The organism is Mycobacterium persicum (genome assembly GCF_002086675.1).
GTDB classification, from domain to species: Bacteria; Actinomycetota; Actinomycetes; order Mycobacteriales; family Mycobacteriaceae; genus Mycobacterium; species Mycobacterium persicum.
In genome coordinates, this window is sequence record NZ_MVIF01000005.1 from 57,672 (window position 1) to 108,695 (window position 51,024).

The 51,024-nt window shown below is 66.2% G+C and carries 23 protein-coding genes (1 of these 23 cut by a window edge); 8 read left to right on the top strand and 15 right to left on the bottom strand.

What is annotated here, in order from left to right:
- Positions 1 to 575, bottom strand: partial view of a glycosyltransferase family 2 protein gene (locus tag BST40_RS03345; protein WP_075545350.1) — the 5' portion only. It extends 160 nt beyond the left edge of the window; only the first 575 of its 735 coding nucleotides appear in the window; it begins with the start codon at positions 573 to 575; its stop codon lies beyond the left edge, outside the window.
- A gap of 54 nt (positions 576 to 629) precedes the next feature.
- A complete protein-coding gene (locus tag BST40_RS03350) occupies positions 630 to 1,361 on the bottom strand; it encodes an FkbM family methyltransferase (RefSeq protein WP_083153423.1) in 732 nt (243 codons plus the stop codon).
- 328 nt (positions 1,362 to 1,689) lie between these two features.
- Between BST40_RS03350 and BST40_RS03355 the strand changes: the two genes are divergently transcribed.
- Positions 1,690 to 3,042 (top strand): condensation domain-containing protein, encoded by a 1,353-nt coding sequence (locus tag BST40_RS03355; RefSeq protein WP_075545348.1) that lies wholly within the window; start codon positions 1,690 to 1,692, stop codon positions 3,040 to 3,042.
- Positions 3,043 to 3,062: 20 nt separating this feature from the next.
- On the opposite strand, the gene BST40_RS03360 is transcribed toward BST40_RS03355, so the two are convergent.
- Together BST40_RS03360 and BST40_RS03365 are read right to left on the bottom strand one after the other, a co-directional pair.
- Positions 3,063 to 4,319: a saccharopine dehydrogenase family protein gene (locus BST40_RS03360; RefSeq protein ID WP_075545347.1), complete on the bottom strand. Its 1,257-nt coding sequence runs from the start codon at positions 4,317 to 4,319 to the stop codon at positions 3,063 to 3,065.
- A gap of 54 nt (positions 4,320 to 4,373) precedes the next feature.
- The gene (locus tag BST40_RS03365; RefSeq protein WP_075545346.1) at positions 4,374 to 5,186 is read right to left on the bottom strand and encodes a phthiotriol/phenolphthiotriol dimycocerosates methyltransferase; all 813 of its coding nucleotides are present in this window, start codon (positions 5,184 to 5,186) and stop codon (positions 4,374 to 4,376) included.
- 176 nt (positions 5,187 to 5,362) lie between these two features.
- On the opposite strand from BST40_RS03365, the gene BST40_RS03370 reads away from it, so the two are divergent.
- The 6 genes from BST40_RS03370 to BST40_RS03395 all read left to right on the top strand — a co-directional run bounded on the left by BST40_RS03370 (position 5,363) and on the right by BST40_RS03395 (position 18,686).
- Positions 5,363 to 6,538, top strand: a complete 1,176-nt coding sequence (locus tag BST40_RS03370; RefSeq protein ID WP_240316612.1) for an LLM class flavin-dependent oxidoreductase — start codon at positions 5,363 to 5,365, stop codon at positions 6,536 to 6,538.
- A gap of 290 nt (positions 6,539 to 6,828) precedes the next feature.
- Positions 6,829 to 8,577: an AMP-binding protein gene (locus BST40_RS03375; protein WP_089024993.1), complete on the top strand. Its 1,749-nt coding sequence runs from the start codon at positions 6,829 to 6,831 to the stop codon at positions 8,575 to 8,577.
- A gap of 43 nt (positions 8,578 to 8,620) precedes the next feature.
- Positions 8,621 to 9,211: a chorismate--pyruvate lyase family protein gene (locus BST40_RS03380; RefSeq protein ID WP_075545344.1), complete on the top strand. Its 591-nt coding sequence runs from the start codon at positions 8,621 to 8,623 to the stop codon at positions 9,209 to 9,211.
- Between the two features lie 15 nt (positions 9,212 to 9,226).
- A complete protein-coding gene (locus tag BST40_RS03385) occupies positions 9,227 to 11,323 on the top strand; it encodes a p-hydroxybenzoic acid--AMP ligase FadD22 (RefSeq protein ID WP_075545343.1) in 2,097 nt (698 codons plus the stop codon).
- Positions 11,324 to 11,339: 16 nt separating this feature from the next.
- Positions 11,340 to 17,648 (top strand): type I polyketide synthase, encoded by a 6,309-nt coding sequence (locus tag BST40_RS03390; RefSeq protein WP_083153444.1) that lies wholly within the window; start codon positions 11,340 to 11,342, stop codon positions 17,646 to 17,648.
- A gap of 342 nt (positions 17,649 to 17,990) precedes the next feature.
- Positions 17,991 to 18,686: an LppX_LprAFG lipoprotein gene (locus BST40_RS03395; RefSeq protein WP_083153426.1), complete on the top strand. Its 696-nt coding sequence runs from the start codon at positions 17,991 to 17,993 to the stop codon at positions 18,684 to 18,686.
- A 34-nt stretch (positions 18,687 to 18,720) separates the two neighbouring features.
- Here BST40_RS03395 and BST40_RS03400 read toward each other — a convergent pair whose 3' ends face one another.
- Complete coding sequence (locus BST40_RS03400; protein WP_089024994.1) at positions 18,721 to 21,438, bottom strand: MMPL family transporter; 2,718 nt, start codon at positions 21,436 to 21,438, stop codon at positions 18,721 to 18,723.
- An 82-nt stretch (positions 21,439 to 21,520) separates the two neighbouring features.
- Positions 21,521 to 23,263 (bottom strand): fatty-acid--AMP ligase FAAL28/FadD28, encoded by a 1,743-nt coding sequence (gene fadD28, locus BST40_RS03405; RefSeq protein WP_075545340.1) that lies wholly within the window; start codon positions 23,261 to 23,263, stop codon positions 21,521 to 21,523.
- Between the two features lie 576 nt (positions 23,264 to 23,839).
- On the opposite strand from fadD28, the gene pks2 reads away from it, so the two are divergent.
- The gene (gene pks2, locus BST40_RS03410) at positions 23,840 to 30,145 is read left to right on the top strand and encodes a sulfolipid-1 biosynthesis phthioceranic/hydroxyphthioceranic acid synthase (RefSeq protein WP_083153430.1); all 6,306 of its coding nucleotides are present in this window, start codon (positions 23,840 to 23,842) and stop codon (positions 30,143 to 30,145) included.
- A 222-nt stretch (positions 30,146 to 30,367) separates the two neighbouring features.
- Here pks2 and mtf2 read toward each other — a convergent pair whose 3' ends face one another.
- From mtf2 to BST40_RS03455, 9 genes are all read right to left on the bottom strand, one after another.
- Positions 30,368 to 31,177, bottom strand: a complete 810-nt coding sequence (gene mtf2, locus BST40_RS03415; protein WP_083153432.1) for a fatty-acid O-methyltransferase Mtf2 — start codon at positions 31,175 to 31,177, stop codon at positions 30,368 to 30,370.
- A gap of 565 nt (positions 31,178 to 31,742) precedes the next feature.
- Positions 31,743 to 32,465, bottom strand: coding sequence for a rhamnosyl O-methyltransferase (locus BST40_RS03420; protein WP_373420077.1), 723 nt, complete (start codon positions 32,463 to 32,465; stop codon positions 31,743 to 31,745).
- A 772-nt stretch (positions 32,466 to 33,237) separates the two neighbouring features.
- Entirely contained in the window at positions 33,238 to 34,497 is a 1,260-nt protein-coding gene (locus tag BST40_RS03425; RefSeq protein ID WP_075545337.1) for a phthiocerol/phthiodiolone dimycocerosyl transferase, read from the bottom strand.
- 48 nt (positions 34,498 to 34,545) lie between these two features.
- Complete coding sequence (locus tag BST40_RS03430; protein WP_371687017.1) at positions 34,546 to 35,373, bottom strand: ABC transporter permease; 828 nt, start codon at positions 35,371 to 35,373, stop codon at positions 34,546 to 34,548.
- On the bottom strand, positions 35,373 to 36,239 hold the full coding sequence (locus BST40_RS03435) for an ABC transporter permease (protein WP_075545335.1): 867 nt from the start codon (positions 36,237 to 36,239) through the stop codon (positions 35,373 to 35,375). Before BST40_RS03435 ends, BST40_RS03430 begins: the two co-directional genes overlap by 1 nt.
- On the bottom strand, positions 36,236 to 37,225 hold the full coding sequence (locus BST40_RS03440; RefSeq protein WP_075545334.1) for an ATP-binding cassette domain-containing protein: 990 nt from the start codon (positions 37,223 to 37,225) through the stop codon (positions 36,236 to 36,238). The genes BST40_RS03435 and BST40_RS03440 overlap by 4 nt, the downstream gene beginning before the upstream one ends.
- Positions 37,226 to 37,236: 11 nt before the next feature.
- Positions 37,237 to 41,664 (bottom strand): type I polyketide synthase, encoded by a 4,428-nt coding sequence (locus BST40_RS03445; protein WP_083153434.1) that lies wholly within the window; start codon positions 41,662 to 41,664, stop codon positions 37,237 to 37,239.
- Positions 41,661 to 47,138: a type I polyketide synthase gene (locus tag BST40_RS03450; protein ID WP_083153436.1), complete on the bottom strand. Its 5,478-nt coding sequence runs from the start codon at positions 47,136 to 47,138 to the stop codon at positions 41,661 to 41,663. The genes BST40_RS03445 and BST40_RS03450 overlap by 4 nt, the downstream gene beginning before the upstream one ends.
- Positions 47,135 to 51,024, bottom strand: a 3,890-nt coding sequence (locus BST40_RS03455; protein ID WP_142276702.1) for an SDR family NAD(P)-dependent oxidoreductase, incomplete at its 5' end; no start/stop codon positions are given. The genes BST40_RS03455 and BST40_RS03450, both read right to left, overlap by 4 nt.

Here is a 51,024-nt window from a genome sequence, read left to right on the forward strand (position 1 = left end):
ATGTGCCGGGTGACGAGTGCGGGGTTGGAGAAGCAGCGGATATTGAAGTCCCAGTCCGCCAACGACCGGTAGCGCAGGTTGTAGGGGCCGATGCTGCTGAAGAGCTCGCGGCGGTAAAAGATCGACTGATGACAGATGTTGCGCTTGAACAGCAGGCGATCGAGGTCGAAGGCGCCACCGTAGCGGAATTTGGTTGAGCGCATGAGCACGTCGCCATATACCAGATCGCTGCGCTCATGTTCGCCGATGAAGGCGGCCACCCGGGCCAGGGTGTCCGCCTCGTACAGCGCGTCGTCGGCGCCCAGAAACAGCAACCACGTCCCGGTAGCCAGGCTCACGCCGCGGTTCATCGCGTCGTAGACCCCGCGGTCGGTGCCGGAACGGACGACCAGTCGCGCGCCGAAGTTGGGGGCAAAGCTGTTCGCGATATCGAGGGTGGCATCCGTCGAGCCGCCGTCGACCAGTATCAGCTCGAAGTCCCGAAAGGTCTGGCAGGCGATGCTCTGGAGGCAAACTCCTAGCGCCGAGGCCACGTTCAAGGTGGGGATGATGAGGGAAAACATTGGTGCGGACATGGCGGCTTTCGTTGTTTCAGCAGCGGTCAAGCCGGCCTCGCGTAGCGGTTCCAGTCAATTGGCATCGCGGAAGAAGATACCGTCGGCCTGTAACATTCGACCATTACGCGCGTCGATGAAACAGGGCAGTAAACCGGTCAATGTGAAGCCCAATGAATACACGAGCTCGAATGCTTCCGGAATGAGCATGCCGCCCTCGTACAATGGCGCGAAGGAGAGTTCGAGTTGCAGCCCAACACAATTGTCATTGACCGTAGACTTGCCACCGTCGAGTACCTGTTTTTCAAATCCCTGCACGTCGACCTTGAGAAAAGCGGGGCCGTTCAGCCGGAGAAATTCGGGTGCCACGGAATCCAGTCGGTGAATCGGCGCCTCCTCGGTGCCGACATAGTTGGCCGGGGGAAATGCCTCCTGGTGACGCGTCAGCATCGGCAACACCGAACTGCTTTGACCGGCGTTTCCGGCGACATTGACCGAGACCGTCCCCTCGGCATCGCCTAGCGCACACCGCCGGCAATCCCAAAGCGTATCGGTTGCCGCTTTTCTTTCCAAAGCGGTAAATGGCCGGGATAGCGGTTCGAACGAGACGATGCGGCCCTTGTATCCCGCTCGGCGGAGGCCTTTGGCGTATTGCCCGGTGTTGGCTCCGACATCGAAAACGACATCGACCCGGCGCAATTCGAGTTGTTTCACGAACTGGTGCCGCAGGTCCCACTCGGAATAACGGCGCGGCACCTCGAAGGCGGCGCTGCGCACGATGAATCGAGCAAGGTCCGACAAATGCACCGTGTGACACTAACATGCCCGTCGGCCTGACCCGCCCGGCCGGAGCGGGGGCTGCGCGGCCGGTGGTCGGGTGCTTGTCGACGAACGGCGAAGGGCGATCACCCCGTTGATGGCGAACCGCTCCAGCGGCGAGGCGCGCTAGACTACACCGCGGCAACGCGAGGAGATTGAGAGCTTGCCCTCGAGTTGGCGGCACCGCGTCACGCGGCGTCGAGTCGCCCGCACGTCGTTCAATCATGGTGTGGTACTTGGGCTTGCGTGCGGCGGCCGCCGGAGGGGATGCGGTGGGCTCGGACCGGGTGCGGCTAAAGCGAAGGGACTTGTCGCCATGAGCAACGTGGTCGATCTACTCGACCAGACGTTCTTTGCCGCCGAGCGAGCGACCGGAACCTTCAACGTGCTGCAGTGTGTCTGGGTGTACGACCGCGAGGTCGACATCGACCGGCTGCGCCAGTTTCATCACCATCTGCAGCGGGGACGGTTGGCCCGCCGAATCGAATGCTCACCCCTGCCGTTCGGCCGTCATCGCTGGGTTTCGTCCAATGGTCCGACCGACCTCGAGATCGTCGCGGTGCCGCGGCCTCGCGAAGGATTCGACACCTGGGTCAACGAGCAGGCCAGCGCGCCTCTGGACGCCGAGCGGGGACCCGAATGGCGGCTCGCGGTGCACCCGTTCGTCGGCGGCGGCGCGGGCGTCAGCTTGGTCATCTCCCATTGCCTCACCGACGCCGTCGGGCTGTGCGAGGCGGTGGCGGACGCGGCCTGCGGCCGCGACCAGCAGATCAGCTGGCCGGCAGCAGGGTCACGCCGGCGCTGGGAAGCCATCCGCGAAGACTTCGGCCAGGCCGTGCGTGACATCCCCGGCATCGCCCGCACCGCCGCCGACGCAGCACGGATGGCCCGGAATCACCGCCGCCATCCGCCGACAGCGGCGCCGCGACGTACCCGACCCGTCGCAGGGCCCGCCGCAGCGGACCGAACGTTCAAATTTCCGGCAGCGACGATCTTGGTCGATGCCGAAGAATGGGACGCTCGCGCGCAATCGCTGGGCGGGACCAGCAACACCCTGCTAGCCGGATTGGCGGTGCGTCTCGCCCGGCGATTGGGACGGATCGCCGCGGACGGCTCGGTCATTGTGGCCATCCCCGTCAGCGAACGCACCGCCGGTGACACTCGCGCCAACGCGGTCACCAAGGTCGACATCACCGTCGACCCCGCTTCCGCGGCGACGGACTTGCGCCAAATCCGCGCCGCCACAAAGAAAGCGCTGATCCGCCGTCAGCAGTTCCCCAACGAGCAGTCGGTGCTGCTGCCCCTGGTACCGCTGTTGCCGCGGTGGCTGGTCCGGCGAACGGTCGGCGCGGCGGCCGGCAATGTCTCGTCCAACATCGGGGTGGTCAACCCGGCCGCCTGCCGTCCGGACGGAACGGACGCCGACCACTTCGCCGTAACGGGTTTCTGGGGAGTGAGCACATCGGTCATGGATCGCAGCGGCGGATATCTGGGATTGCTGTCGGGACGCACGCCCGCCGAGGTCTTCGTGTCGGTGCTTTCCTATCAGCCGGGCCGGTCGAACTCGAATGATGAGTTGCGCCAAGATCTTTCGAGCACGCTGTCGGAGTTCTCGCTCGTCGGTACGGTGGGCTGGGGATGCCCCGAGCCGGTCGGCGGGGCGCGGTAGCCATCCCACCCGGGTCGGCGTCAGTTCAGCCGGGTCGTCCCCATCGAAACCCCGGCACCCGGCAGACGTGCCGCCAGTGCATCGCCCATTGCCGCCGCCGGGGTAAGAACGCCCCGCAATTCGGAAAGCCTGTCGCGGTCGAGCGCCAGTGCCAGACCACTTTCCCCGAGCAACACCGCGGTCGACTGGTATGCGTCGACATCGTGCGCGAATGTCGCCAGGTAACGGGCGCCGGTCGTGGTGGTGGTGTACGTCTCGAATCGATAGTGGCCGCGCTCCCGGGACTTGCGGCTTGGACCGGTGCCCGGTTTCGGCGTGACGCGCTCCACCAACCGGCGGGGCAGTCGACTGAAGTACCGGTTGCCCAAACCGATGGCGCCCGCGACGGCGCCGGTGACGATGGCGGATGCGACCGGCGCTGCGAACGACCGTCCCAGACTCATGGTCTCCGAGTAGCGGAACCGCCGGCCGTAGACCCAGTCCTGTAATGCGTTGCTACGACGGACAATCCGGGTGTTGAATGGGCCCTGCACGAACCCGCCGGTCCAGAAGCCGGCAAGTTCGGGCGCCAGGTCGCGTCCGCGGCGGCGGGGAAAATCCGGCTGCGCACCCAGTTCGGGTTCGGCGCCGCGATCGGTGGTCAGCGTATACGGGTCGGTGACCAGCCGGTGGGCATCCGGGTCACGGGATGCGGTGCGCATCGCCTCGGAATACGTTGCAACCGAGCCGCCGGAGACCCAGCGTTGAGAGAACGAGCGGAGCACCAGGTTGGTGTCGCAGAGTTCACCCGTGCCGTCTTCGATCGCCCGGCGGTACAGCAGATAGACGCTCAAATCCGAAGGCACCGAATCGAATCCGCAGGCGAGCACGATCCGGGCGCCGGTGTCGGCGGCTTGCTTGTGGTAAAGGTCGATGCTGTTGCGGCAGAACATCAATTCACCGGTCAAGTCGGCATAGTCGGTTCCGGCCTTGGCGCAGGCCGCCACCAGCGGCAGGCCGTAGCGGGTGTAGGGGCCTACGGTGGTCAGCACCACCCGGGTCCGGGTGGCCATTGCCTCGAGAGTCGCCGGTTGTGACGCGTCGGCGACGATCAGTGGCCAGTCACGGGCGGCCGGGGCCAACGTTTCCCGCGCGGCGCGCAGCTTTTCGCTGGAGCGGCCGGCCAGCGCAATCCGTGCGCTCGACCCGGCGCGCGCTAGGTGTTCGGCGGTCAACATGCCCGAGAAGCCGGTGGCGCCATACACGACGATGTCGAACTCGCGTTCGGCCGGACTCATCCGGGTGACACTACCCGAGCATCGCTGCGCCCCTGGGGCGGGCGGTTGGCCGTCTCACTCCTTGACGAAGCAGTACATCCGGTAGGAAATGTCGCCGCTTTCCAGGTAGCGGGACAGCTGGGTGCCTTGCACCCCGATGTATTCCCGGCCCGCGAAACGAAGAAAGGCCGGTAGATGGCGTTCGACCAGCTCTCGTGACTTCTGGGAATTCCTTTCAATGCCGCGCAGGACCTCGGCGTTGATCTCCCGCTGCGACAGTTGCCGCAGCGGGGCGCCGGCCAGATCGGCCTCCCAGTCGGGAATCTCGTTGCCGGGGCGCAGGTCGGCGTAGGCGAAGTACCCTCCCGGACGCAGCACCCGCACCACCTCGGCGAGGAAGCGGCGGAAGTGCGGATAGCAGTGCGAGGCTTCGACATTGAGAACCACGTCGAAGGATTCGTCGTCGAAGGGCAGATTTTCGGCGTCGCCTCGCACGAAATCAAGACCCGGCAAGTGGTGTCGCTTCTGGCAAAGTCTGATACCGGCCGGGTTCAAGTCGAGCGCCGTGTAGGAGGCCGGCGCCAAGGTGCGTGTCAGGTAGGAGGCTCCGCCGCCGTGGCCGCAACTGACCTCCAGCACCCGTTTGCCCGTCAGGTCGGCCTGGGTCGCCGTGCGGTGGTACAGGTTGATGTGGGCTCGGTTGGGCTCGTCGGATTCCTCCAGGGGCAGGGCCATCGGCGGATCTTCCTCATAAGCCCAGTTGATGAACACGATTTCGTCGTTACCGAGCCCGCGCGTCATCAGCGGGTACCAGAACCGCCAAACTCGCTTGTAGAGCGCGGTGCTCCCGGCGCGGGCAAGCAGGCTGTGGGTGGGACTGAAGGGCATGGGCAAGCAGTATGGCAGACGCCGAAGACGAGCGAGTCCGTTGCGGGAACTGCGTCGACCGCGTTGAGCTCTGGACCGTTGCCCGCCGCCGGTCCGGCGTCGGCCGGCCCGCCGGAAGCGGCCTGCTGAGGTAGCCTCCCCGGCATGTCAGTGATCAACACCGCGGAATGCGGGCAGTGAGCAGGGGCGGATTTCGTTTCGGCTTTGTCGATTCGCTGGTGCACTCGCGGTTTCGGCCCGGTTGGCTGGCGCGGTCCAGTATGGTGGCGGCCACGCTGACCGGTGCCGATTCCTATTGGGTGGGTGACCATCTGAACGGGCTGGTGCCGCGCTCGATCGCGACACCCGAATATCTGGGAATCGCGGCGAAACTGGTGCCCAGCGTCGACGCGAACTACGAGCCGTGGACGATGCTGGGAAACCTCGCCTATGGCAGACCCAAGCGGTTGCGGCTCGGCATATGCGTGACCGACGCCGGTCGCCGCAACCCGGCGGTCACGGCCCAGGCCGCCGCGACCCTGCAACTGCTTACCCGGGGTAACGCCATGCTCGGCATCGGTGTCGGGGAACGTGAAGGCAACGAGCCCTACGGCGTGGAGTGGACCAGACCGGTGGCGCGCTTTGAAGAAGCGCTGGCCACAATACGTGCGTTGTGGAATGCGAACGGGGAGCTTGTCTCGCGCGAATCGGCGTACTTTCCGCTGCATAACGCCGCGTTCGAGCTGCCACCATACCGGGGAAAATGGCCGGAAATCTGGGTCGCCGCGCACGGTCCGCGGATGCTGCGGGCAACCGGACGCTACGCCGATGCCTGGGTTCCGATTGTGCTCGTGCGTCCCGGCGACTACAGCACGGCCCTCGAAGCCGTGCGCACCGCGGCATCCGACGCCGGTCGTGACCCGATGTCGATCATCCCCTCGGCGGTGCGCGGCGTAATCACCGGCCGAGATCGCGACGACGTCGAGGAGGCGCTGGACTCTGTCGTCGTGAAGATGACCGCGCTGGGGGTGCCCGGTACGGCCTGGGCCCGCCACGGTGTCGAGCATCCGATGGGAGCCGACTTCGCCGGGGTCCAGGATGTCATTCCCCAAACCATGGACGAGCAGACGGTCTTGTCATACACCGCGAAAGTCCCGCCCGCGCTCATGAAAGAGGTTGTCTTCAGCGGCACCCCCGAGGAAGTCGTCGACCAAGTAGCCCAATGGCGCGATCACGGCCTCGAGTACCTGCTGGTGATCAATGGCAGTCTGGTCAATCCCAGCCTGCGCAAGGCGGTCGCGGCGAGCCTGCCGCACGCCCAGGTGCTGCGCGGACTCAGGAAGCTGGGCGTCAGCTCGCCGAAGCGCCGCTGACCATCGGGTTAATTCTGCGCCGCGGGCACAGTGGCCAAGACCTGTTATTGTCGTGGGGCCTCATCGACGTGGCATTGCGCCTCCGGGCAATCTACGAGCCGTATATGCGCCGATTCCGATTCGAAGGACACGGCAGCAAAACGTCCGTAGTCTCTTCCGTCAAGAGCCGAAGGATGATCATGCAGACGAACTTGTCATTTCAGGCTGGGGGCGAGGTGGCAACGCAAACCGAACGGATCGCGGATCCGCAAGCGGTGCAACCGTCGAACGGGACCGCAACGCGATTCGCGATGAGCGAATCGTCGCTCACTGATCTGCTGCAGAAGGCAGCCAGCCAGTACCCCAACCGTGCCGCGTACAAGTTCATCGACTACGAGGTAGATCCGAAGGGATTCACCGAAACCCTCACCTGGTGGCAGGTCAATCGGCGCGCGACGATCGTCGCGGACGAGCTGAGGATCTGCGGGTCGAGCGGTGATCGGGTGGCGATATTGGCCCCCCAGGGACTCGAATACATCGTTGCCTTCCTGGGCACGCTGCAGGCCGGTCTGATCGCCGTTCCGCTGCCGGTACCGCAGTTCGGCATCCACGACGAACGAATTTCCGCGGCCCTGCGGGATTCCCTGCCGACGGTCATTCTGACGACGTCGTCGGCTGTCGACGAAGTCGTCAAGTATGTGCCGCATGCCCGCGCCCCGCAGGGCAGCGAACCCGTCGTCGTCGCGATCGACTCGCTGGACCTGGACTCGCCGCGGGAACTGACCCCCGCCGCGCCCGCACATCCGGGCACCGCCTACATCCAGTACACGTCGGGGTCGACCCGCTCGCCGGCCGGTGTTGTCCTGTCGCACAAGAACGTCATCAGCAATTGCGTACAGCTGATGTCCGATTACCTCGGGGACACGGAAAAGGTTCCGTCCACCGCGGTGTCGTGGCTGCCGTTCTATCACGACATGGGCTTGATGTTGGGCGTCATTCTCCCGATGATCAACCAGGACACCGCAGTGTTGCTGAGCCCGATGGCATTTCTGCAGCGGCCGGCCCGCTGGATGCAATTGCTGGGCCGACATCGTGGACAGATTTCCAGTGCACCGAATTTCGGCTTCGACTTGGCCGTGCGCCGAACATCCGATGAGGATATGGCCGGTCTCGATCTCGGGCACGTGCGGGCGATCGCGACCGGCGCCGAACGCGTAAACCCCGCCACGGTCCGGCGTTTCATCGACCGGTTCGCCAAGTTCAACCTCAGCCAGACCGCGATCCGACCCTCGTACGGACTCGCCGAGGCGACGGTGTACGTGGCGACCGCCGGACCGGGACGCCCGCCCAAGACTGTCTGTTTCGACTACCAGCATTTGGCGGCCGGCCGAGCGAAGCGCTGCGAGAGCGACGGCGATGAAGGCGCCAAGCTGGTCAGTTACGGTACGCCGCGGGCATCCACCGTGCGGATCGTCGATCCCGACACCAGGACCGAGACTCGCCAGGGAACCGTCGGCGAGATTTGGGTGCAGGGCGACAACGTCGCCATGGGCTATTGGCGAAACCCCGAACTCACCGAGCGGACCTTCGGGGCAAAGCTCGTCGATCCCTCGGCCGGCACGCCGGTCGGTCCGTGGCTGCGGACCGGAGACCTCGGCGTCATGTTCGAGGACGAAATGTTCATCACCGGCCGTATCAAGGATCTGTTGGTGGTGGATGGGTCCAACCACTATCCCGACGACATCGAGGCGACGATCCAGGAGATCACCGGTGGCCGGGTGGTGGCGATAGCGGTGCCCGACGACCGCACCGAGCAGCTGGTCACCATCATCGAGGTCACGACGTGGGGTCACCCCGACGACGCGGCAGCGGATAGGCTGCGCACGGTCAAACGTGACGTCACGTCCGCGATATCGCGTTTACACCGGGTACGTGTCGCGGATGTCGTTATGGTGGCTCCGGGCTCGATCCCCGTCACCACCAGCGGTAAGGTCCGACGTTCAACCTGCGTCGAGCGTTACCTGAACCAGGAATTCACCCGCGTGGACGGTGCCGCATGACGGCACACGTATGGGGGTTTGCGCGTTACCCGAGACATGGAATATGACCGACTGCACGCTATCTGATGAAGAGATCCGACACCTCGATCGCGATCTTCGGATACTCATCGCAACCAATGGCACCCTGACACGGATTCTTAACGTGGTGGCCAACGAAGAGATCGTCATGCAGATTGTCAATCAACATATTCGGCGGGCCGCACCAAAAATGGTCGAACTCGGCCGATCGGCGGAAAGCCGGGTTCTGCACCGCAATATTCTGCTCAAGGGCCGGAATTCAGGCAACGTGTTCGTGGCCGCGGAGTCGTTGGTCGCCATTGATCTGCTGCCCGCCGAAATAGTGGCGCGATTGACCAGAACGGATCACCCTATTGGCGAGGTTATGGCAGCCAGCTACATCGAGACATTCAAGGAGGCGGCCAAAGTCTGGGTCGGAGCCTCGCCCCGCTGGCTCGCTCTCGACGGATACCAGCATTCGCGCCGCAGAACCGTCGCGCGCCGCTACCGCATTTTGTCGGGCGGTCAGCCGATCATGCTTATCACCGAGTATTTCCTCCGCACCGTATTCCAAGATGTCCCGCATGAGGAAGCCGATTGCCGCCAGTTTTCGAACGTCATCACTGCGGCGCGCTAGGGCGGTCACCTACTAATGCGGAATGGCAACCTGGCAGGGTTCCTGGCTGAGCGGGCTTCGGAAGCGGGATGGTGCGACCGGCCCGCCTACCATGCGCCGGAGATCGTCACACACGGCCAAATCCATGACGGCGCCGCGCGGCTTGCGCAGGTGCTGCGACAACGCGGCCTCGGCGCCGGGGATCGCGTCCTACTGTGCCTTCCGGATTCACCGGAGCTGGTGCAGCTCTTGCTGGCGTGCCTGGCTCGAGGCGTCATGGCGTTTCTGGCGAATCCGGAGTTGCATCGCGACGATCATGCGTTTCTGGAGCGCGACACCGAGCCGGCGCTGGTCGTCACCTCCGGCCCGTTGTGCGGCCGGTTTCGCCCGTCGGGTGTGGTCGATGCCGCCGAGCTGTTGTCGGCGGCGGCGCGGGCCCAGCCCGCGGAATACGAGCGGCTCGAGGGCGATGCCGACGCATATGCGACCTACACCTCCGGTACCACCGGGCCGCCGAAAGCGGCCATCCATCGGCACGCCGACCCGTTGACATTTGTTGACGCCATGTGTCACCAGGCGCTGCGGCTCACGGCCGACGACACGGGGCTGAGCACCGCACGCATGTATTTCGCCTATGGCCTGGGTAATTCGGTCTGGTTCCCCCTTGCGACCGGCGGTTCCGCGGTCATCAATCCATTGCCGGTGGGTGCGGAAATGGCCGCCACGCTGTGCGAGAGATTCGAGCCGTCCGTGCTCTATGGCGTGCCGAATTTCTTTGCCAGGGTTGTCGACACCTGTTCTTCGGAGTCTTTTCGGACGCTCCGGTGCCTGGTGTCAGCGGGCGAGGCCCTCGACAGGGGACTCGCCGAGCGGCTGGTCGAATTTTTCGGCGGTATCCCCATTCTTGACGGAATCGGATCCACGGAGGTGGGCCAGACCTTCGTCTCGAATACCGTCGACGAATGGCGTCCGGGAACTATGGGAAAGGCTCTTCCGCCCTACGAGATTCGTGTTCTGGGACCGGATGGCGCACCCGCAGAACCCGGGGTGGACGGAAATCTATGGGTCCGCGGACCATCGATCGCGACCGGCTACTGGAACTGTCCCGAACCGATCCTGGAGGATGACGGGTGGCTCGACACCCGCGACACGGTCTGGATCGACGCCGAGGGTTGGGTTTCGTACCGTTGCCGCGCGGATGACACGGAAATCGTCGGAGCCGTCAACGTCAATCCGCGGGAAGTCGAACGACTCGTGGTCGAGCACGACGCGGTGGCTGAGGTCGCCGTTGTCGGAGTGAAGGAGTCCACCGGCGCCTCGGCACTGCAGGCATTTCTGGTGCCGGCAGGCCACGCGGTCATCGACGAATCGGTGATGCGAGACATCCACCGGGGGTTGCTGACCAGACTGTCCGCATTCAAGGTCCCGCACAGACTCGCCGTCGTGGAACGGCTTCCCCGGACCGCCAACGGAAAGTTGTTGCGGAGCGCGCTTCGTGCCAAGAGCCCAGCGAAACCGATCTGGGAACTCTCGTCGGCCCAGCCCCGGCCTGACACCGACCCACGGCTCGACGACCACTCGGCTGCCGGGCGGACCGCCGGCGAGGTGACGCTGAAGGAACGGCTGAGCGCGTTGCAGCAGGAGCGTCACCGGTTGGTGGTGGAGGCGGTGTCTGCCGAGGCCGCCAAGATGCTGGGTGAGCCGGATCCGCAGTCGCTCAATCGGGATGTCGCGTTCTCCGAGCTAGGGTTTGACTCCCAGATGACGGTCGTACTTTGTCATCGGCTGGCCGCGGCTACCGGCCTGCGGCTCCCGGAAACGGTCGGGTGGGACTACGGCTCGATATCGGGATTGGCCCAATATTTGGAGGCCGAACTGTCCGGTGGGGGCCGGGCGGCCATGCCCCTGTCGGCGAATATCGACGCGAAGGGGCGAGTCGACGAGGAATTGACAAGAATCGATGAGCTGGTACTGACGATCGGGGACGGCGACAAGCAGCGCGTGGCCGACCGTTTGCGTGCCATCCTCGGCACCATCACCGACGCCGGTGATCGGTTGGGCAAACGGATCCAGGACGCCTCGACTCCGGACGAAATTTTCCAGCTGATCGATGCGGAGTTGGGCGAATCATGAAGAGGAGCAAGTGGCGATGACGACGAGCATGGAAGGCGCCGACCAGCAGAGCGAAAAGCTCTTCCGCTATCTGAAAAAGGTTGCTGTCGAGCTCGATGAGGCACGCGCGCGGCTGCGGGATTACGAACAGCGCGCCACCGAACCGGTGGCGGTGGTGGGTATCGGGTGTCGCTTTCCGGGCGGGGTCGATTCCGCGGAGAAGTTGTGGGAGGTGGTCGCCGAGGGTCGGGATCTGGTGTCGGAGTTTCCGACGGATCGCGGCTGGGATGTGGAGGGGTTGTTCGATCCGGACCCCGATGCCGAGGGCAAGACCTATACGCGCTGGGGCGCGTTCCTAGACGATGCCGCGGGTTTTGACGCCGGGTTTTTCGGGATCGCCCCCGGTGAGGTGTTGGCGATGGATCCCCAGCAGCGATTGATGCTGGAGGTTTCGTGGGAGGCGTTGGAGCACGCGGGAATTGACCCGCTGTCGTTGCGGGGGTCGGCGACCGGGGTGTTCACCGGGATCTTCGCGCCGAGTTATGGCAGCAAGGAAACCGGGGGGCTGCAAGGGTACGGGTTGACCGGCACGGCGGTCAGCGTGGCCTCGGGTCGAGTTTCCTACGTGTTGGGGCTGGAAGGCCCGGCGGTGTCGGTGGACACGGCATGCTCGTCGTCGCTGGTGGCCATCCACTGGGCGATGGCGTCGTTGCGCTCGGGGGAGTGCGACTTGGCGTTGGCCGGCGGGGTGACGGTGATGGGGTTGCCGTCGATCTTCGTCGGATTCAGCCGGCAGCGGGGACTGGCGGCCGACGGTCGCTGCAAGGCGTTCGCCGCGGCGGCCGATGGGACGGGCTGGGGTGAGGGCGCCGGCGTGGTGGTCCTCGAGCGGCTCTCGGATGCGCTGCGGTTGGGGCACTCGGTGCTGGCGGTGGTGCGCGGTAGCGCCATCAATCAGGACGGCGCGTCCAATGGCTTGACCGCGCCCAACGGGCTGGCCCAACAGCGGGTCATTCGGGCGGCGTTGGGCAGCGCCGGGTTGACCGCGGCAGACGTGGACGTGGTGGAGGCCCACGGGACGGCCACCACGTTGGGTGACCCGATCGAAGCGAATGCCTTGTTGGCCACGTACGGCCAAGCCCGTCCTGCGGAGCGGCCGTTGTGGGTGGGTTCGATCAAGTCGAACATGGGTCATACCCAGGCCGCGGCGGGCGTGGCCGGGGTCATCAAGATGGTGCAGGCGATGCGGCATGGCCTGATGCCGGCGACGCTGCACGTGGATGCGCCTTCGCCGCGGGTGGATTGGGAAAGCGGCGCGGTGTCGGTGTTGACCGAGGCCCGGGACTGGCCCGTCGACGGGCGTCCGCGCCGGGCCGGAGTGTCCTCGTTCGGGATCAGCGGCACCAACGCCCACGTGATCCTGGAGCAGGCTCCCGCGCCGGCCCCCGTCGCGACGGACCACACCACCGGGGACGGACACCGGTTGTCGGTGCTGCCGTGGGTGGTGTCGGCCAGATCGGCTGAGGCGTTGACAGCGCAGGCGGGCCGGTTGGCGGCCCATGTGCAGGCCAACCCGGGATTGGATCCGCTCGACGTGGGCTGCGCGCTTGCCGGCCGGTCGGTGTTCGAGCATCGAGCCGTGGTGGTCGGCGCCGACCGGCAGGCGTTGATCGCGGGGCTGACCAGCGTGGCCGATGGTGACCCGGGCGCCGGCGTCGCGGTGGGTCAAGCGGGTCCGCCGGGCAAGACGGCGGTGGTGTTTCCCGGGCAGGGCTCTCAGCGCCTCGGGATGGGCCGCGAGTTGTACGAGCGGCTGCCGGTATTCGCCGAAGCCTTCGACGAAGTGGCCGATGAGTTGGATCAGCATCTGAGATTGCCGCTGCGCGAAGTTGTCTGGGGTAGCGATGCGGCGTTGCTGGATACCACCGAGTTTGCTCAGCCGGCGCTGTTCGCGGTCGAGGTGGCGTTGTTCGCGGTGTTGCGGCGCTGGGGTGTGCAGCCCGATTTCGTGATGGGCCACTCGGTGGGGGAGCTGTCGGCGGCGTACGTCGCCGGGGTGTTGACCCTGGCGGACGCGGCCATGTTGGTGGTGGCGGTGGCCGCTTCAGAAAATGAGGTGACGCCGCTGCTGGGCGAGGGGGTGGGCATCGCCGCGATCAACGCGCCCGGATCGGTGACCATCTCCGGCGCCGAGGCCGCCGTGAGCCCGATCGCGGATCGCTTCGCCGAGCAGGGTCGGCGGGTGCACCGGTTGGCGGTGTCGCATGCTTTTCATTCGCCGCTGATGGAGCCGATGCTCGACGAGTTCACCCGGATTGCGGCCCGGTTCGAGCCGCGGCCGCCGCAAATCGGCCTGGTGTCGAACGTCACGGGCGAATTAGCCGGCGCCACAGGTGATTTCGGGTCAGCGTCGTATTGGGTCGACCATGTCCGGCGGCCGGTGCGTTTCGCCGACAGCGCGCGCCATGCACAGCAGCTCGGCGCGACGCACTTCATCGAGGTCGGTCCCGGCAGTGGTTTGACGAGCTCCATCGAGCAGTCGTTGGCCCCGGCTGAGGCGGTCGTGGTGTCGATGCTCGGTAAAGACCGTCCCGAATTGGCCGCTGCGCTGGGTGCGGCCGGTCAGTTGTTCACCACTGGTGTGCCGGTGGATTGGCCGGCAGTGTTCGCCGGCTCGGGTGGACGGCGCGTCGACTTGCCCACGTATGCCTTTCAGCGGCGGCGGTTTTGGGAGACGCCGGGCGGCGACGGGCCCGCCGACGCGGTCGGTCTGGGTCTGGGCCCGACCGAACATGCGTTGCTGGGTGCGGTGGTCGAGCGGCCCGACTCCGACGGAGTGGTATTGACGGGCCGGTTGTCGTTGGCCGATCAACCGTGGCTGGCCGATCACGTCGTCGGCGGGGTGGTGCTGTTCCCCGGGGCGGGTTTTGTGGAGTTGGTCATCCGCGCCGCCGACGAGGTCGGCTGTGCGGTCATCGACGAGCTGATCCTGGCCGCGCCGCTGGTGATGCACCCGGGCGCCGGGGTCAGGGTGCAGGTGGTGGTCGGCGCCGCCGATGATGCGGGAACCCGTGCGGTGTCGGTGTATTCCCGCGGCGACCACTGCGACGGGGAATGGTTGCTGCATGCCATGGGCACCGTCGGGGAGAGCCCCGCGCAGGCCTCGGCGGACTTGTCGGTGTGGCCGCCGGAGGGTGCCGAGCCTGTCGATATTTCCGACGGCTACGACCGGTTGGCCGCCCGCGGTTATGCCTACGGCAAGGCATTTCAGGGGCTGGTGGCGGTCTGGCGGCGCGAGTCGGAGCTGTTCGCCGAGGTGGTTGCTCCCGCGCAGCACGGGGTGGCGGTCGAGGGTATGGGGATGCACCCGGCCGTGCTGGACGCGGTGCTGCATGCCCTGGGACTGGCTATCGAGACCACCGAGACGATGCTGCCGTTCTGCTGGCGCGGGGTGTCGCTGCACGCCGGTGGCGCCGGGCGGGTTCGGGCCCGTCTCGCCTCGGCGGGTGCCGACGCCATCTCGGTCGAGATCGCCGATGCCGAGGGGCTGCCGGTGCTGACGGTCGGCGCCCTGGTGACTCGGGCGACGACGGCCGAGCAGTTGCGCGCTGCCGTGAGCGCGGCCGGCCGCGGGCCGGACCAGGGGCCGCTGGAAGTGGTTTGGTCACCAATGCCGGTGAACCACAACAGTATTGACGACCCTGACCGACCCGAGGTGCTGTCGGCGCTGTCGTGGGAGGACTATTGCGCCGCTGCTGCGGGTACGTCGGCGAGCGTCAACGGCAATGGCGCCGGAGCCGGCGATGCCGCCGTGGTGGTGTGGGAGTGCGGTTCTGCCGGTGCGGACGCGGTGGGCTCGACATATGCGGCTACCCACGCCGCGTTGCAGGTGTTGCAGTCCTGGCTGGGCACCGACCGGGCCGGCACCTTGGTGGTGCTGACCCGCGGCGCCGTGGGATTGCCCGGTGAAGATGTCGGCGATCTGGCTGCCGCGGCGGTATGGGGTCTGGTTCGCTCGGCACAGGCCGAGCAACCCGGCCGGATCGTCCTGGTCGACACCGACGCACCGGTGGATCAGGGAGTGGATGCGGTGGCGCTGGCCGCCGTCGGCGAACCCCAACTGGTGGTGCGTGGCGGCGTGGTGCACAACGCCCGGCTGGCTCCGGCGCCGCCACTGCTGGCGCTGCCCGCCGAAGAGGCGTGGCGGTTGGCCGCCGGTGGCGGCGGCACTCTGGAGGATCTGGTGATTCAGCCTTGCCCGGAGGCCCGGGCGCCGCTGCAGGCCGGGCAGGTGCGGGTGGCTGTGGCAGCCGTCGGGGTCAATTTCCGCGATGTGGTGGCCGCGCTGGGGATGTATCCCGGCCAGGCGCCACCGCTGGGTGCCGAAGGCGCCGGAGTGGTGATCGAGACCGGCCCGGACGTGACCGGTGTGGCCGTCGGCGACGCGGTGATGGGCTTCCTGGGTGGAGCCGGTCCGCTGGCGGTGGTGGACCAGCAACTGGTTGTCCGGGCGCCCCGCGGCTGGTCGTTCGCGGAGGCTGCGGCGGTGCCGGTGGTGTTCTTGACGGCTTTGTTCGGGTTGTCGGACTTGGCCGAGATCAAGGGGGGCGAATCGGTGCTCATCCACGCCGGCACCGGCGGCGTGGGCATGGCGGCGGTGCAGCTGGCTCGCCACTGGGGAGTGGAAGTTTTCGTCACCGCCAGCCGCGGCAAATGGGACACGTTGCGCGCCATGGGGTTCGACGACGACCATATCGGCGATTCCCGCACGCTCGAGTTCGAGGAGAAGTTCTTGGCGGTCACCGAAGGCCGCGGGGTCGATGTGGTGCTGGACTCGCTGGCCGGCGAGTTCGTGGACGCTTCGCTGCGTTTGCTGGTCCGCGGCGGGCGGTTCCTCGAGATGGGCAAGACCGATATCCGCGATCCGCAGAAGATCGCCGCCAACTATCCGGGCGTGCGGTATCGGGCGTTTGACCTCTCGGAGGCCGGTCCGGTGCGCATGCAGGCGATGCTTCGCGAAGTGAAGGAGCTGTTCGACACCGAGGTGCTGCATCGGCTGCCGGTCACCAGCTGGGATGTGCGCTGCGCGCCGGCGGCATTCCGGTTCATGAGCCAGGCCCGCCATATCGGCAAGGTGGTGTTGACCATGCCCTCGGCGTTGGCCGACGGGCTCACCGACGGCACCGTGCTGATCACCGGTGCCACCGGGATGGTCGGTGCGGTCCTGGCCCGCCACGTGGTCCGCGCGTACGGGGTGCGTCATGTGGTGCTGGCCAGTCGGCGCGGCGATCGCGCCGAGGGGGCTGCCGAGCTGGCCGCCGAGTTGGCGGACGCGGGTGCCCGGGTTCAGGTGGTGGCCTGCGACGTGGCCGATCGGGACGCGGTCGCAGGCTTGTTCACGCAGCTTGCGGCGGAGTGGCCGCCGGTGCGCGGGGTGATTCACGCCGCAGGTGTGGTCGACGATGCGGTGATCAGCTCGCTGACGCCGGATCGGATCGACACGGTGTTGCGGGCCAAGGTGGACGCCGCCTGGAACCTGCACGAGGCCACCCGAGGTCTGGATCTGTCGATGTTTGTGCTGTGCTCCTCGATCGCGGCAACGGTGGGCTCTCCGGGGCAGGGCAACTACTCGGCGGCGAACGCGTTCCTGGACGGGCTGGCCGCTCACCGGCAGGCCGCGGGCCTGGCGGGAACATCGCTGGCGTGGGGGTTGTGGGAGCAAACCAGTGCCATCACCGCTCATTTGAGCGAGCGTGATCTGGCCCGGATGAGTCGTAGCGGGCTGGTCGCCATGAGCCCGGAGCAGGCGCTGGAGTTGTTTGACACCGCGCTGACGATCGATCACCCCGTCATGGTCGCGACCCGCCTGGACCGCGCCGCACTCAACGCCCGGGCCCAGGCCGGCGGCTTGCCGGCATTGTTCAGCGGGCTCGCCCGCCGCCCCCGGCGACGCCAAATCGACGACACCGCAGATGCCACCCAATCGAAGTCGGCGCTTGCCCAACGCCTCCACGGGCTGGCCCCCGACGAGCAACACGGCCTGCTGGTCGCGATAGTGCGGGCGCAGGCCGCGGCGGTGCTGGGTCGTCCCGCTCCCGAGGACATCGACCCCGACAGCGGGTTCCAAGACCTGGGCTTCGACTCGCTGACCGCCGTCGAGCTACGCAACCGTCTCAAGAACGCCACCGGGCTGACCCTGCCGCCCACCGTGATCTTGGACCACCCCACCCCGACGGCCGTCGCCGACTACATCGCCCGGCAAATCCATCCCGAGTCCAATGGTGACCAGTCACCGCATGCCGAACGCGACGAAGAGGACGAGGAGAAGGTCTCGGTCCATGCGTAGCACGGTCCGGCCGGCACCGGCAGGGTCGCGGCATCGGCCCGTCAGCACCCGGGTGCCGACGGCCCGTCGTACCGTTCGGATGCCGGGTTCGCGACGGGCGCCCGGGCGTTACCGCGCCGGACTAGTGTGGACGCAACGAACCTATAGTCGGCTGGGTTGATCAGCCACACGCGGCGGATCACGGGGGCCGGAGAGGGCCGGGACAGGGCCGGGACAAGGCACTGAACCGGTGAACGTCGTCGCTGCCTTGCTGAGCTGTGGTGGCTTGACTGGTCTGTGTGTTGGGTCGATGCCGCACGCGTCGCGTGCGGTTCGGGCGAAACATCATCGAGAGGATGAGCAATGAACGATCGGAAACCGCCGGTGACTTTCGCCCTCGTGGTGGCGGTGGCCGCCGGGCTGATGCTGTGGCTATCCGGCTGCGCCGCCGACAAACCCGAATCCGAGGCGCACAGTTCGGCCAGCACGACGAGCGACCCCGCGCTGGTGACCGAGGTCAAGCAGTCGCTCGAGGCGACAAAGGCCTTGACGAGCGTGCACCTGGCGATTCGAACGTCCGGGAAAGTCGACAGCTTGCTCGGTATCACCAGCGCCGACGTCGATGTCCGGGCCAATCCGCTCGCCGCGAAGGGGGTGTGCACCTATCAGGGCCAGCCGGACGTCCCGTTCCGCACCAAGGACGACAACATCTCGGTGAAGCTGTTCGATGACTGGACCAACCTGGGCTCGGTCTCCGAGTTGGCAGCCTCACGGGTGGTTGATCCCAGCAACGGGGTGGCGAAGGTGCTCGCGGGTATCACCAATCTGCAGTCGCAAGGCTCGGAGGTGATCGACGGAATTCCCACCACCAAGATCAGCGGAACCGTGCCGACGGACACCGTCAAGATGTTGGATCCTGCAGCCAGGCAGCCTAGGCCCGCGACCGTGTGGATCGCCTCGGACGGGTCGCACCGCCTCGTGCGGGCAAACATCGACATCGGGTCCGGGGCGGTCGAGCTGACCCTGTCGAAATGGAACGAACCCCTCAACGTCGACTAGTAAGTCGACTAGCAACGCCGGGAGCCAACACGTTTCAGCTGTCCGCTGTGGGCTCGACGGCCGGCGGCTGCTCGGCCGGCCGCTGAGTGCGGCCCCTGGTGATCACGGCCGGGATGCCCACGCGCACGGCCACGGTCAGCACGCCCAGCCCGATCAGCACAACGGTACCGAGCTGGGTGAGAGCGTCGGGGGAAGCGGCCGACACCAACAGTAGGCCGCCGGCGAAAACGGCACCAAGGCCGGTGAGCGGGGCGACGGCGCTCCGAAGCGTCACGGTCCCCACACGATCGGTGGCGAGAAAAGTGGCGGCGAGACGCGGGACGCCGAACGCGGCGAGAATAGCGAACGACACCAGCGGAACCGCGGCCTGCAGCTCGCGATCCAGCAAGTGTTGCCACAGCGCCACCGAAATCCCCAGCGCGGCAAGGTAGGACGCGGCCACCACCAGGCCGGCCGCCAGTCCGCTGACCGCGCCGCGCCACAGGCCGATCAAGGCCGCCACCGCGAGCATCGTCACGGCCAGTAGCACGGCATCATGGGTGAGGGCGCCGCGGACGGCTGCGGCTACTTGCGCGGCCCCGGCGACCGTGATCTGGCTGTCGACAAGGCTTCCGTACTTCATTGCCGCGCCCGCGGCAAGTTGGAGCGACTGCACCCGCGCCGCCGCGCCGAGGTCCAGACCGTTCCCGTCGGAATAGACGAACAGCCGGGTCGCGGTGCCGTCGGCCGAGAACATCGATTGGCGCACGTGTTGATACGACGGATCCGCCAGTTCCTTGCGGGTGAGGTGGAAACCGCCCTCTCCGGTGTCGGCGAAATCGACGCTGATGTTCTTCAGGAACGCCGACACCTGCACGAGTTGCGGCAGGATCTCTTGGATACTTGATTCGAGCTTTGGCACGAAGGAGCGCAGCTGGCTCAGCGTCGACCGCATTTCCCCCACCACGTGCGGTGTCGAGGCGAAGGCGCCCATTGTTTGGTTCGACACCGCGGCCATGCGGTCGGCGCCGTTGGTCAGCGCGGCCACATCGGCGACCACCAGGTCCAGGGGTCCCACGATCTGCCGCGCGACCGAGCACAGGTGCTCGTCGGGACAATACGTACCGCCGGTGATCAAGTCCCGGAACGGGTTCAGGTATTGCGAAACTTCGGCAGCTCTGCCCCGGAGGTTCTGCGTGACAGAGATGACGCGGTTGATGTTCTGCTGTATCTGATTCGCCCCGGCGAGACCGATTCTCACGCTGCTGTCCAGCTCGTCGACGGCGGCGCTGACCTGATCGATCGTGGCTCCCAGAGACTTGATGGCATTCAGCTGCGGCATGAACGACCCGGCCCCCCGGTTCAACTGATCGGAGAGCTTGCCCGCGGCGGAGGTAAGCGAGGCGTCGGCCCACGGGACACCGGCCGGCCATGCCGCCGACTCCACCTTGCGCACCCCGGGAATCTCCATCAGTCGGTGGCTGAGTTGATCGATGGCGATGAGCCCTGCCGGCTGGCGAAGATCCGCGGCGGAGTTGACCACCACCACGTCGGGCAGGGGATTTCCGGGCAGCAGTCGCGCGGCGCTGGTCCCGGGTGGGTTTGCCCGGGATTCGTCGATACCGCAGCGCATTCCGATGACGGGTAGCGCGCAGATCGCCAGCACCACGACAGCCACGGCAATGGGGTTGGAGAAGCCGGGCTTTGGCAACCGGCCAGCCCAGCCGAGGCCGCCGGTCTGCGGCCCTGACAGCCCGCGAGGCATGGCGAAGCCGAGCAAGATAGGCAGAAGTGTCAACGAAACCGCAAGTGCCACCGCAACATCCGGTGCGGCGCTGCCGACGCTGTGCAGCGCGGGTGTTTGCGCAAGCAGCAGCGGGCCGGTGACCAGCGCGACGCACGCTCCGGGCAGCGCCAACCGGGGCAGCAAAGCGCGGTATGCGTGCCGGTCCGTCACCGCAACACTGCCGTCGGGCCCGAGCCGGGCAGCAAGCAGGGTGGCTGCGGTCATTGTGGCGATCGTCAAGACAAAGGCGAGGGTCCCGGAAAACACCGTCAGCGCCGTGCTGCTTCGCGGCACCATCGCGGCGAGCGGGCACCCCACTGTCAATGAGAGTCCGGTGGCCAGCAGCACCATCGCGACCGAACGCGGGGACTGCCGCGATCGGAGCAGGAGCAGCACGGCGAGCACCGCCGCGGCGACCGCGACCGCCGCACCCTGCCACACCTGCATGCGCAGCGGGATGTGGTTGATGGCATCCGCGCCCACCATGCGGGCGCGAAGCCCCGGACTCGGCGGTAGCTTACGCACCACCGCTCGGGCCGCATCGAACGATTCGCGCGCCTTGTCGCTACCGGCCTCGCCCACCAGCCACACCATCGCGACGCCGGAGCGCCCGTCGGGACTGGTTCCCAGCGGCGCGGTGAGGGGGTCAGACCACCAGTCGAGGACCGATCCGACGTGGGCGGTGTCGGCGCGCAGTGCGCTCACCGCGGCGTCATAGTAATGCTGGTCGGCCGGCCCGAGCTGGTCGCGGCCGTCCACCACCAGGTAGGCGATGGCGTTGGTGCCGCTGCCCGGGAACCACTGCCCGATCCGGCTGTTGGCTGCCGCCGTCGTGGCGTCCGGGGCCAGCAGCGCCGAGGCGGTATCGCCGGGTTTCGCGTGTGTCAGCGCAAGAACCACGTTGGCGATCACCGCTGCGGCAATCCAAGCGGCGACAACAAGTAGGCGGGCGACCCGAGATCGCCGATGGCTCTCGTCGCCGGGCACGCTCGCGATCGTACTGACGTCGGTGTCCGGGCACGACGTTTTCACACGGATGTACCAATTCTGGGGATGACGGCCGGCCTTGTTAAACGTCTAAGCGAGCGAATTGATCTTGGCGGTATTGCTCGACGCATGCTGCTCGCCTGACCTTGCCGCTGGTGGTAATCGGGATCGAGCCCGGCGCAACCAACACCAGGTCCGCGACGCTAAGGCCGTGCGAAGCCGATAAAGCCGTGGTGACTTCACGCTTAATGGCGCCCAGCCGCTCCATCGCATCGGGATCCGAGTCGCCGCGTTTTTTCAGTTCGATGATGGCGACCAGCTTTTCGGTGCTGCGATCACTGGGGACTGCTATTGCCGCGCAGCGGCCCCGGGTGATCTCTTGGATCGTCGCCTCGATGTCGTCGGGAGAGTGATTGCGCCCGTAAACGATCAGCAGGTCTTTGATCCGGCCGATGATGAAGAATTCGGCGTCCCTGACGAAACCCGAGTCTCCGGTTCGCAGCCAAGGACCTTCGGGTGTTCCCGCCAAGGGGTTCACAATCTTTGCGCCGAAAGTGCGTGCATTCTCTTCCGGCTTTTGCCAATAGCCGGTAGCGACGTTGTCGCCATGCACCCAAATCTCACCGACCGTTCCTTCCGGGCATTCGGTGCTAGTCTCCGGATCCACGATTCGCACGATGGGTGATTGCGGCAAAATATAGCTGACTAGCGCTGTGCCGTCTCCGTTATTGCAGGGCTTTGCTTCGCCGTCGGTCAATTTTTCGGTTTCGAAATCGACAAATTTCGGCGGATGGTTAGGCCTGCTGGTGGCCACGAAGACAGTTGCTTCTGCCAGGCCGTACGAGGGACGGATCACCTTTTCTTGCAGATTGAAGCGCGCAAATCGGTCGGCGAAGCGCTTGATCGTCGCCGGGTGCACCCGCTCGCTGCCACTGAGGATGGTGAGTACTTCGCCGAGGTCATGCCCGGCCATTTCCTCGTCAGATACCCTTTTTGTCGCCAGTTCGAAGGCGAAATTCGGCGCTGCGGAGAATGTGTGCGGAGTGCTGGCCAGCATGTGTAACCACCGTGCCGGACGTGCCAGGAACGCGACTGGGCTGGTCAACAGTGAGGGATATCCCCCCAAAATTGCCGCACAAACTCCCAGAACCAAACCCATGTCGTGATAAAACGGCAGCCACGAAACCAGGGTCGAACCTGGCGGGGGGATCCCGTCAGTGTCGGCAAAGTAGCCGGCCATCAGCTGTTCGAAATTAGTCCGCAGGTTCTGATGTGTCATCACGACGCCCGCCGGGGTACGGGTCGACCCGGAGGTATATTGCAGATACGCAATCGAGGGGTGGTTATCGTCGCCGGCACTGGATCCACTCGCAGAATCCAGGTCCAGTAAATCAACTTCGATGATCGAGGGCGCGGACTTACCGGGCTGCGCGGTAACGTGCTGGCTGACATCGTCGATAACCGAAGATGTCGTGAGAATGGCACCCGGCGACGCGTCCTGCAGTACCGCATCAACGCGTTCATTGGTGGCGCCGCCCTGAGGGACCGCAAGCGGAATCGCGATAACTCCGGCCTGTAACGCGCCGAGAAAAGCGGTGATGTAATCGAGTCCCTGGGGGGCCAATATCATCGCGCGCTCACCGGCCGGAACGCAATGACTCAGCTCGCGTGCAACGTTCAACGTTCGCCGGTACAACTGTGACCACGTCAGGCTTTCGGGGACACCGGCCCAGTCCTTTTCGTAATCGATGTAGGTAAACGCTGGGTCATTGGGCTGTAGCCGGGCGCACGCGCGGAGCGCAGCCGGCAGGGAACGCACACTCATGAGCTATCACGTTACCGTCCGGCCGTCATGACGGCTGTGAGACGGCATCCGCAGGGTTAGGACCCAGCGGGCTGCAGGGTCACAACCGCCGATTCAGCGGGGCCCGGCGCCGATGACGCAGGCGCAGCGAGGCGATGTCGACACGCTGGTCGCGCCATGCGGACCTGCCGGGCTCGGCACTGTGGCCGCCGGGGAACCCATCGCAGCGTTTGGCACGTCATGGCGTCATCTCGTCATGGCGTCATCTCGACGTTATGGACGTCAGGTTGCTGCCGAGGCGAACCAGGCTGCACAGGGGGACCACCCTCGTCACGAGCGTCGGTCGGCGGTCGGTGATTTTCATTTGCGCTGCTCAGGCAGCTAACCGCAGCGGAAACCGGAGGAATTCGCCCCATTGGTCCTCAGAATCTTGTACAGCCGTCTAAGCTTGTCTCTCCGAGACCTGCCTTGGTGTCGAGATCCGGGCTGGGGACTGGCAGAGCGGCGGTGCGGCCAGCTCGCTGCCTGTTGTGAAAAATTCGGGGATGTCGTCGGGGAACTCCCGTTGAGCTGAGCTGAGACGAGGTTAGAGAGCGAATGGAAACACGTGTCACTCCCATTGCGGTCATCGGCATGGGATGTCGGCTTCCGGGGGGAATCGACTCGCCCGAGAAACTGTGGGAGTCGTTGCTGCGTGGCGACGACTTGGTCACCGAGATTCCACCAGACCGCTGGGAGGCCGACGACTATTACGACCCTGAGCCCGGAGTGCCTGGGCGGACGGTGTCGCGGTGGGGTGCGTTCCTCGACGACGTCGCCGGATTCGATGCCGAGTTCTTCGGGATCAGCGAGCGGGAGGCGATCTCGATCGATCCGCAGCACCGGCTATTGCTGGAAACCTCGTGGGAGGCGATCGAGCATGCCGGCCTGGACCCGGCGTCGCTGGCCGGCTCATCGACGGCGGTGTTCACCGGTCTGACACATGAGGACTACCTGGTGGTCACCCATGGAGCCAGCGGCTTGGCGAGCCCCTACGTGGTGACCGGACTGAACAACAGCGTGGCATCCGGGCGGATCGCCTACGCACTGGGCCTGCATGGTCCGGCGTTGACGTTTGACACTGCGTGTTCGTCGGGTCTGATGGCGGTGCACTTGGCCTGTCGCAGCCTGCACGACGGCGAAAGCGACCTGGCGTTGGCGGGCGGCTGCGCGGTACTGCTGGAGCCGCACGCAAGCGTGGCGGCATCCGGTCAGGGCATGCTCTCACCGACCGGACGTTGCCACTCCTTCGACGCCGACGCGGACGGGTTTGTGCGTTCCGAGGGGTGCGCGATGGTGTTGCTCAAGCGGCTGCCGGATGCGCTGCGCGACGGCGACCGGATTCTCGCCGTGGTGCGCGGCACCGCCACCAATCAGGACGGTCGCACGGAGACGCTCACGATGCCGTCGGAGGATGCCCAGGTGGCCGTGTACCGCGCGGCGTTGGCGGCAGCGGGCGTGGAGGCCGAAACGGTCGGCGCGGTCGAGGCGCACGGCACCGGCACACCAATCGGTGACCCGATCGAATACCGGGGCCTGGCGCGGGTGTACGGCGCCGGCACCCGGTGTGCGCTCGGGTCGGCCAAGAGCAACATGGGCCACAGCACTGCCGCGGCGGGGGCGGTCGGTCTGATCAAGGCCATTCTGTCCATGCAGCACGGGGTGCTGCCGCCGCTGCTGCACTTCAACCGCCTTCCCGATGAACTTGCCGGGATCGAGACGGGACTCTTTGTGCCGCAGGCGGTTACGCCGTGGCCCAATGGCGACGACCACGCGCCGAAGCGGGTCGCGGTGTCGTCGTTCGGGATGTCGGGAACGAACGTACACGCGATCCTGGAGCAAGCACCGGCACAGGCACCAGGCCGCGCAGTAGTTTCCGCGCCGGCGTCCGAGGCGGGGGGGCCGCTGCTGTTCCCCATCTCGTCCAGCTCCACCGAAGGGCTGCGACAGACCGCACGCCGGCTTGCCGAATGGGTGGAAGACCACCAGGACTCCGTGGTGCCGTCGGATGTGGCCTACACGTTGGCGCGGCGGCGCGCGCCCCGGCCGGGGCGCACCGCGGTGGGGGCCAGCGGTCTGCCCGAGCTGGTCCAGGGGTTGCGTGAGGTCGCCGATGGCGAGCTCCCGTATGAGGCCGCGGTGGGGCAGGGCGACCGCGGACCGGTGTGGGTATTTTCCGGTCAGGGTTCGCAGTGGGCGGCGATGGGCGTTGACCTGCTGGCGAGCGAACCGGTTTTCGCCGCCACCATCGCGGCGCTCGAGCCGGTCATTGCCGAAGAATCGGGCTTTTCGGTCACCGAGGCCATGACTGCGCCAGAGACGGTGACCGGCATCGACAAGGTGCAGCCGACCATCTTTGCAATGCAGACCGCGTTGGCCGCCACGATGGAGCAGTCCTACGGAGTCCGCCCGGGCGCGGTGGTCGGACACTCGCTGGGCGAAGCGGCCGCAGCCGTGGTCGCTGGAGCGCTGTCGCTGGAAGATGGGGCGCGGGTCATCTGCCGCCGCTCGAAGTTGATGTGCCGCATTTCCGGGGCCGGCGCGATGGCGTCGGTGGAACTGCCTGCCAAGCAAGTGAATTCGGAGCTGATGGCACGCGGAATCGACGATGTCGCGGTCTCGGTGGTGGCCTCGCCGCAGTCGACGGTGATCGGCGGCGCCACCGAAACGGTGCGCGATCTGGTCGCACGGTGGGAGCAGCGTGACGTGATGGCGCGGGAGGTGGCCGTCGATGTCGCATCGCATTCGCCTCAAGTCGACCCGATCCTTGACGACTTGGCCGCGGCCTTGGGTGATCTCAAACCGATGACACCCAAGGTTCCGTACTACTCGGCGACGTTGTTCGACCCGCGCGAGCGGCCGGTGTGCGATGCCCGGTACTGGGTGGACAATCTGCGGAATACGGTCCAATTCGCTGCGGCGGTGCAGGCTGCGCTGGAGGACGGCTACCGGGTCTTCGCCGAGTTGTCACCTCACCCGTTGCTGACCCGGGCCGTCGACCAGACCGCCCGCAGTCTCGACATGTCGGCGGCGGCTCTGGCGGGCATGCGGCGTGAGCAGCCGCTGCCGCTGGGGCTGCGCGGATTGCTGACTGATCTGCACAGCGCGGGTGCCGCCGTGGACTTTTCGGTGTTGTATCCCGCGGGCCGGCTCGTCGATACGCCGTTGCCGGCGTGGACCCACCCGCACTTGTACATCGAAGGCGAAGGGCAAGAACAAAGGGCGCAAGGCGCCTGCACCATTACCGTGCATCCGCTGCTGGGCTCGCATGTGCGGCTCACCGAACAGCCGGAGCGCCACGTCTGGCAGGCCGATATCGGTACCGCGACGTTGTCCTGGCTCAGCGACCACCAGGTGCATAGCGTGGCCGCACTGCCCGGCGCAGCCTACTGTGAGATGGCGTTGGCCGCGGCGGGGGAGGTTTTCGGCGAGGCGTCGGAGGTCCGCGACATCGCCTTTGAGCAAATGCTTTTGCTCGACGAGCAGACCCCGATCGACGCAATCGCCTCGGTCGATGCGCCAGGTGTCGTCAACTTCGCGGTGGCGTCTAATCAGGACGGTGAGAGTACGCGGCACGCCACCGCGACGCTGCATGCCGTCGCGGACGATTTGTTGCCGCCGGCCTACGACATCGCCGCCCTGTTGGCGGCGCACCCGTCCAGTGTGAACGGGGCCGAGATGCGGGAATCGTTCGCCAAGCGTGGCGTTCAGTTAGGTTCCGCGTTCAGCGGTCTGGCCACCGCGCACACCGCGGAGGCCGGAGCCGGCACCGTGTTGGCGGAGGTCGGGTTGCCCGCTTCGATCCGCTTCCAACAGGGCGCCTACCACGTTCATCCCGCGCTGCTGGATGCCTGTTTCCAGTCGGTCGGTGCCGGCGTCGATGCCGCCGGCAGCGGTGGTCTGCTGTTGCCACTGGGTGTGCGCAGCCTGCGTATCTATGGACCAACACGCAATGCCCGCTACTGCTACACACGGCTGACCAAGGCCGGGGTCACTGGGGGCGAGGCTGACCTCGACGTGTTGGACGAGCACGGGACCGTGCTGCTGGCGGTGCGAGGCCTGCACATGGGAACCGGTACGTCCGAAAGCGCCGAGCGCAACCGCGTGCTCAGCGAGCGGCTGCTGACCCTGGCGTGGCAGCAGCGAAACCTGCCCGAGGCCACCGCGGCCGAGGCGGGATCATGGCTGCTGATCGACGCCTCCGACGGCGCCGACATGCTGACTTCCACGTTGACGGACGCCCTGAAAACCCACGGCCCCCAAGGCACCGAATGCAGCACCCTGCACTTGCCGAGGGAGGTCGAGGCGGCAACCACGCTGGAAAGGCTCGGCAGTCAGCTGCGTGCTCGCGCGAACAACGGTGTCGTGATCCTCTGTGGGCCGCGCGGCGGCGAGCCGGACCAGGACAGCCTGTTGGAGGGCCGCGAGCAGGTGCGTCATCTGGTTCGGATCATCCGGGAGCTGGCGGAATTGGAGGGTGAGCTTCCTCGCCTGTTCGTCGTGACCAGGCAAGCCCAGATCGTTCGGTCGGACGACCAGGCGAACCTGGAGCAGGCCGGGCTACGTGGCTTGCTGCGGGTGATCGGCAGCGAACACCCGCTGTTGCGCACCACCCACATCGATGTGGACGAACACACGGAAGTAGAAAAGGTGGCCCAGCAACTGCTGGGAGGCTCCGATGAGGACGAGACCGCCTGGCGCGATGGTGACTGGTATGTGGCGCGCCTTTGCCCCAGCCCGCTGAGCCATGACGAGCGACAAACCACCACTGTCGACCATGAACACGACAGTGTGCGGCTGCACGTTCGCACGCCCGGCGACCTGCAAACACTGGAACTCGCCGCCTGTGATCGCGTTCCGCCCGGGCCCGGGCAGATCGAGGTGGCTGTCACCCACTCCAGCATCAACTTCGCCGACGTTCTTATCGCGTTCGGAAAATTCCCCATCATCGACGACCGCGAGCCGCAGTTGGGCATGGATTTCGTCGGTGTGGTGACGGCAGTCGGGGAAGGGGTAGTCGACCACCAGGTCGGTGACCGCGTCGGCGGCTTTTCCGAAGGAGGCTGCTGGCGCAACTTCCTCACGTGCAACGCCAACCTCGCAGTCACGCTTCCACCCGGGCTGGCCGATGAACAGGCGATCGCGGCGGCCACCGCAAACGCCACCGCCTGGTACGGGCTGCACGACCTGGCCGGGATCAAGGCCGGTGACAAAGTGTTGATCCACTCCGCAACTGGTGGCGTGGGACAGGCGGCCATTTCCATCGCGCGTGCCGCCGGAGCGGAGATCTTCGCGACCGCCGGCAATCCGCGCAAGCGCGCCATGCTGCACGACATGGGCATCGAGCACGTCTACGACTCCCGCAGCGTCGAGTTCGCCGATCAAATCCGGCGCGACACCGACGGGTACGGGGTGGATATCGTGCTGAACTCGCTGACCGGTGCGGCTCAGCGGGCCGGGCTGGAGCTGCTTGCGTTCGGTGGGCGGTTCGTCGAAATCGGCAAAGCCGACGTGTACGGCAACACCCGGCTGGGTCTGTACCCGTTCCGTCGCGGGCTGACGTTCTACTACCTGGACCTGGCGCTGATGTCCGTGCTGCAGCCCGACCGCGTCCGCGAGTTGCTCACCACGGTGTTCAAACTGACCGCGGACGGTGTGCTGACCGCACCGGAGTGCACGCACTACCCGCTGGCCGACGCTGCCAATGCCATCCGGGCGATGAGCAATGCCGAGCACACCGGCAAGCTGCTGCTCGACATGCCGCGCAGCGGGCGCAGCAGTGCCGTGGTGTCTCCGGAGCGGGTGCCGGTGTTCCGCCGCGACGGCGCCTACATCATCACGGGTGGCCTAGGGGGTCTTGGCCTGTTCTTCGCCTCGAAACTGGCTGCGGCGGGCTGTGGTCGGATCGTGCTGACCGCTCGTTCCCAGCCAAACCCCAAGGCGCGGCAGGCCATCGAGAGTCTTCGCGCGGCCGGTGCCGACATCGTGGTGGAGTGCGGCAATATCGCCGAACCTGAGACCGGTGATCGCCTGGTGAGCGTGGCAACCGCCACCGGGCTTCCGGTACGCGGCGTGCTGCATTCGGCGGCGGTGGTCGAGGATGCCACGCTGGCCAACATCACCGATGAGCTGATCGACCGCGACTGGTCCCCGAAGGTTTTCGGATCGTGGAACCTGCACCGCGCCATGAGTGGACAGCCGCTGGACTGGTTCTGCTTATTCTCCTCGGGTGCGGCCCTATTGGGGTCGCCCGGGCAGGGTGCCTATGCCGCGGCCAACAGTTGGGTCGACGCCTTCGCTCACTGGCGCCGTGCGCAAGGACTGCCGGTCTGCGCGATCGCGTGGGGTGCGTGGGCAGAGGTAGGTCGCGCCACGTTCCTGGCCGAGGGCGGCGAAGTCATGATCACCCCGGATGAAGGTGCGTACGCCTTCGAAACATTGCTGCGCTATGACCGCGCATACACCGGGTACATCCCCATCATCGGGGCGCCTTGGCTGCCCGACCTTGTCCGGCGCAGCCCGTGGGGTGAAATGTTCCAATCAGCTGGCCAAGGCTCAAGGGGCCCAAGCAAATTCCGCACCGAGCTGATGTCGGTGCCGCAAGATGAATGGCCCGCCCGACTGCGGCGTCTGATCGTCGAGCAGGCTAGCGTGATCCTGCGTCGCACAGTCGACGCCGACCGCCCATTCCTCGAGTACGGTCTGGACTCTTTGGGGATGCTCGAAATGCGTACTCACATTGAGGCCGAGGCCGGGATCCGCCTGTCTCCCAAGGTCATCGCGACGCACAACACCGCGCGCGCCTTGGCCCAGCACCTGGCGGACACGCTGGCCCAGGAAGAAGCGGCGACGCCGGCGGCATAAAGGCCGGAGCTTGGTTGACCCCGGGGACGACTCGCTGGTCGTCCCCGGTGCCTCCTACCCGGCCGCCAAAGTTGTTGGCCGGACAACGTTTTCTCAGGACCCCCCATGGGCGCTGTCGCGGCGACGCAGCGTCAGCGGTTTCGAAGACGAGGCCTGGATCAGCCGCTGGTTCAGCGGTATCCCGCGGGACGCCTGCGGTCGGTCAATGTCTCCGACGCCGCCTCAGGGTTTGGTTAAGCAATAGACGCGGTAAGAGAATCCCCAGCTTTTCAGGGGATGTGTGGTCTTGCCATCCACTGCGAAAAGCTTTGCGTATACGCCCCGTAGCAGCCGCGGCGTATTGCGATCGTAAAGCGCCTTCAGTGACGGCGACAATTTCTCGTATCCGCGCAGGATCTCATCATTGACCTCGGTCTGCGAAACGATTCGCATTGGCGCGTTGGCCAGCGCCGTCTCCCAGGCGGCAATGCCAAACGGGAGCCGGAAATCGGTGTACAGGAAATGGCCTCCCGGACGCAGGACCCGCGCCACTTCGCCGAGGAAACGAGGGAAATCAGGGTAGTAGAGTGAGGATTCGATGTTGATCACGGCCTCGAACGATTCGTCGGCGAACGGCAGGTTCTGAGCATCGCCCTGCACGAAATCGAGGCCTGGAACATGGTGTTTCTTTTGGCAAAACGCAACGCCGGCCGGGTTCAGGTCCAATCCGGTGTAGGACGCCGGGTGCAGGGTACGTGTGAGGTATGAGGCTCCGCCGCCGTGTCCGGCACCGACCTCCAGCACCCGTTTGCCGGTGAGATCCACCTGGGCCGCAACACGGTGGTAAAGCTGGATGGAGTACCGGTCGGGCTCGTCAGCGGGTTCCAGCGGTATCGCCATCGGTGGATCCTCTTCGTAGCCCATGTTGAGGAACACCAGCTCATCGGTGGCGACGCGCTTGGTGAACGAAGGGTAAATGTACTTCTGGGCCTTCTGATTCAGCTTCCAGCCGACCGGGAGAACCACGTCGTACACGCGGTCTTTGAGTGCCATATGCGGAGTATGACAGGCCGCCGGTCAAGGTCCAAATGGTCCGCTCGGTGACCGCCGGAGCGGTCTGCCACGCCTCCGCCGCTATGTCCGCTACTGATACCGCTGATACCGCTGCCCCTCAACGGTTGGTACCACGGCGAGCTGATTCCGCCAGCCGCGGCGTCACCGGGGCTTCGGGTTGTCTGCGCCGCGCAGTTTGTGGGCGACAAACTCGTTGCGCCCGTGAGGGTGTCGAGTGCTGATTGACACTACGCAACGGCAGGTTGACGCATGCGATCAACCGGCCTGGCCGCGTACCCGTCTGGCGGCATCGCAAAGCCTCAGCCAGTCGGCCGGACACTGCCGGGGCGGTGGACCGAGCATGTCGGGGGCATTCGGCCAGCGCGCCCCAGCCGTGGAGAATGTCCACGGCGTCGTCTCCGACCATCCGATGAACCCGGGAAATTATTCGGCACAGCGCAATTGGCATCTGTGGCAGAACGGATCAGCCGCCGCGCCGGTCGCTCGCATGCCCGGCACCTGCCGCGCATACGGCCTCGGCCATCCAATTCTGCTGGCGGACCGCTTAGTTGCGGATCAGGAACCCGTTAGGAGCAGATGTCCAGCCGAACTTGTTCTCCCGCGCCACGTCATGCTTGTAATCGTTTGGGAATTCACGCTCGTAAGCCTCGATGGCCTCGTATGGGCCGGGTCCGAACCCCGGGAGGACGGGATGCCCATTGATATCGGAGTCCTCGACTATCAGGTAGTCGCCGGAGGAGAGAAGGGGCCGCAGCAGTTTCATCTCGGCCAGTACGTGATCCATGGAGTGGTCGCTGTCCAGGATGGCGAAGATGGTGCCGCGGTACTCGCCTTTGAGTCGTTCGATGTGCTCGGCAACGGCTGGGACGGTGGATGAGGACTCAATGAACAGAATGTCAGGATCCCGACGGGCCATTGGATCGAGGGCCTTGTGTGAGATGTCGACTGAGACCACCTTGAACGGTTGGCCGGTGTGTCTCATGACGTTCGCGAAGAACAGCGCCGAACCGCCGTAGCGGCTGCCGAACTCGATGACCAGCGAGGGCTTCAAGCCGAACAGGATCTCCTGGTAATTCCACATATCGCTCACGGACTTCCAGCACTGGACGCCCAACCACGTAGTCTGATTCCACACCAAATTGCTGTAGTACCACTTATGGTATTCCTCCGCCGCGGAGCCGGTCGGTCGGTAAATCAGTTGGGCCACAGCGCTGGTGAGTTTCCGCAACACGTCCATCAGTCGCATGAATGTGCCCGCCACGTCCATCCCGTCATCTCCTCACTAGCCAGTCCGCGGTTATTGAAGTATTGGCCATTTGACCAGTTGCCGGACGGAACCTATGGTGTCGGCGCGGACTCGAGTATGGCGATCCTTCAGGCCCGCATGTTGTCAACCTAGTTGGCTCCGTGAGTTGCCTCTCTCCGGCTCAGTGCCAGGTCAGCGCGACCCGGCCTACCGGCTCAAGATGTTCTGAGGCGGCCACTGCACCGCAGGATCGTAGCAGATACCCGCATTCGTTGGTACGGCGATTGACGGCAAATTCGGGTTAATGCGATTGGCGTCGGCCCTTTTCGAAGTTAGCGCACCCGCCCGTCCTGCAAATGAAAGTGAGCTTTCTTATGATCATCATCACGGTGGAGAATACGTGGAAAGCGTCGGTGTGATGTCGCACGCTGGACGCCGTTATGGCGCCAGACCTTGGGGCACACCGGACAAGGTTCCCAGGATGTTGCGACGCAGGGTGTCCATTCGCCGTTGGTGCCGTGTGGCCGGAGAATACCTCCGCCGGACCAGCAGTGGAGGTCGCGGCCGTTATCGTCTGCTCTTAACTCAGCTCGACACCGTCGCCGCCGACATCACCGGGTCCGCTGATCTCCTGTGCCCCACAAGATTGGATTGGCTCAATGACGCGGATCAAGCGCCGGTCCGGCGTGGTCGGCAAACCGGTTATCCGGCAACGCCGCCGCTACCTGCATCACCCACGAGACGCCAGCTCCCCGGCTGGTTGACGAATTACTCTGCAGCCGTTGACATCCGGTTATTCCATAACCCAGCCATACTCGGAGGGAACAGTGCACAGCATGGAACGTATCATCTCGAGGGACTTTTCCGGTTCCGCCAGGTGCCCATGATGCTCGATGATCAGTTGCCCATCGTAGACGCCACACGAATACAGATCGAGAGGGACGCTGATGGAGCAATAGAACTGGCCCCGAATGTCTTTCAGCTCAAGACCCGGTGGTGTGCGCATAGTTGGGAACGCGGTTGCGTCGGTGCAGAAGACAAGTGGCGGCAGCCCGGCAGGAGTTCCTTCGAATGCTGTGCCGAAGTGGAGCCCCGACTGCTGGATCACACCATTGGCCAAATCAGCGCGCAGGGTGGCAACGATATCGCTTGCCAGATCGACGATGTCGGTATCCGGGCCGATCTCCGCAAGGTAGGAGGCTGCCCCGAGCAGGTTCGTGCTTTCGGTCGGCGCCACCGGCGGCGCAAGAAGAAATCGCAAGTCGACGGGGTAAACGTAGGGGATCGGGACGTGCGGGGTGTTGCGCAGCCGCCACTCGGTCAGCAGGATAGCCGCCGCGACCACGGCGTTGACGCTGAGTCGATGTTCACGCCCGAATGCAACGAGGTCCGATGTCTCCAGCTTGGAGAGCAGGAGTCTGCTCACTGGAACAGCTTGGGGTGATCCAGGATCGGCGAGGACAGCCGCCTTGGTGGTGTCAGGAAGCTCATAGGCGAACATCACCGACATGAAACGCTCGGCTCCCGATAGCCCTTGCTTCTTGACGCCCCGCTGTTCGAGCAGGATCTCCATGGGCAGCGGGGCGGACTGCGGGATTATCGGACCGGGATCACCGGTAGTTACCGCATCGGTGTACCGGGAGAACAGCTCGTCTACGAGAGCGGCCCCGTGGTGACCATCGGCCATGCTGTGATGGACATACAGGGTCAGCTCGGCCCCTCCCTCGTTGAGCGTCAGCCGCGAATCCATCAACGACACACTCTGGTCGAGCCGGATCTGTGAGTCTCCCGAAGACGCCCCGTTGGTGCCGTCGACGACACAGATCCCCGAGTGGAGCATGTCGTCGGCAACCAGATTCCAACCGCCATCGGGGCTTGGCTCGAGGTGACCCGCCAAGACCGGATGGGCCTCGAGGAGGGCATCGAAAGCATCCGACAGCGCGTCGACGTCGACCGCGCCGCGCAGCTGGATTGTCATCGACGTGAAAACCTCGTACTGCGCAAAGATTTCTTCACTGTGCGACAGCTTTCGAATCACGGATCCGGAAAACACCTCAAGAACCCCTACTGGTCATTGCATGCCGGGCCAGCGCATGCTCGGTCAGTGCGTGCTGGCCCGTCGGTAACCGATGGCCATCGGTACCGCGCATGCGACGCAAATACCGATGGTCCACACCAGCATCCCGATCATCGGAGACAGGACCGGGCCGCCCATCGCATAGCCTCGCATCGCCGCGATGGCATAGCTGACTGGCTGATGGGCGACGACCGGCTGAATCCAGCCTGGATAAGAGTTGAGCGGTACCAGGCCGGTGGAGAAGAAAATCGCGATCGCTTGCACCAGCTCCACGCCTTCAACCACGACGGTCTGCGCGGTGTAGAGCGCGACGGTGGTGACGATGGCGGCGATAGCGATGCCCAGTATCACCGGGACACTTACCCACATGAGGCTCGGGATCACGCCCTGCCGAAACCGGAAACCCAACACAACGCCCGTGCCCAGCATCACCAAAGTGGTGAACAGCGTCCGTACCGCATTCGCCAGAATTCGAGCGATCAGACCCGATGCCCGGTGCACCGGCACCACCCACAATCGGGAAAGCAAACCCATGGAGCGCTCGCGCATCAGGTCTATCGCGACAAATGTTGAGCCAGTGATCGCGGCACCGATCGAGATGAGCGGAACAATGCTGTAGAGCCCGCTGTCGTGGGTCACGGCGTAAGCCAGGTTACCGAGCACGATGTTCAACACCACCATGAACAGAATCGGCAACACGATCGCTCCGACGACGGTGACATAGTCACGCGCCCACCGAATGAGTAACCGCTTGGTCTGCAAGAGAGTTTGCTCAACGAGCAGGCGAACAGAGTTCTCCGGGTTCTGCGAGCGCGCCGGCGCGAGCCCGACTTCCTCAGTTGTGGCCGGCATCATCGCCGCCTGGACAATACGACGACGGACATGGGCACCAACAACAGTGTGAAACCGACGATCCATGCCAGCGTCGGTGCCATCACAGGCCACGTCACCGGTAAGACTCTCTTGGTGGTATCTCCGGCCAGCGCCCGCATCGCCTCAACGAACTGCGAGATCGGTTGGTTGCGGACAAACGGGTGGATCCACCGAGGAAACAGCCTCAACGGCATCAGGCCGACCGACAATAGTCCGAAGATCAAAATGGGCAAGGTCAGCAGCGGCAGCATGGCGTCGGGGTTCTTGGTAACTGTGCCAAGCAGGTCGGTGCCGAATGACAGCACAGCCCCGATCGCCAGCACCAATAAGCAAAAGCCGACGATGTAGAGGGCCCCGCGGTGGAACCGGAATCCGATCACGTAGCCGCAGACCAGCGATACCGCCAAACCGATGGAGCACCGGTACACCGAGACCGTCGCGCGGGCAAGCACCGGCGTCACCGGGGCGATCGGCATCGAGCTAAACCGTCTATTGACACCCAGCAGCGAGTCGGTTGCCGCCCGGAAGCCCGACCCGATGGCGGCGAACGAGATGGCCTGCAGTGTGACCAACGGCGTGATGTACTGCCCGAGGTTACTGGCGACGCCGGAGCTTGCACCCCCGACAAAGTGGTTCCACGGTATGGCGAAGGGTATGTAGAAGCCCACCATGAAAACCACCGGCGCGCCGGCGGTGGTGAGCAACTCGCCGATGCTCGTGCGCAAGAACAAGCGACTGATGAGCACCCGCCATTGCCGAAGCGTCGACTGGTTCAGCTTCTCCACGGTCGGGCTGAACCCCTTGAAGGCCGGTGCCGGGGTGGGAACGGTGGCCGCGGCGCTCATCGCATGCCCGCCGACGCTAGATGACTCAGCGACTCGCTGGGATCTGTTGTCATGGACAGGAATACGTCATCGAGCGACGGCCGGCGTAGCGCGATGTCGGCCAGCTCGATGTTCGCCTCGTCGATTCGGCGCGCGGCCTCGATCAGGGTGTGCGTGCCGTCTGGCGCCGGCATTGTGATCCGGTCTGACTCGGGTGTCAGGATGGCCCTGCTCTGCTCGGGCAGCAGCGAGCCGAGCGCCGCGACGATGGCGTCCAGGTCCTTGAGATCTCGCGGCACGATTTCGCAGAATGTGTCGCCGGCACGGTGCTTGAGCTCATTCGCGGTGCCCTCGGCGATGATCGTGCCGTGGTCGATCAAAATGATCCGGTCACTGAGCGCATCCGCTTCCTCGAGATACTGTGTCGTCAACAAGGTGGCGACGCCGAGCTTCTTGAAGCTGGCCACCAGATCCCAAATCGCCTGCCGGCTTCTTGGGTCCAGTCCCGTGGTGGGCTCGTCGAGGAAAGCCACTTGCGGCTGGACCACCAATCCGCACGCGATGTCGATGCGCCGACGCATCCCGCCCGAATAGGTGCTCACCCGCCGCTTCGCGGCATGCATGAGCCCGAATTGCTCGAGCAGTTCCTGCGACCTGCGACGTGCTTCGGACTTGCTCAGCCCGTACAGGCGACCGAACAACACCAGATTCTGCTCACCGGTCAGGGCGTCGTCGACGGCCACCTGCTGTCCGGTGACCATGATCGAGCGGCGCACACCGGCCGGATCCGAAACGACGTCGTGGCCGGCGACCGTCGCCGAGCCGCCATCGGGCCGGGTCAGCGTCGACAAGATGTCCACCATGGTGGTCTTGCCGGCTCCGTTGGGACCGAGCAGCCCGATCACTTCGCCGCGGCCCACTTCGAAACTGACGTCATCGAGGGCCACTACCGTGCCGAACGCCTTGTGAATCCCGCGGACCACTACTGCCATGTCGTTGTTGCGCATTCCGATCCTCCTCAGCCCGCATCCAGGCTGGACAAGTCCACCAGGGCACCCGCTTCGGGTGCCCCAATCGTTTCGATCTCGTCATGCTCGGCCGCGATGGCCTCCTGGATCAATCCGCTCAGTGTGGCCGGGAAGCTCAGTGCCAGCGTTTCCACCGTTGCTGCGGGGATACGACGGGTGTCATACCACCAATCGAGATGCAATGAGCCACCGGAGCGATACGCCCGGAGCTCGATCGCATGGCCCAACCCAGGGATCGTCTCGCGCACGGGCATCGTCATGTCGGAGTCGAACTGTACCGGTGCATCGGTGCTCGGCAGCTCGGGAATGACGCCCGCATACCGGAAGTGGATGTCGGGGGTGCGCTGCGCACCGAGCATGCGTCCGGTCGGCGCATACAGATACCGCAGCAGCCCGTAGCCAATCCCATAGTGCGGAACGGATTTAACGGTGTTGTGAACGGCGTCCAGCTGTTGAATCGCCGACGTGCCCGGTCCGCTCGCGCAGGCCAGCGCAATCGGGTAGTACGTCGTGAACCAGCCGACGGTCCGGCGCAGGTCGATGTCCGGCCGTAGCACCGAGCGCCCCTCGCCCTCGAGTTCGACGGCCACCACACCGTCACCGACCGTCTTGCCTATCGTTCGGCCGAGCGCGGCCAGCACGATCTCCTGGATCGACCGCCGGAACCGGCGCCGAGCATCATCGAGCTCGAATGTCTGCTCGACGCTCAGCGTAGTTGAGAACTTGGTCAGATCCTCGGTGCTGGGCGGTTGCGTGATGTCTTGGTCAGCCAGCCACAAGGTTGCCTTGGTTGAGTTTTCGATCCAGTAGGAGCGAGTGTCGAGGGCTGCGGGATGCGTCGCGAGGGCCGCGCAGCGAACCGACCAATCCCGCCACCCGGTGGTGACTGGCTCCAGCGTGATCTCCTCGCCCGCCAACCGCTGCTCGAACGCGGTGACGATGTCGCGTCCCAGGATTTGACGCGATACATCGTCGTTGACCGTCTCGTGCACGGCCAGCCCCAGGTAGTGCGGACCGCCGTGCGCACCGGTGATACGCACTGCTGCCAGCGGCACATCCGAATCACCTTGATCTGAGGGCAATTCGGCCAGAATCTTCGACACCGCAGCTCGTTCCTCCGGGCTGCCGGCGGCCACGTCATCAGGAAGTGACACCGTCGAAAGCCGAGTGAACTCCGCCGATGGTGCGATGTGTTGCTCCCACATTCCGGCATTGTCGACGAGCTGCAGCCGCAATGCGTCGTGGTGGTTGGCCACCGCGGTCAGCACTGCCCGGACATCCTCCGAGCCGATTTTGGGGTCGAGGCGCAGGATCATCGGGACGCGCCAGTGACCGGTGTCGCGCAGTCCCCGGTCGAGGAAGTACGCGATATTCGGTGGAACCGCCGGATGTGCGTCAGTCACCGGGGCTTTGGCCAAACCGCTCGCCGCGAACGAGGCATCGACGGCAGCCGTCAGCGCGGCCAGGGTCGGGTATTCGTACAGGTCCTGCGGTGTAATGCTCAGGCCCTCATTGGCGGCGGACATCGCGATGCTGATGGCCATCAGGGAATCGCCGCCCATGTCAAAGAAATTGGCGTTTCGATCGATGGAGCTGACACCCATGCACTGCTCCCAGATTCGACGCAACGTGGTCTCGGTCTGGGATTCTCCGTTCTGCGCCACTTCGGCGGTGCCCGCGCCAGTCCCCGCACCCACCGGCGAGCCGTTGCTCCCGGCGGGAACCTGCGACCAGACCATGTGCTTGGGTTCCACCCAATGCCGTTGGCGGGCAAACGGATAACCGGGCAGGGAAACCAGCTGCGGCTGGGCCGCACGCCGCGGCGTCCAGTCAACCTCGATTCCGGCGGACCACAGCTCACCCAGGGCGCGCAGGAAGGTGTCGCGGTCGTCGGCGTTTTGAATCGGGTGACGCATGAGCCGGACAGCACGATGCGTGGCCGACCACTTCGGATGCCGGATCGCCGAACCGGTGAGGCTCCCGCCGGGACCGACCTCGACGAGGACTCGACCCGGATCTGCCAGCACCACGTCGAGTTCGTCGGCGAACCTGATCGCGGAACTGATCTGGCGTGCCCAGGTGGCCGGATCGGTGACCTGCTGCTCGGTCAACCACGTTCCGGTGAGGTTACTCAGCAACGGCGTGCGCGGAGCACTGAGCTGCTGCCGGGACAGGTATGCCTGGAATTCATCCAACATCGGATCCATCGCGCTGGTGTGAAACGCGTGCCCGGCGCGGACCCGGCGAACGGGTATCCCGGCCTCGTTGAGACGTTGGGTGAACTCGCGAATCGCGCCCTTCGGGCCGGCGACCACGCAGTTGCCGGGATCGTTGACTGCGGAGAGCTCCACCCCTGGTGAGAGGTACTGCGCGACCTCGTCGGGGCCCACCGCCACCGCGACCATGGCGCCGGGCGGGGACTCATGCATCAGGCGAGCCCGTAGCGCGACGGTTTTGATCGCCGTGTCGAGGTCGAATACCCCGGCCAGAGTGGCCGCGATGTATTCGCCGGTGCTGTAGCCGATGTAGGCGCCGGCACGCACCCCGTAGCTGTCGACCAGCTTGGCGAGCGCGTACTCCACCGTGAACAGCGCCGGTTGCGATCGGTCGATGCGCTCCAGATCCGTTGCGGTCCCGCTGAACACCTCGGCATGCAGATCGACGCCCATCTCGTCGCGGAATCCGGCGGCGCAGGTGTCGAAGTATTCGGCGAAAACGGGCTCGGTGTCGTAGAGCCCCTTCGCCATGCCGACGTGCTGTGCGCCCTGCCCGGGGAAGAGGAAAACGACCCGGTCCGACGCCGGCGACGTGGTTGTTTCAGCGGCACCGCCGGTGCCGGAGTCGCCGACGAAGACGTTGTCGTGCTCGGCCGCCCGCAACACCTTGACGGCGTGTTCGCGGTCGTGGACTACGGCGGCCATGGTGATGTTGTGCTTGCGGCGCCGAGTGAGGGTGTAGGCCACGTCGGATACGTCCGGGCACTCCGGCCGTTCCAGCGCGCTGGCCAGGGCGTTGCGCGACTCCCGCAGCGCGGCAGTAGTTTTCGCGGACAGCAGCAGCACCTGAGGTCCGGTGGTTGCGGTGTGGGCCGGAACCGCGGGTGCCTGCTCCAAAACGACGTGCGCATTGGTGCCGCCGACCCCGAACGAGCTCACCCCGGCGCGAAGCACGCCGTCCCATTCCCACGGGCCGTACTTGCTTTGCACGACGAACGGACTTTGGTCGAGCCGCAGCTCGGGGTTCGGGCTGGTGTAGTGCAATGTTGCGGGGATTGCTTTGTGCTTCAGGCACAGGATCGTCTTGATCAGACCCGCGATTCCGGCGGCGACTTCCAGGTGGCCGATGTTGGACTTGACCGAGCCGAGCACGCACGGGCCCGGGCGGGGCGTTTCGGAGAACTCGAATGCCGTTCGCAGCCCTTGGATTTCGATGGGGTCACCCAGCGGGGTGCCGGTGCCGTGGCACTCGACATAGCTGACGGTCGAGGAATCGACGCCCGCCACCGCGTGGGCTTCGGCGATGACGTCTGCCTGGGCGGCCGGATTGGGGGCCGCGTAGCCCATTTTCGCCGATCCGTCGTTGTTGATCGCCGATCCGCGGATGACGGCGTGAATGCGGTCGCCGGCGTCGATGGCCGCCTGCAACGGCTTGAGCGCCACCATCGCCACACCGCTGCCGAAGACGGTGCCGTCGGCGCGCACGTCGAAGGGCCGGCAATGGCCGACCGCCGATACCATCGATCCCGGCGAGTTCCAGTAACCGACGCGGTGCGGGATGCACAACGATGACCCGCCGGCCAGTGCCATGTCGCACTCGCCGGACAGCAGGCTCAGGCAGGCCAGGTGCACCGCGACCAGCGAGGACGAGCAGGCGGTTTGGACCGCGATGCTCGGGCCGCGCAAGTTGAACGCATGAGATATCCGCGTCGCCAGGAAATCCTTGTCGTTCTGCAGGAACAGGCTGAACTGGTCGAAGTTGAGTCCCTCGGCCAGCACGGCGTTCGGGTCTCGATGCGACAGCAGGTTGTGCAGCAGATAGCCGCTGGGAGAGCTGGTCCCGTACACGCCGATCGAGCCGTCGAACTGGGCGGGGTCACAGCCGGCGTCCTCGAGCGCATGCCACGCGCATTGCAGGAACAGCCGGTGTTGCGGGTCGAGCACCTGCGCGGCCAGCGGGGGGAATCCGAAGAAGTCAGCGTCGAATTCGTCTATCCCGTCCAGTAGCGGCGCGCGACGCACGTATGCCGGGTCGGCCAGCGTCTTGTCGCTGACGCCCGCGTCGCGCAGTTCCTGTTCCGACAGGGTGACGATCGACTCCTTGCCGCGCCGAAGATTGCTCCAAAAGGTCGACAGATCGTTCGCGCCCGGGAATCTGCCGGCCATGCCGACGACCGCGATGGCGTTGTCGGGTGTGCTCACAAGTCTTGTCCTCCGTGTACTTGAGGTTTGGGGGGTGTTGGCCGCCGCCGTGCCGCGGCTCCATGTCGCGCTGCCGCGCGTTGCTGCGCGCGGTCGCGAACGGTGGCCATGCTTTTTTGGTTTTCCAGCGTCTGGTCGGGGCCCGAGAGCCCGAGTTGGCGCATCAGGTCGACGGTCAGGTCATGCAGGGACGCCCCCTGCAAGATCAGTGCCACCGGCGGTTCCACGCCGAAGTCGGCCCGCGCGCCGTTGCGGATCCGCACCGCCATCAGAGAGTCAAGCCCCAGCTCTGTCAGCGGTACGGCGGGATCGACAGCTGACCGGTCAGCGTAGCCCATCACCGCAGCGATCCGCGCACGCATCCGCTCGGTCACGACCCGCTGCGCCTCGGCCGCGTCCAGGTCGGCAAGCGCGTCGGGTCCGGCCCAGTCGCCGAGATCGCCCGCCGAGTCCAACTCGTCGACCACCCGGGTGAAGTAGCTGATGCCGCGGATCTCCGGGAAGGCGATCAGCGCCCGGTCGGCGCGCAGCCTAGCGACACCGGTGCGGGCCCGGCCGGCGGCCAGCAGCGAATCCAGGGCCTCGATGCCCTCGGCCGGGGTGATGGTGTCCAGGACGCTGCCGACCAGGGCTTGCGCCACGCCCACCTCCGACCACGGCCCCCAGTTGATCACCGCCGCTGGCAGCCCGGACGCTCGGCGCCAGGTGACCAGCGCGTCCAGCCAGGCACTGGCGCAGGCGTACGCCGCCTGGCCGGGAGAGCCCAATAGTGAAGCGACGGAAGAGAATCCGAGCCACCAGTCGAGCTGACAGCCCTCGGTGGCGTGGTGCATCCGCAGTGCTCCGGCCGCCTTGGGTGCCCATACCCGCTCGAGGGTGTCCCTGCTCATGGAGAACACCAGGCTGTCTTCGATGACCGCGGCGGCGTGCACCACACCGCGCAATTCAGCCCCTGCTTGTCCTGCGGCCTCGATGAGACGTTCGGCCACTCCCGGCGCCGCGACGTCGCCGCGGACGACCACGATCTCGGCGCGGGCTTCCAGTGCGGCCAACACCTGGCGCTGGTCGTCGGTGGGTTCGCTGCGGCCATTGAGCACCACCCGGCCGGCGCCGCGGTCCACCAGCCATTTCGCGACCACCAACCCGAGCCCGCCGAGACCACCGGTGACGACGTAGGAGGCTCCGGGGCGGACCACCGGATGACCCGCTTGTGCATCGAGGGTGGCGCGCGACAGGCGTTCGACGAACCTGCGGTCACCCCGCCACGCGATCACGTCGTCAGTGCCCGAGTCCCGTAGTTCCGCGGTCAGCTTGGCGAGCGGGTCTGGCATGTCGTCCAGGTCGACCAGGGTGGCGCGCATGTCGGGATGCTCGAAGGCCAGTGCCCGCACCAGACCCTTCAAGGATGCCGTTGCGGGGGCTCCCGGGTCGTCGTCGTGAACGGGCAGTCCGCCGCCGGTGACCAACCACAGCCGCGGTGAGCGGCCGTGCCAGGTGCCCACGACCGCGCGAACCACGGTCGTGATCGACCACACCCGGTCTCGCGCCGCGACCAGTCCGTCGTCCAATCCGGTCGAGGCGCCGCCGGCGAAGACAACCAGGCCGACGGGCGGGTGGTCCGGATCGCCCGCCGTTTCCGCGAATGCGGCCAGCACCGCCGGTTCGTCGCCGAGATCGGCGGTGAGCACCCGCCGCACCGAACGCCACCGTTCGATGAACTGGTCGGCCATCAGCCGGGTTTGGCTATCCGCGGTCACATCGGTGAGCACCAGCCAACTGCCGGGTGCAGCCTCGCATCCCGCCGCTGGACCGGCCTCGACCGTGATCGGGCTTTCGATCCACTCGGCATCGAAGATCTTCTGCGACAACGGCAGTGGCACCGCCCGGCGCTCAACCCGTCGCAGGTAGATGCCGCCGATTTCGGCCGCTGCCTGCCCGGTGTCGTCGATCAGGACGACGTTGCCCAGCTTGCCGGCGCCGCCGTCGAGGTTGGACAGCTGGGCTCGACAGGTGAGGTGGCGGCCGATGTCACGGTAGACCCGAATCTTGTCGAAGGACACCGGCAGATAGCTCGCTTCGGCGGATCCCGCGACTTCGCCGTCGGGTATTGCGGCACCCAGGCTTTGCAGGGCCGCATCCAGCATGGCCGGATGAAGCCGGTATCCGGGGTGCCGCGGAGCCTCGTCGGGAAGGGTGATCTCGGTTTCGGCGGAACCGTCGGACAAACGCGAGATTCGGCTCAGCGCGGCGAAGGCGGGACCGTGGTGTTGACCGGTCTGGCGGAGCAGGGCATAGAAATCGGCGGGCGACACGGTTGCCGCGGTGGCAGCACGATGCGCCTCGGGACGGGTGCGCGCGACGTCGGGCGGTGCTTGTTCGACCCTGGCCGTGGCGTGCCGGCGGAAGTCGCCGTTGGGCGAGCGGGAATAGATTTCGACCCGAATCTGGCTGTCCCCATTGCGAATCAACTGGGTCGTCAGCTGGGTGTGGTCATCGAGCGGGAGCATCTGCTCGACCTCGAACTGGGTCATGCCGATCGACTCAGCGGATACGCCCAGCGCTTCGGCGCCCGCGGCCAACGCGATCTCGGCGAACGCCGCGGCCGGCATGATCGGTTGGCCGAACACCTTGTGGTCGGCCAACCACGGGGATACGTCGGTGCCGACATCGGCCTGCCAGACGTGGTTTCCGCCGCTGGGCATCTGGATGTGGGCGCCGAGCAATGGATGGCTGGCGGCCAGTTCCGACATCGCGGACCGATCCGTGACCCAGAACCTGCTGTGCTGCCACGGTGTGGGCGGTGCGTCCACGAGACGTCCGTTGGCGTCGTCCGGGGTGGTCGCCCCGACGGTGGCGAGTTGGGTGTGGAAGAACAGCGTTTGGTCGTGGTCGCGGTTCATCGCCCCCGTGACGATCTGGTCGCCGGCGCTCTCCAGGGTTTCGGTGATGGCGTGGATGAGCACCGGGTGCGGACTCATCTCGATGAAGGCATGACAGCCGTGACGGTCGGCCGCCGCGGCGACAGCCTGGTGGAATCGCACCGGGTTGCGCAAGTTGGCCGACCAATAGTCGGCATCCATCACCGGGTGTGAGTATTCGTCGATTGGGCGAGTGGTCGTGATGATCGGGATGCGCGGCGGCTGCGGAGTCAAATCCTGCAGCGCACTTCGCAATTCGGGAAGGATCGGGTCAATGATCGGGTGATGGGAGGCCACGTCGACCTCGACGCGTCGCGCCAGCCGATTCTGTGCGGCAACCGCGGCGATGATCGAGTCCACCGCCTCGGGCGGCCCGGCGATCACCGACTGACGCGGCGATGCATACACCGCCAGCGTCACCTGCGGATAGTCGGCGATCAGCGACTCGGCGGCATCGGCATCGAGTTCGAGCAGCGCCATCGCGCCCTGACCCGACAGCCGGGCCATCAACCGCGACCGGGTGGCGATCACCTTCATGCCCTGCTCGGGTGTCAATGCGCCGGCCACGACCGCCGCGGCCACCTCACCCATCGAATGCCCGATCACCGCATCGGGTGTCACGCCGTAGGACCGCCACAACTCGGTCAGCGCCAGCTGCATCCCGACCAGCACCGGCTGAATGCGGTCGATGCCGACCACCTCGTCGCCCGCGGAAAGTGTCTGCTGTAACGAAAAGCCAACCTGGGCAACGAATACCGGCTCCAGCTCGGCTACCGCCTTGGCGAACGCCGGTTCGTCGGCCAGCAACTGCCGGCCCATCCCGGCCCACTGCGAGCCCTGACCCGAGTACACGAATACCCGGCCCGGTCCGCCAGCACGCTGATCACAACCCACCACACCGACCCGCGGCTGTCCGGCCGCCAGCGCCCGCAAGCCTGCGATCGCCTCCGCGCGGTCACGCGCGATCACGGTGGCGACCTTGGCGTGCCGGGGCCGGTGATGGTTGATGGTGTGCGCCACGTCGGCAAGCGATGCCGCCGCGCCCGGGCCGGACATCCAGTCGGCCAACGCCGCGGCCGTGGCGGCCACGCGTTGCGCCGTCTTACCCGACACCGTCACGGTGGTGACAGGGGATGCTTCGACGGCCGCCGGTGGCGCCTGGTCCGGGCCTTGTTCGAGCACCACGTGCGCGTTGGTCCCGCTGAGCCCGAACGACGACACCGCGGCTCGGCGAGGTCCAGATGCCGCGGGCCACGGGGCGGTTTCGGTAGGCACGAACAGCCGCGTCGCCGACGCGTCGATGGCGGGGTTCCACCGGGTGAAGTGCAGATTGCGCGGAATCTGGCCGCGCTCGACCGCCAGCACCGCCTTGATGAATCCGGCCACCCCGGCGGCGGCCTCCAGGTGACCGATGTTGGTCTTGACCGAGCCCAGCGCGCACGCGCTCTCGCTCTGGCCTTTACCACCAAGGCCATACGTGGTCGCCAGCGACTCGAACTCGATGGGATCGCCCAATATTGTTCCGGTGCCGTGTGTTTCGACATACTGGACGCTGTCGGCGGTGACGTCGGCGAGCCGCAGCGCCGAGGCGATCACGTCGCGCTGGGCCAGCGCGTTGGGGGCGGGCATGCCGTTGGAGCGGCCGTCGGAGTTGGTTGCCGAACCTCGGACCACCGCCAGCACCCGGTCCTGGTCGCGCAGCGCGTCGGCCAACCGTTTGAGCACCACCACACCGCAGCCCTCGCCGCGCACGAATCCGTCGGCGTTGGCGTCGAAGCTGTTGCAGCGACCGGTCGGCGACAGCGCCGACCACTTGGACAGCGCGATCGCGGTGAACGGCGACAACGTGAGCTGCACCCCGCCGGCCAGTGCGACGTCGGTTTCGCGCAGCCGCAGGCTTTGACAGGCCAGGTGGATCGCCACCAGTGACGACGAGCACGCGGTGTCCACGGCGACGGCCGGACCACGCAATCCCAGCAGGTAGGAGATCCGGCCGACGGCCGCGCAATGCGGGGTACCGGTGCTCAGGTAGGCGTCGATGTCGGCTCTGCGTTCGATGTTGACGATCGTGTAGTCCCACGACGACAGCCCCATCATCACGCCGGTTCGGCTGCCGCTCAAGGAATCCGGCTGGATACCGGCGTGTTCGAGCGCTTCCCAGGCAACCTCGAGCAGCATCCGATGCTGCGGGTCCATCGCCACCGCTTCGCGGGGCGTGATGCCGAAGAAGTCGGCGTCGAAAGCGTCGACGTCGGAAACGAAACCGCCCCACTTCGTCGTCATTCGCCCGGACGCCGACGGGTCGGGATCGTAGAACGCGTCGGCATCCCAGCGATCCGGCGGCACCTCGCCGATGGTGTCCACACCGTCGAGAAGCAGTTGCCAAAAGCTTTCCGGTCCGGTCACATTCCCCGGGAAACGGCATCCGACGCCCACCACCGCGATCGGCTCTGCGATGTCGGTGGGGAAGGCCGTCCCGGCGCGCACCAACTCGCGCGCCAGGGCGGCCCGGGCGTTGGGCGACAGTTGCGCCGCGCGTTCTGCCAGGCTCGTCATGACTCACCTCGTGCGGCGGCTTCCAGCTCGCTGGCTTCGACCAGATCGGCGAGCAAATCCATCTCCTCGTCAGACAGTTCGGGTTCCGCGTCCGCCGTGTGTTGCGCAGCGGCCGGCGGCGCATAGTCCATGCGTTCGCACAGTGCGGCCGCCAGATCGGTGATCGTCGGGTAGGCCCACACCAGGGCGACCGGCAAGGTGATGCCCAGACTTGCTTCCAGCCGGTTTCGCAATTCCAGGGCCATCAGCGAATCGAGCCCCAGCGTCTCCAACGGCCGGTGGTGGTCGATCGGATCGCTCGAGCGCAGCACCCCGCGGATCTCGTCGGCGATCGCCGACGCCAGGTAGCCCGGCCGTTCGGCCGCGTCCAGGGCGTCCAGCTGCGCCCGGACCTTGCCGCCGCCGCTTCGCTGGGGCGCCGTCGACTCCTGCAACTTTGCGAACAACGACGACCCGGCCACGGCGGGGAAGGATTGGAACCACTGCCGGGCGTCCAGGCTGAACACACCGGTGCGCGCCCGATCGGCGGCGAGCACCGCCTGCATCGCGGCCAGGCCCTGCTCGGCGGTGATCATCGACACGCCCAGATCGGCGAAGAACTGTGCGCGACCGACCTCGGCCCATGGGCCCCAGTTGATTCCGATCGCGGGCAGTCCGCGGGATCGGCGGTACGCGACCAGGCCGTCGACCCAGGAGTTCGCGGCGGCATAGGCGCCCTGCCCGGGTGTGCCGAGCAGCGCGGCGGCCGAGGAGAAGGTGAGCCACCAGTCCACGTCCCGCGACGCCGTTGCCTGGTGCAGCCGCCAGCTGCCGGCGACCTTCGGAGCGAAAACCCGCGCGGCAGCCGAATCGGTCATGTTCAACACGATTTCGTCGGCCAGCACCATCGCGCTGTGCAGGACACCGGCCAGCCGGAAACCGGCCGCTTCGACGGCTTGCACCAGCCGGTCAGCGGTGCCGGGTTCGGCGATGTCACCGGTGACCACCTCGATCCGGTGACCCGCGGCGCGCAGCTCCGCGATGGCCGCCTCGACGTCGTCACCGGGAGCCGAACGTCCGTTCAGCACAACCAATCCCGCGCCCTGCTCGACCAGCCAGCGGGCGACGACGAAGCCGAGACCGCCCATGCCGCCGACGATCAGGTAGCCGCCGTCGAGGCTGACCAATGGAAGCGGAGGCGGCGACGCGGCCGCTTCGATGCTGCCGCTGTCCGGTATCGAGATGACGATTTTGCCGGTGTGCTTACCGGAGGCCATCAGCCGGAATGCGTCGGCCGCGTCGCGCAGGCTGAATTCGGTGACGGGCAGCACCGGCAGGCTGCCGGCTGCCACGTGCTCCAGGATGTGTTGCAGCAGCTGGCGGTACTTCGCCGGTTGCAGCTTCAGGTTAAGGTCGAGGTCTACCACGCAGAAGGACGCGCTTTTGGCCAGCGCGGCGAGCCCCAGGTTGGCGTCGGCGTAGACGTCCTTCTTGCCCAGCTCGATGAATCGACCACCGGGCGCCAGGATCTGCACGCCACGCTGGATTGCTTCTCCAGCAAGCGAATTGAGAACAACATCGACCCCGTAGCCGTTGGTGAGCTCGAGGATCTCGTCGGCGAAATCCACGGTGCGTGAGTCGCCGACGTACTCGACGCCGAGCTGAGACAGCATGTCGCGTTTGGCGTCCGAGCCGGCTGTGGTGTAGATGCGGGCGCCGATCATCTTCGCGATCGAGACCGCCGCCATGCCGACGCCGCCGGTGGCGGAGTGGATGAGCACACGTTCGCCCGGGGCCAGCCGCCCGACCTCGCACAGTGAATGCCAGGCGGTCAGATATGCGACGCCGAACGTGGCCGCCTCGTTGTCGGGCAGCGTGTCGGGGATGGGGACGACCAGATCGGCAAGCGTGCCCACGTGGGTGCCGAATGTGCCGGGACCGAAGGCGATGACACGCTGCCCGATCTCGACCGAGGCCTCCCCGGACCTTACGTCGTCGCCGACGGCGGTCACGTAGCCGACGCATTCGCCACCGATCACCGGCGCGGCGCCGTCGAGCCCCGGATACACGCCCATCGCCTTGAGCACGTCGCTGAAGTTGAGTCCCGCGGCGACCACCCGGACCTCGACCTGATCGCCCTGCGGCCTGGGCCGTTTCACCTCGTGGACCGTGAGCGCGTCCAGCCGGCCGGGCTGGTCGATCTGCAGCCGGACGGCTCCGCCCAAAGGCCCTGTGCCGTCGAGGTTCACGACGGTGCGGCGGGACTCGGCGGCCAGCTCACCCTTCGCGGTGGTGGGCGCGGGCACCAGCCGGTTGACGTAGCGCTGTCCGTCGCGGTAGGCGACCTCGTCGTGCTCGGACCCGGCGAGCAGCTCCGCGGTCAGGTCAGCCAGTGAGCCGGTGCCTTCGGGTTCGATGTCGACGAGGGTGGTCTTGAGTTCGGAATGCTCGAACGTCAACACCCGGGCGATTCCACGTAACTCGGTCTGCGCCAACGTGACCGAGTCGGTGGGATCGAACTGCTGGGCGCCGCGGGTGACGATCCACAGCCGCGGGCTCTTACGGGTGCCCATCCGTGTCACGGTCTCCACCACACGCGCGATCAGCAGGGTGCGCGCCCGCGCCAGCTCCAGCTGAGCGTCGTCGGGCAACGATTCGTCGACGCTGCGGGGCGGACAGACCATGACGATGCCGTCCCACCCGGAGCCGGACCGGGTGATCGCCGCGCGCAGCGCCGCTTCGTCGTGCGGCGAGACCTGTTCCACCTCGGTACGGTCGGACAGCGACGACCGCAACGCGGGCAGCAGCGGATCGCCCGCGGCAGGGTCGCCGATCAACAACAGCCGGTCCGGGCCCGCGGATGTCGGGTCCGCCTTGGTGAGCGGCGCCGGCTCCCACTCCACCGTGAACAGGCGTTGGGTGAGTTCGGTTGCGCCGCCGCCGGATCCGAGGACGGCCATTTCGACCTCGTCGATGACCAGCAGCGGCCGGCCATCCGGATCGGTCAGGACGACTTCGCCGACCAGCCGCTCCGAACCCTCGCGTGCGGCGAGGGTGCCGACGGCGCGGACGCCGCGGGTGACGTCGCCGTATACGTGTACGCCCGCGTAACGTACCGGCACCACCAGGGATTTCCGGGCGGTTCGCCCGCCGGCCAGGTCGGTGGCCATCCGGGTGGCGCCGAGCGTCTGCAACGCGATGTCCATCATGACCGGATGCAGCGAGAAGTCGCGGGAACCCGGCCTGGCCGACGAGGGTAGCCGCACGTCGGCGCGGGCCGCGCCGGATTGCTCGACGGCGAGTCCGACGATGCCTTGAAATGCCGGTCCGTGTTGTTGGCCGGCGCCGCGCAGCAGCTGGTACAGCTCCTCGGGGTCGAGTTCGTCCGCCGTGTCGCCGACCGCCGCAGCTGGTGCCTCGCCGTTCGACAGCGCGGCTGACTGGACGCGGGCAACGGTGGCGGTGGCATGGGTGGTCCAGTCCGAAGACCCACTGCGAGAGCGTATTTCGATCCGGCATCGTTGTTCGTCGCCGGTGAGCGTGGTGACCAGCACGGTGCCTTCGGTCACGTGCAGCATCTGGTGGAGGTCGAGCTCGCCGATCATCCAGGGCTGCTCGGGCCCGTCGTGCTCGACCGGGAAGGCCGCTGTCGCGGCGGCCAGCGCGACCTCGGCGTACGCCGCCCCGGGCAGCACGCAGAGATCGTCGATGACGTGATCGCCGAGCCACAGCAGGTCCGGGGCGAGCTCGCTTTCCCAAATCCGGGTGCCGTTGGTGGGGTCGGTGACACCGACGCCGAGCAGCGGGTGGATGCCTGCCCGGTGTAATGCGGACCCAGAGTGCGAAGTGGCGCTGATCCAGTGGCGGGTGTGCTGCCACGGGGTGGTGGGCAGCACGGGGTGTGGTT

Coding starts and splice junctions, on each gene's coding strand:
- BST40_RS03430 (WP_371687017.1), bottom strand. CDS start 35,373: ATGCCGGCCACAACTGAGGAAGTCGGGCTCGCGCCGGCGCGCTCGCAG.
- BST40_RS03360 (WP_075545347.1), bottom strand. CDS start 4,319: ATGAGTCCGGCCGAACGCGAGTTCGACATCGTCGTGTATGGCGCCACC.
- pks2 (WP_083153430.1), top strand. CDS start 23,840: ATGGAAACACGTGTCACTCCCATTGCGGTCATCGGCATGGGATGTCGG.
- BST40_RS03355 (WP_075545348.1), top strand. CDS start 1,690: ATGAGCAACGTGGTCGATCTACTCGACCAGACGTTCTTTGCCGCCGAG.
- BST40_RS03395 (WP_083153426.1), top strand. CDS start 17,991: ATGAACGATCGGAAACCGCCGGTGACTTTCGCCCTCGTGGTGGCGGTG.
- fadD28 (WP_075545340.1), bottom strand. CDS start 23,263: ATGAGTGTGCGTTCCCTGCCGGCTGCGCTCCGCGCGTGCGCCCGGCTA.
- BST40_RS03435 (WP_075545335.1), bottom strand. CDS start 36,239: ATGAGCGCCGCGGCCACCGTTCCCACCCCGGCACCGGCCTTCAAGGGG.
- BST40_RS03375 (WP_089024993.1), top strand. CDS start 6,829: ATGAGCGAATCGTCGCTCACTGATCTGCTGCAGAAGGCAGCCAGCCAG.
- BST40_RS03380 (WP_075545344.1), top strand. CDS start 8,621: ATGACCGACTGCACGCTATCTGATGAAGAGATCCGACACCTCGATCGC.
- BST40_RS03440 (WP_075545334.1), bottom strand. CDS start 37,225: ATGCGCAACAACGACATGGCAGTAGTGGTCCGCGGGATTCACAAGGCG.
- BST40_RS03420 (WP_373420077.1), bottom strand. CDS start 32,465: ATGGACGTGGCGGGCACATTCATGCGACTGATGGACGTGTTGCGGAAA.
- BST40_RS03365 (WP_075545346.1), bottom strand. CDS start 5,186: ATGCCCTTCAGTCCCACCCACAGCCTGCTTGCCCGCGCCGGGAGCACC.
- BST40_RS03390 (WP_083153444.1), top strand. CDS start 11,340: ATGACGACGAGCATGGAAGGCGCCGACCAGCAGAGCGAAAAGCTCTTC.
- BST40_RS03450 (WP_083153436.1), bottom strand. CDS start 47,138: ATGACGAGCCTGGCAGAACGCGCGGCGCAACTGTCGCCCAACGCCCGG.
- mtf2 (WP_083153432.1), bottom strand. CDS start 31,177: ATGGCACTCAAAGACCGCGTGTACGACGTGGTTCTCCCGGTCGGCTGG.
- BST40_RS03385 (WP_075545343.1), top strand. CDS start 9,227: ATGCGGAATGGCAACCTGGCAGGGTTCCTGGCTGAGCGGGCTTCGGAA.